General features: G+C 69.4%; 46 protein-coding genes and 2 pseudogenes (1 of these 48 running past the window's edge). 22 read left to right on the plus strand and 26 right to left on the minus strand.

What is annotated here, in order from left to right; all coding sequences use genetic code 11:
• A partial coding sequence (locus CGZ93_RS15835; protein WP_141211252.1) for an integrase core domain-containing protein occupies positions 1-110 on the plus strand: 110 nt, incomplete at its 5' end.
• Between the two features lie 45 nt (positions 111-155).
• Here the strand turns inward: CGZ93_RS15835 and sucB are convergent.
• The 13 genes from sucB to CGZ93_RS15905 form a co-directional block, all read right to left on the minus strand.
• A complete protein-coding gene (sucB, locus tag CGZ93_RS15840) occupies positions 156-1,892 on the minus strand; it encodes a 2-oxoglutarate dehydrogenase, E2 component, dihydrolipoamide succinyltransferase (protein ID WP_094365125.1) in 1,737 nt (578 codons plus the stop codon).
• A gap of 28 nt (positions 1,893-1,920) precedes the next feature.
• Positions 1,921-3,318 (minus strand): dihydrolipoyl dehydrogenase, encoded by a 1,398-nt coding sequence (gene lpdA / locus CGZ93_RS15845; RefSeq protein WP_094365126.1) that lies wholly within the window; start codon positions 3,316-3,318, stop codon positions 1,921-1,923.
• On the minus strand, positions 3,315-4,307 hold the full coding sequence (locus tag CGZ93_RS15850; protein ID WP_094365127.1) for an alpha-ketoacid dehydrogenase subunit beta: 993 nt from the start codon (positions 4,305-4,307) through the stop codon (positions 3,315-3,317). Before CGZ93_RS15850 ends, lpdA begins: the two co-directional genes overlap by 4 nt.
• Positions 4,297-5,658, minus strand: a complete 1,362-nt coding sequence (locus CGZ93_RS15855; RefSeq protein WP_229117519.1) for a thiamine pyrophosphate-dependent dehydrogenase E1 component subunit alpha — start codon at positions 5,656-5,658, stop codon at positions 4,297-4,299. Before CGZ93_RS15855 ends, CGZ93_RS15850 begins: the two co-directional genes overlap by 11 nt.
• The gene (locus CGZ93_RS15865) at positions 5,655-6,125 is read right to left on the minus strand and encodes a MaoC family dehydratase (protein WP_229117520.1); all 471 of its coding nucleotides are present in this window, start codon (positions 6,123-6,125) and stop codon (positions 5,655-5,657) included. Before CGZ93_RS15865 ends, CGZ93_RS15855 begins: the two co-directional genes overlap by 4 nt.
• 128 nt (positions 6,126-6,253) lie before the next feature.
• Positions 6,254-6,913, minus strand: coding sequence for a DUF4190 domain-containing protein (locus tag CGZ93_RS15870; RefSeq protein WP_094365128.1), 660 nt, complete (start codon positions 6,911-6,913; stop codon positions 6,254-6,256).
• A gap of 142 nt (positions 6,914-7,055) precedes the next feature.
• A complete protein-coding gene (locus CGZ93_RS15875; protein ID WP_094365129.1) occupies positions 7,056-8,045 on the minus strand; it encodes a malate dehydrogenase in 990 nt (329 codons plus the stop codon).
• A 266-nt stretch (positions 8,046-8,311) separates the two neighbouring features.
• Positions 8,312-9,928 (minus strand): solute symporter family protein, encoded by a 1,617-nt coding sequence (locus CGZ93_RS15880; protein ID WP_094365130.1) that lies wholly within the window; start codon positions 9,926-9,928, stop codon positions 8,312-8,314.
• Positions 9,925-10,326, minus strand: coding sequence for a DUF485 domain-containing protein (locus CGZ93_RS15885; protein WP_094365131.1), 402 nt, complete (start codon positions 10,324-10,326; stop codon positions 9,925-9,927). Before CGZ93_RS15885 ends, CGZ93_RS15880 begins: the two co-directional genes overlap by 4 nt.
• Before the next feature lie 127 nt (positions 10,327-10,453).
• Positions 10,454-11,305, minus strand: a complete 852-nt coding sequence (purU, locus tag CGZ93_RS15890; RefSeq protein WP_094365132.1) for a formyltetrahydrofolate deformylase — start codon at positions 11,303-11,305, stop codon at positions 10,454-10,456.
• Positions 11,306-11,328: 23 nt separating this feature from the next.
• Positions 11,329-11,925, minus strand: coding sequence for a hypothetical protein (locus CGZ93_RS15895; protein WP_094365133.1), 597 nt, complete (start codon positions 11,923-11,925; stop codon positions 11,329-11,331).
• Positions 11,926-12,002: 77 nt separating this feature from the next.
• Positions 12,003-13,169 carry a nucleotide sugar dehydrogenase gene (locus CGZ93_RS15900; protein WP_094365134.1) on the minus strand — a complete coding sequence of 389 codons (1,167 nt, stop codon included), beginning with the start codon at positions 13,167-13,169 and terminating at the stop codon, positions 12,003-12,005.
• 35 nt (positions 13,170-13,204) lie between these two features.
• Entirely contained in the window at positions 13,205-14,329 is a 1,125-nt protein-coding gene (locus CGZ93_RS15905) for a GNAT family N-acetyltransferase (protein ID WP_094365135.1), read from the minus strand.
• A gap of 115 nt (positions 14,330-14,444) precedes the next feature.
• Here CGZ93_RS15905 and CGZ93_RS15910 point away from each other — a divergent pair, with 115 nt between their 5' ends.
• From CGZ93_RS15910 to CGZ93_RS15925, 5 genes and pseudogenes are all read left to right on the plus strand, one after another.
• Positions 14,445-15,797 (plus strand): hemolysin family protein, encoded by a 1,353-nt coding sequence (locus CGZ93_RS15910; RefSeq protein WP_229117521.1) that lies wholly within the window; start codon positions 14,445-14,447, stop codon positions 15,795-15,797.
• 93 nt (positions 15,798-15,890) lie between these two features.
• Complete coding sequence (trpS, locus tag CGZ93_RS15915) at positions 15,891-16,910, plus strand: tryptophan--tRNA ligase (protein ID WP_094365136.1); 1,020 nt, start codon at positions 15,891-15,893, stop codon at positions 16,908-16,910.
• A gap of 18 nt (positions 16,911-16,928) precedes the next feature.
• Positions 16,929-18,167 carry a phosphotransferase gene (locus tag CGZ93_RS15920; RefSeq protein ID WP_094365137.1) on the plus strand — a complete coding sequence of 413 codons (1,239 nt, stop codon included), beginning with the start codon at positions 16,929-16,931 and terminating at the stop codon, positions 18,165-18,167.
• A 193-nt stretch (positions 18,168-18,360) separates the two neighbouring features.
• A pseudogene (locus CGZ93_RS19780) lies at positions 18,361-18,447 on the plus strand (hypothetical protein); the annotation flags it as partial.
• A complete protein-coding gene (locus CGZ93_RS15925; RefSeq protein ID WP_267489747.1) occupies positions 18,421-18,576 on the plus strand; it encodes an LGFP repeat-containing protein in 156 nt (51 codons plus the stop codon). The pseudogene CGZ93_RS19780 and the gene CGZ93_RS15925, both read left to right, overlap by 27 nt.
• Before the next feature lie 19 nt (positions 18,577-18,595).
• Here the strand turns inward: CGZ93_RS15925 and CGZ93_RS15930 are convergent, their stop codons facing one another.
• The 4 genes from CGZ93_RS15930 to CGZ93_RS20160 form a co-directional block, all read right to left on the minus strand.
• Complete coding sequence (locus CGZ93_RS15930; RefSeq protein WP_229117522.1) at positions 18,596-18,958, minus strand: nitrile hydratase accessory protein; 363 nt, start codon at positions 18,956-18,958, stop codon at positions 18,596-18,598.
• Positions 18,955-19,596 (minus strand): nitrile hydratase subunit beta, encoded by a 642-nt coding sequence (nthB, locus tag CGZ93_RS15935; protein WP_094365139.1) that lies wholly within the window; start codon positions 19,594-19,596, stop codon positions 18,955-18,957. The genes CGZ93_RS15930 and nthB overlap by 4 nt, the downstream gene beginning before the upstream one ends.
• Complete coding sequence (gene nthA, locus CGZ93_RS15940; protein ID WP_094365140.1) at positions 19,593-20,231, minus strand: nitrile hydratase subunit alpha; 639 nt, start codon at positions 20,229-20,231, stop codon at positions 19,593-19,595. The genes nthB and nthA overlap by 4 nt, the downstream gene beginning before the upstream one ends.
• 175 nt (positions 20,232-20,406) lie before the next feature.
• On the minus strand, positions 20,407-23,727 hold the full coding sequence (locus CGZ93_RS20160) for an ExeM/NucH family extracellular endonuclease (protein ID WP_094365141.1): 3,321 nt from the start codon (positions 23,725-23,727) through the stop codon (positions 20,407-20,409).
• A 204-nt stretch (positions 23,728-23,931) separates the two neighbouring features.
• On the opposite strand from CGZ93_RS20160, the gene CGZ93_RS15950 reads away from it, so the two are divergent.
• The 7 genes and pseudogenes from CGZ93_RS15950 to CGZ93_RS15985 all read left to right on the plus strand — a co-directional run bounded on the left by CGZ93_RS15950 (position 23,932) and on the right by CGZ93_RS15985 (position 35,461).
• On the plus strand, positions 23,932-25,512 hold the full coding sequence (locus CGZ93_RS15950) for an acyl-CoA mutase large subunit family protein (RefSeq protein ID WP_094365142.1): 1,581 nt from the start codon (positions 23,932-23,934) through the stop codon (positions 25,510-25,512).
• Positions 25,502-26,755: an amidohydrolase gene (locus CGZ93_RS15955; RefSeq protein WP_094365143.1), complete on the plus strand. Its 1,254-nt coding sequence runs from the start codon at positions 25,502-25,504 to the stop codon at positions 26,753-26,755. Before CGZ93_RS15950 ends, CGZ93_RS15955 begins: the two co-directional genes overlap by 11 nt.
• Before the next feature lie 100 nt (positions 26,756-26,855).
• On the plus strand, positions 26,856-29,066 hold the full coding sequence (locus CGZ93_RS15960; RefSeq protein WP_094365144.1) for a hypothetical protein: 2,211 nt from the start codon (positions 26,856-26,858) through the stop codon (positions 29,064-29,066).
• A gap of 143 nt (positions 29,067-29,209) precedes the next feature.
• Positions 29,210-30,805 (plus strand): hypothetical protein, encoded by a 1,596-nt coding sequence (locus CGZ93_RS15965; protein ID WP_094365145.1) that lies wholly within the window; start codon positions 29,210-29,212, stop codon positions 30,803-30,805.
• 246 nt (positions 30,806-31,051) lie between these two features.
• Positions 31,052-32,260 (plus strand): TerC family protein, encoded by a 1,209-nt coding sequence (locus CGZ93_RS15970; protein ID WP_094365146.1) that lies wholly within the window; start codon positions 31,052-31,054, stop codon positions 32,258-32,260.
• A 185-nt stretch (positions 32,261-32,445) separates the two neighbouring features.
• Positions 32,446-33,507, plus strand: a pseudogene (locus CGZ93_RS19640) (DUF2207 domain-containing protein).
• A gap of 370 nt (positions 33,508-33,877) precedes the next feature.
• Positions 33,878-35,461, plus strand: a complete 1,584-nt coding sequence (locus CGZ93_RS15985; RefSeq protein WP_094365149.1) for a TROVE domain-containing protein — start codon at positions 33,878-33,880, stop codon at positions 35,459-35,461.
• A gap of 36 nt (positions 35,462-35,497) precedes the next feature.
• Here the strand turns inward: CGZ93_RS15985 and CGZ93_RS15990 are convergent, their stop codons facing one another.
• From CGZ93_RS15990 to CGZ93_RS16005, 4 genes are all read right to left on the minus strand, one after another.
• Positions 35,498-36,988, minus strand: a complete 1,491-nt coding sequence (locus tag CGZ93_RS15990) for a CYTH and CHAD domain-containing protein (protein WP_094365150.1) — start codon at positions 36,986-36,988, stop codon at positions 35,498-35,500.
• Positions 36,989-37,000: 12 nt separating this feature from the next.
• Positions 37,001-37,885, minus strand: a complete 885-nt coding sequence (locus CGZ93_RS15995; RefSeq protein WP_094365151.1) for an alpha/beta hydrolase — start codon at positions 37,883-37,885, stop codon at positions 37,001-37,003.
• Positions 37,882-38,634, minus strand: coding sequence for a 3-hydroxybutyrate dehydrogenase (locus CGZ93_RS16000; RefSeq protein ID WP_094365152.1), 753 nt, complete (start codon positions 38,632-38,634; stop codon positions 37,882-37,884). The genes CGZ93_RS15995 and CGZ93_RS16000 overlap by 4 nt, the downstream gene beginning before the upstream one ends.
• Positions 38,635-38,726: 92 nt before the next feature.
• Positions 38,727-39,329 carry a DNA-3-methyladenine glycosylase I gene (locus tag CGZ93_RS16005; RefSeq protein WP_094365241.1) on the minus strand — a complete coding sequence of 201 codons (603 nt, stop codon included), beginning with the start codon at positions 39,327-39,329 and terminating at the stop codon, positions 38,727-38,729.
• A 51-nt stretch (positions 39,330-39,380) separates the two neighbouring features.
• Between CGZ93_RS16005 and CGZ93_RS16010 the strand changes: the two genes are divergently transcribed.
• Both CGZ93_RS16010 and CGZ93_RS16015 read left to right on the plus strand, forming a co-directional pair.
• A complete protein-coding gene (locus CGZ93_RS16010) occupies positions 39,381-40,652 on the plus strand; it encodes an APC family permease (protein WP_229117523.1) in 1,272 nt (423 codons plus the stop codon).
• A 110-nt stretch (positions 40,653-40,762) separates the two neighbouring features.
• On the plus strand, positions 40,763-41,458 hold the full coding sequence (locus CGZ93_RS16015) for a DsbA family oxidoreductase (protein WP_094365153.1): 696 nt from the start codon (positions 40,763-40,765) through the stop codon (positions 41,456-41,458).
• Positions 41,459-41,463: 5 nt separating this feature from the next.
• On the opposite strand, the gene pntB is transcribed toward CGZ93_RS16015, so the two are convergent.
• On the minus strand, positions 41,464-42,876 hold the full coding sequence (gene pntB, locus CGZ93_RS16020; RefSeq protein WP_094365154.1) for a Re/Si-specific NAD(P)(+) transhydrogenase subunit beta: 1,413 nt from the start codon (positions 42,874-42,876) through the stop codon (positions 41,464-41,466).
• Positions 42,877-42,879: 3 nt separating this feature from the next.
• On the minus strand, positions 42,880-44,433 hold the full coding sequence (locus CGZ93_RS16025; RefSeq protein ID WP_094365155.1) for a Re/Si-specific NAD(P)(+) transhydrogenase subunit alpha: 1,554 nt from the start codon (positions 44,431-44,433) through the stop codon (positions 42,880-42,882).
• Positions 44,434-44,559: 126 nt separating this feature from the next.
• Between CGZ93_RS16025 and CGZ93_RS16030 the strand changes: the two genes are divergently transcribed.
• A complete protein-coding gene (locus CGZ93_RS16030) occupies positions 44,560-45,636 on the plus strand; it encodes an FAD-dependent oxidoreductase (RefSeq protein WP_094365156.1) in 1,077 nt (358 codons plus the stop codon).
• Positions 45,637-45,642: 6 nt separating this feature from the next.
• Here CGZ93_RS16030 and CGZ93_RS16035 read toward each other — a convergent pair whose 3' ends face one another.
• The gene (locus tag CGZ93_RS16035) at positions 45,643-47,310 is read right to left on the minus strand and encodes an ABC transporter family substrate-binding protein (protein WP_094365157.1); all 1,668 of its coding nucleotides are present in this window, start codon (positions 47,308-47,310) and stop codon (positions 45,643-45,645) included.
• 92 nt (positions 47,311-47,402) lie between these two features.
• On the minus strand, positions 47,403-48,920 hold the full coding sequence (locus tag CGZ93_RS16040) for a dolichyl-phosphate-mannose--protein mannosyltransferase (RefSeq protein ID WP_094365243.1): 1,518 nt from the start codon (positions 48,918-48,920) through the stop codon (positions 47,403-47,405).
• Between the two features lie 194 nt (positions 48,921-49,114).
• Between CGZ93_RS16040 and rsmI the strand changes: the two genes are divergently transcribed.
• The 5 genes from rsmI to CGZ93_RS16065 all read left to right on the plus strand — a co-directional run bounded on the left by rsmI (position 49,115) and on the right by CGZ93_RS16065 (position 55,828).
• Entirely contained in the window at positions 49,115-49,939 is an 825-nt protein-coding gene (gene rsmI, locus CGZ93_RS16045) for a 16S rRNA (cytidine(1402)-2'-O)-methyltransferase (RefSeq protein ID WP_094365158.1), read from the plus strand.
• A gap of 76 nt (positions 49,940-50,015) precedes the next feature.
• On the plus strand, positions 50,016-51,701 hold the full coding sequence (locus CGZ93_RS16050; protein WP_094365159.1) for a sodium:solute symporter family protein: 1,686 nt from the start codon (positions 50,016-50,018) through the stop codon (positions 51,699-51,701).
• Positions 51,702-51,714: 13 nt separating this feature from the next.
• Entirely contained in the window at positions 51,715-52,038 is a 324-nt protein-coding gene (locus CGZ93_RS16055; protein ID WP_229117525.1) for a hypothetical protein, read from the plus strand.
• Positions 52,039-52,047: 9 nt separating this feature from the next.
• Positions 52,048-54,591 carry a DEAD/DEAH box helicase gene (locus CGZ93_RS16060; protein WP_094365160.1) on the plus strand — a complete coding sequence of 848 codons (2,544 nt, stop codon included), beginning with the start codon at positions 52,048-52,050 and terminating at the stop codon, positions 54,589-54,591.
• Positions 54,592-54,772: 181 nt separating this feature from the next.
• Positions 54,773-55,828 carry an epoxide hydrolase family protein gene (locus CGZ93_RS16065; protein ID WP_176451808.1) on the plus strand — a complete coding sequence of 352 codons (1,056 nt, stop codon included), beginning with the start codon at positions 54,773-54,775 and terminating at the stop codon, positions 55,826-55,828.
• A 109-nt stretch (positions 55,829-55,937) separates the two neighbouring features.
• Here CGZ93_RS16065 and CGZ93_RS16070 read toward each other — a convergent pair whose 3' ends face one another.
• Positions 55,938-57,089: a trans-sulfuration enzyme family protein gene (locus CGZ93_RS16070; RefSeq protein WP_094365162.1), complete on the minus strand. Its 1,152-nt coding sequence runs from the start codon at positions 57,087-57,089 to the stop codon at positions 55,938-55,940.
• Positions 57,090-57,197: 108 nt separating this feature from the next.
• Between CGZ93_RS16070 and CGZ93_RS16075 the strand changes: the two genes are divergently transcribed.
• Positions 57,198-57,671, plus strand: the 5' portion of a protein-coding gene (locus CGZ93_RS16075) for an Lrp/AsnC family transcriptional regulator (protein WP_094365163.1). 39 nt of this gene lie beyond the right edge of the window; 474 of the gene's 513 nt are visible here — the first part of the coding sequence; its start codon is at positions 57,198-57,200; its stop codon lies off the right edge, out of view.

Genomic DNA, 57,671 nt, shown 5'->3' on the forward strand with positions numbered 1-57,671 from the left:
GCAACACCGAACGTGCCGCCGCACTTGCCCCTTGGCTCGAGCACTACAACACTGAACGATGCCACAGCGCACTCGGAGGCAAACCACCGATCAGCCGGCTACCAACCTGATGGCCGGGTACATCTAGCGCCCCGGCCGAGCTCGCCGCAACTCCCTCAGGCCAGGTCCGCGCCCCAGTCCCGGGTCTGCAGGATGTCGCGTACCCGGAGCAGGAATTTGGACGCGGTCGCCCCGTCGAACGCCCGGTGGTCATAGACCAGACCGATGATGCCCACCGGGTGGATCGCGATCATGTCGCCCACGGCGACCGGCTTGCGGGCCACCCCGTCCAGGCACATGATCGCCACGTTGGGCTGGTTGATGATCGGCGCCGACGCATAGCTCTGATAGGGACCCACGTTGGTGATGGTGAACGTGGAACCGCGCATCTCGTCCATCCCGAGCTTCCCGGCGCGCCCCAGCTCGGCCTGCTTCTTGATCTGGCTGCCGACCCCCTTCAGGTTGAGCTGGTCGGCGTCGCGCACCACCGGCACGATCAGACCCTGCTCGTCCAGATCGACGGCGATGCCCAGGTTGACGTAGGGGTGCAGCGTCTGCTGCTTGTTCGGCACGTCGATGCTGGAGTTCACCGCCGGGAACTCCAGCAGCGCGTCGCAGGTCGCGCTGGCCACGAAGGTGAGATAGGACAGCGAAGCCCCGGTCGCCTTCTTGTACGCCTCCTTGTGCGCCCGACGGCACTTCTCCACGTTCTCGTAGTCCACCTCGATCGAGGTCCACACCTGGGGCGCGGTCTGCAGCGAGCGGACCATCCCGGCGGCGATCGCCAACCGCATCTTCGACAGCGTCACCACCTCGTCGCGGTTGTCGGGGACCCCCGGCACGGCCGGTGCCCCGGCATCCGGCCCCATCGGGGCCGCCGCTGCGGCCGCGGGCGCCTGGGTGGCGGCTGCGCTGGGTTTCGCGGGCGCGGCGGGGTTCGGCGTACGCCCGGACGACGGCTTGCCGCCGCCGGCCGAGATGGCCGCCTGGACGTCTTCGCGTCGGATCCGTCCGCCCTCACCGCTGCCGGAGATGTCGGCCAGGTCGATGCCGTGCTCGGCCGCCAGCCGGCGGACCAGGGGGGACAGGTTCTTGCCGGGGGAGGCGCCCGGACCGGCGCTCGCGCCGGCGGGGCTGGACCTGGTCGGCCCCTTCTCGCCATGCGCCGGGGCCGGAGCCACCTCCCCGGAACCGGACGGTTCGGAACCGGCCTCGCCGATGCGGGCGATCACCGTGCCCACCGGGGCGGTTTCGCCCTCGGCGACCAGGATCTCCAGCAGGACGCCGTCGTGCGGGCTGGGGATCTCGGAGTCCACCTTGTCGGTGGACACCTCATAGAGCGGGTCGTCGAACTCGACGGTGTCCCCGACCTGCTTCAGCCAGCTGCCGATGGTGCCCTCGGTGACGGTCTCGCCCAGCTTCGGCATGGTCAGGTCGTGCACGATCCCGGCGCCCTCGGCCATTCCCGCGGACTCGCCCGGCGGCGTACCCTCGTCGGCTGAGCCTGTCGAAGCCTCGTCGGTCGAGCCCCCAGAACCGTTGGCTGAGCCTGTCGAAGCCTTGTCGGTCGAGCCCCCAGAACCGCTGGCTGAGCCCGTCGAAGCCCCCTCCGGGCCGATCCGGACCAGCTCGGTGCCGACGGGTACGGTCTCGCCCTCGCCGACCAGGATCTCCAGCACCACCCCGTCGTGCGGGCTGGGGATCTCTGAGTCCACCTTGTCGGTGGACACCTCGAACAGCGGGTCGTCGAACTCGACGGTGTCCCCGACCTGCTTCAGCCAGCTGCCGATGGTGCCCTCGGTGACGGTCTCGCCCAGCTTGGGCATCGTCACGACGAAGATCTCGTCTGTCATCTGTTGTCTCCTCGCAGCTCGGGGCGGTTCAGCCGTGCAGCGATCGGCCACTGAAGGTGATCATGGTTTCGCCGATGATCTCCGACAGGCTCGGGTGGGCGTGGATCAGGTGGGCCACCTCCGACGGCGTGGCCTCCCAGTTGACCGCGTAGTAACCGCCGTTCATCAGCTCCGAGGCCCACGGCCCGCAGAGGTGGAAGCCGATGATCGGTCCGTCGTTCGGCCGGGCCAGGATCTTGATCATCCCCTCGGTCTCGCCGACGATCATGGAGCGGCCGTTGCCGGGCCAGGGGTGCTTGCGCACTTCGTAGTCGATGCCGGCCTCCTTGGCCTGCTCCTCGGTCATCCCGGACCAGGCGATCTCCGGGTGGGCGTACACGATCCACGGCACCTTGCCGTAGTCGACCGGGACCGGGTCCTCACCCAGGATGTGCCGCACCGCCACGATCGCCTCGGCGTACGCCACGTGCGCCAGCCCGGGGGTGTTCACCACGTCGCCGACGGCGTACACCTTGTCGCGGGTGGTGCGCATGGTGGCGGTGTCCACCTCGATGAATCCGCGGTCGTCGAGTTGTACGCCGGCCTCGGCGAACCCCTGGTCCTCCGACAGCGGCCGGCGACCGACCGCCACCAGCACCTGCTCCACCTCGAGGGTCTGCTCCTTGCCCTTCACCTCATAGGGCACCGTGACCGAGGAGCCGTTGTCGGTGAGCCTGCCCACCTTCGCCCCGCCGATCGCCTTCAGCCCGCGCTTCTTCAGGCTCTTGGCGACGTGGGCGGCCACCTCCTGGTCGGCGCCGATCGGCAGCACCGGGTTGGGCAGGTATTCCAGCAGCGTGGTGTCCACTCCCAGGTCGACGAAGACCGAGGCGAACTCCACCCCGATCACCCCGCCGCCGATCACCGCGATCGACTTCGGCAGCGTCTCCCAGGTGGAGTTGGTCGCCTGGTCGGAGGTGATCACGCGCGGACCGGGCTCCATCCCGGGGAACCACTTCGGCACCGAACCGGAGACGATGATGACGTGCTCGGCGTCGATCACCCGATCGTCGACGACGATCTTCCCGTCGGCGTTCATGGTGCCGAAACCGCGCACCATCTCGATCTTCCGCTTCTTGATCAGCCCCTCGAGGCCCTTGACCAGCTGGTTCACCACGCCGGACTTGCGCTTGTTCACCGCCGGCCAGTCCACGGTGGTCTCGCCCTTGGGCAGCCGGAAGCCGAAGCCGTCGGCGTGCTGCACGTTGCGATACACCTCGGCGGCCTGCAGCAGCCCCTTGGCGGGGATGCAGCCCCGGTTCAGACACGTTCCACCGAAGGTGTCCTTCTCCACGATGGCCACCTTCAGGCCCGCGGAGGCGGCGTACAGGGCCGCGGCGTAACCGCCAGGACCGCCGCCCAGCACGCAGATGTCGAACTCGCTCACGCCCGCACCACCTTGACCACGGTCTCCTCGATCATGGCCGGCTGCGGAATCACCGCATCCTCCAGCGGGGGGCTGGTCGGGGTCGGGGTGTTCAGCGCGGCCACCCGCTCCACCGGCTGGTCGAGCCACCAGAAACACTCCTTCTGAATCATCGCCGCGATCTCGGCGCCCATGCCCAGGTGCTCGGCCGCCTCGTGCAGCACCACCGCCCGGGAGGTCTTGCGCACCGACTCCACGATGGTCTCGACGTCCATCGGCACCACGGTGCGCAGGTCGATCACCTCGACGGAGATGTCCTGCTGCTCGGCCAACCGCTCGGCGATCTCCAACCCCTGGTGCACCCCGGCGGAATAGGTCACCAGGGTCACGTCGCTGCCTTCGCGGGCCACCCGCGCCTTCCCCAGCGGGATCGGCTCCAGCGACACCGGGTGCTGGGCGGTGAGCCGGCGGTACAGGTACTTGTTCTCCAGGAACAGCACCGGGTTGTTGTCGCGGATCGAGGCGATCAGCAGCCCGGCCACGTCCTCGGCCAGCCCCGGCATGACGATCTTGATCCCCGGCACGTGCGCGAAATAGGACTCCACGCTCTGGCTGTGCGTGGGCCCGGCGCGCAGCCGACCGCCGAAGGGCGCCCGCATCGTCACCGGCATCGGATCGCCGGTACGCCAGTGGTGGCGGGCCAGCACGTTGATGATCGGGTCGAAGGCGCAGGAGATGAAGTCGGCGAACTGGAACTCCACCACCGGGCGCAGCCCGACCAGCGCGGCCCCGGCGGCCAGGCCGGTCACCCCGGTCTCGGCGATCGGGGTGTCCACCACGCGGCGTTCCCCGAACTTGTCCAGGAATCCCTTGGTCACCTTGAACGCCCCGCCGAACTGGCCGACGTCCTCGCCGATCAGGAACACGTTGTCGTCGCGTTCCATCTCGGCCTCCAGGGCTGCCCCGATGGCGTCCAGATAGGTGTAGGTGGTCTTCTCCTCAGTCGGCATAGACACCGTCCTCGATGTTGCTGGGGTCGGGCATGGGGGCCGCCAGAGCGGTCTTCCTGGCCTCGATCGCCCACTTCCTGGCGTCCTCACGGATCGTTTCGGCCTCGTCCTGGCTGACGATCCCCGCGGCCACCATCCTTTCCTCGAACAGGGCGACCGGGTCCCGCTTGGCCCAGGTCTCCTTCAGTTCCGGCAGCACGTAGTCACCGGGGTCGTGCTCGGCGTGCCCGTGCATGCGCATCGTGACCGCCTCCAGGATCGACGGGCCGCCGCCGCTGCGGGCCCGTTCCACGCACTCGGTCGCCGCGTCGTGCACCGCGACCACGTCGGTCCCGTCGCACTTGATGCCCGGCATCCCGTACGCCACCGCCTTGATCGCGAAGCTGGCCGAGTGGGTCTGCAGCGGCAGCGGGGTGGAGTAGGCGTACTGGTTGTTCTGGATCACGAACACCACCGGCAGCTGCATCGCGCCGGCGATGTTGACCGCCTCGTGGAAGTCGGCCCGCGAGGTCGACCCGTCGCCGCACATCGCCACCGCGACCCGGTCCTCGCCGCGATACTTGGCGGCGAACGCCATCCCGGTGGCCACCGGGAAGTTGGCCGGGATGTGGCTGGGCGGGTTGTAGGTGTTCAGGTCCAGCCGGCCGTAGTGCAGGGTGCCGTCCCGTCCGCCGGTCGGCCCGATCGCGCGGCCCATGAACGACGCCATCACCTGCTCCGGCGGCATGCCGCGCATCAGGTGCGCGCCGACGTCGCGGTGCAACGGGCAGAAGTAGTCGTCGGCACGCATCGCCGCCATCACCCCGACCCCGATCGCCTCATGCCAGTTGCCGGAGTAGTAGGAGCCCAGCAGGTCACCGCTGCGGTACATCGCGTGCATCCGGTCCTCGAACGCCCGGGTGTGCACCAGCGCCTCGAGCAGTCTGCGCATCAGTTCGGGGTCCCGGCCGTCGACCGGTGCCGGGGGATTGGCCGAGGTGTCGGTGATGTTCAGCGCCGCCAGCACCTCGGCGGGAATCTCGTGCGGGACCGGCGGGGCCAGGGTGCCGGCCGCGGAGCCCTTGACGGACTCATAGGTGGGCACCTCGACCTCCTTGGACACGTCGAGATCCTGCTGGCCCAGCGCCACCGTCTCCGCGGCCAGGGTCCGGTTGCCCGCGGCCTTCTTGGCGGTCGCCTTCTTCGCCGGGGCTTTCTTGGCGGTCGCCTTCTTCGCCGGGGCCTTCTTGGCGGTCGCCTTCTTGGCGGGGGTCTTCTTCGCCGCAGCCTTCCTGGTCGCGGAGCGGGACTCGGTGTCGCTGTCGTTGTTCGCGGTGGCCATCAGCACCTCCTGGATCGCAGGCTTTGTCACTCGTAGTAGCGGAACACCAGATCGGCCACGCAGCAGGGCTTTTCCTCACCCTCGACCTCATAGCTCAACCGGTAGACGGCCTCGATCCCACCGGGCAGGTCCTTCACCTCGGCCAGGTTCACGTGCATCCGGAACCGGCTGCCGGTCTTCAGCGGAGCCGGGAAACGCACCTTGTTGAGGCCGTAGTTCAGGATCACCGAGAATCCTTCGACGGTGCAGATCTCCCACAGCAACCCGGTCGACATGGACAGGGTCAGGAAGCCGTGCTGGATGGTGGTGCCGTAGGGACCATCCTGGGCACGTTGCGGATCGACGTGGATCCACTGCTCGTCACCGCTCATCCGGGCAAACTCGGTGATCCGGTCCTGGGTGACCTCGATCCAGCGACTGGTGCCCAGGTCGGAGCCGGATCGTTCGTGCAGCTCGGCGCTACCGGTGATCACATCGGGGGTCTGCTGGTCGCTCAACTCGGCCTCCTTGACGTTTGTCCCGACCCTAGTGGTCGGCAACTTTGGAGGGAAGGGGCCGCTCAGGAGTTGATCACCAACCTGTACGCCGGAGGCTCCGGTGTCCTGGCGGGCGGGCGTACGCCAGGTCAGGAGGTGATGCCGCCGATGACCATCAACAGGATGATCATCGTGCCGATCGCGCTCGTCGCGATCCCGCCGATCGCCAGCCCCCGCCCGGAATAGGAGCGCGGTTCGTTCGAGATCTGACGCAGGGCGGCGATCCCGAACCCCAGCCCGATCGGCCCGGTGATCCCGCAGGTCACCGAGAGGATGCCGAGCACCAGCGACACCGTCGCGTACGGCGACTTCGGCGGTTCCGGCCGGAAGGCGTACGGGTAGGGCGAGCCGTAGGGGCGGGAATGTCCGGTCGGCACCGGCGGATAGGGCTGCAGCGCGTTCTGGGCCTGGTAGTCGCGGTAGGCGGCCTGGGCCGGATCGACGGTGCCATAGGGGTAGGTCGGGAAGCTCGGGCCCTCGGCGTACGCCGGCTGGGTCGGCTCGGGGTACGCCGGCTGCTCGGGTTCGGCGTACGGGGCCTGGGTCGGGTAGGGATCCTGGGGGGCCTGGGCCTGGGCCTGGGGGGCCTGGGGTGGCTCGGGGGAGGGCGAGGGCGCCGCTGCGGAGGTCGCTTCGAAGCCCACCGGGGTCGTGCCGTCGGCGAGGGTCTCGAACCGGTTGTTCTCGCCGAGCCCGTCACCGGGGCGGGCTCCCTCACGGCTGAAGGGGCTGGCCGATCCGTCCGTCATCGTGACCACCTGTCTGTCCTTTCACCAAGCGTACTTGTCGACGACGCCACGACAGGGGCGCTCGGTTCCCCGCGGTCGTCGCGGCGAGGAAAAAGTCAGGCCCCGTCCGCGTGGACGGGGCCTGACCGGTTGCCGGGTGGAATCAGAGCAGACCGAGCTCGCGCACGGCGTCGCGCTCCTCGGCGAGCTCTTGCACCGAGGCGTCGATCTTGCCCCGGGAGAACTCGTTCACCTCCAGGCCCTGGACAATCTCGTACGTGCCGTTGCTCACGGTGCACGGGAACGACGAGATCAGGCCCTCGGGTACGCCGTAGGAGCCGTCGGAGGGGACCGACATGGACACCCAGTCGCCCTGCGGCGTACCGGCGACCCAGTCGCGCATGTGGTCGATGGTCGCCGAGGCGGCCGAGGCGGCCGAGGAGGCACCGCGGGCCTCGATGATCGCCGCACCGCGCTTGGCCACGGTCGGGATGAACGTGTTCTCCAGCCAGTCCTGGTCGTTGACCGCCTCGGCGGCGTTCCTGCCGCCCACCTTGGCGTTGAACAGGTCCGGATACTGGGTGGCCGAGTGGTTGCCCCAGATGGTCATGTTGGTGATCTCGGTGACCGCGACGCCGAGCTTCTCGGCGAGCTGCGAGATGGCGCGGTTGTGGTCGAGCCGGGTCAGCGCGTTGAACCGCTCGTTGGGGATGTCGGGGGCGTTGTTCATCGCGATCAGCGCGTTGGTGTTGGCCGGGTTTCCGGTCACCAGGACGCGGATGTCGTCGGCCGCGTTGTCGTTCAGCGCCTTGCCCTGCGGGGCGAAGATGCCGCCGTTGTCCTTGAGCAGGTCACCGCGCTCCATGCCCTTGCCGCGCGGCTTGGCGCCGACCAGCAGGGCGATGTTCACACCGTCGAACACCTGGTTGGCGTCGTCGCCGGTGACGATGTTGTTCAGCAGCGGGAAGGCCGCGTCGTTGAGCTCCATGCAGACACCCTCAAGAGCCTTCAGCGCCGGGGTGATCTCGAGCAGGTGCAGGTCGACGGGCTGGTCCTTGCCCAGCAGGTCACCCGCCGCGATGCGGAACAGCAGGCTGTAGCAGATCTGACCGGCGGCACCGGTCACCGCTACCTTGACGGGGGTCTTGCTCACGGTTTCTCCTTCGACTCGGATGACGCTCTGACGTTATCAGGGCACCCAGGCTCGCTCACGCTTACCGCCTGACTCCCACGCGTCCCCAAGTGGGAAAGCGCGAGTGGGAACCGATGAGCGTGAGCGAGGACCCCGGTCTGGAGGCGTACCAAGGAGAAACCCGCGTCGCTCAGGTATCGAGCGACGCGGGTCTCCGCGAGTTTTCGACGGCTACGCCGAAGACCGGGGATTGGGCGCCCTGCGCGCGAAGCGCCTGATGAAACAGATCAGTGGTTGATCGCGCCGTGGGCTCCGGCACCGGTCATCGAGCGCACCTCCATCTCGGCGGAGATCGCGGTGTTGTCCTCCTTGCTGAGCACCGAGCCGAGCCAGCCGAGAAAGAAGCCGATCGGCACCGACACGATCGCCGGGTTGTCCAGCGGGAACCAGGCGAAATGCAGGTTGGGGAACATCGCGCTGGCGAGCGGCTTGGTGTCGCCGATCATCCCCGAGACCGCCGGGGAGAAGATGATCAGCACCAGCGCCGAGATCAGCCCGCCCCAGATCGACCACACCGAGCCCTGGGTCTTGAAGTTCTTCCAGTACAGCGAATAGAGGATCGACGGCAGGTTTGCACTGGCCGCGATGGCGAAGGCGAGCGAGACCAGGAAGGCGATGTTCATGCTCTTCGCCGCGATCCCGCCGAGGATCGACAGGATGCCGATCACCAACACGGTGTAGCGCGCCACCCGCACCTCCTGGGCCGGTTCGGCGTTGCCGTGCTTGATCACCGAGTTGTAGATGTCGTGTGCGAACGACGCCGAGGCGGTGATGGTCAGACCGGCCACCACGGCCAGGATCGTGGCGAAGGCGACACCGGCGATGATCGCCAGCAGCACCGTCCCGCCGAGGGCGTACGCCAACGCCGGCGCGGCCGCGTTCGCCTTGCCGGGCAGGGCGTTGATGGCGTCCTTGCCGACGAGCGCCGCCGCCCCATAACCGATCACGATCGTCATCAGATAGAACGCGCCGATCAGCCCGATCGCCCAGGTGACCGACTTGCGGGCCTCCTTGGCGGTCGGCACGGTATAGAAGCGCATCAGCACGTGCGGCAGGCCGGCCGCGCCGAGCACCAGCGCCAGCGACAGCGAGATGAACCCCAGCTTGTTGGTGCCATAGCGGCCCATCGGCTGGATCAGCGCCTCGCCGGTTCCAGCCTTGACCGCGTTGACCCGGTCGATCGCCGACTGGATCACGCTGGACAGGTTGAACCCATAGAGCGCCAACACCCAGATGGTCATCACGAGCACGCCGCCGACCAGCAGCACGGCTTTGATCATCTGCACCCAGGTGGTGCCCTTCATGCCGCCGATCAGCACGTAGGCGATCATCAGCAGCCCGACGATGGCGATCACGATGTTCTGCGCCATGTCGCCCTGTACGCCGAGCAGCAGGTTCACCAGTCCACCGGCGCCCGCCATCTGGGCCAGCAGATAGAAGAAGGAGACCAGCAACGTGGACACCGCGGCGGCCATGCGTACCGGACGCTGCTTCATCCGGAACGACAGCACGTCCGCCATCGTGTAGCGACCGGTGTTGCGCAGCGGCTCGGCGACCAGCAGCAGCGCCACCAGCCAGGCCACCAGGAAGCCGATCGAATAGAGCAGACCGTCATAGCCATAGAGCGCCACCGCGCCGGCGATGCCGAGGAAGGAGGCCGCCGACAGGTAGTCACCGGCGATCGCCAGACCGTTCTGCCGGCCGCTGAACTGGGCGCCGCCGGTGTAGAAGTCACCGGCCCGCTTGCGCCCGCCGGTGGACACCCGGATCACGATGAACAGTGTGACCACCACGAACGCGGCGAAGATCGCGATGTTGACGATCGGGTTGCCAAGGGTGTTCATGCGGCGCCTCCGCTCTCCAGTTGGTCCTTCAGTCGCGTCGCAGCCGGGTCCAGGGACTTGTTGGCGTGCCGGATGTACAGCCAGGTGATGACGAAGGTGGAGACGAACTGCAGGATGCCGAGCACCAGCCCGTAGGTGATCGCCGAGCCGCCGATCCGGTGCGACATGAACCCCTCGGCATAGCAGGACAGCAGCACGTACAGGAAGTACCAGACGATGAAGAACACCGTCATCGGGAACGCGAACCGGCGGAAACGGGAGCGGAGGTCCGCGAACTCGCTGCTGTTGGCGACCTCGACGAACGCGTCAGAGGTCGGTTGGACCCGGGATGCGCCGCCGGACGCGGCCGGTGGGACCTCGCCGGCGGGTTCGCCGCCGGTCGGTCTGCTGTCGCTCATGGAGCCTCCAGTGATCGGGCCGCTCGACCGTGAGCAGCCAATGCCCAAAACATGACACAGGTCACACCAGAATGTGAGCCGAAGCCCCGGAGGCGATCACGAATCGTTACGTGGTGGCGTACCGCGGTCAGCGGAAGATGATCGTCCGCGCTCCGTCGAGCAGGACGCGCCGTTCGGCGTACAGCTTGACCGCCTGGGTGAGGGTCCGCGATTCCTCGTCCTGGCCGATCGCGACCAGGTCGGCGGGGGAGCGGGTGTGGTCCACCCGGACCACGTTCTGCTCGATGATCGGTCCCTCGTCCAGGTCGGAGGTGACGAAGTGGGCGGTGGCGCCGATCAGCTTCACCCCACGGGCGTGCGCCTGGCGGTACGGGTTGGCGCCCTTGAACCCCGGCAGGAACGAGTGGTGGATGTTGATCGCCCGCCCGGCCAGCGCCGCGCACAGCTCCGGCGACAGGATCTGCATGTAGCGGGCCAGGACCACGAGCTCGATCTGGTGTTCCTCGACCACCTCCAGCACCCGCTGCTCGAACGCCGCCTTGGTTTCCGGCAGCACCGCGTGGTGTTCCAGGGGTACGCCGTAGAAGCCGGTCAGCTCCGCCAGATCGGGGTGGTTGGCCAGCACCAGCGGGATCTGCACCGGCAGCCAGCCCGAGCGCTGCCGAAACAGCAGGTCGTTGAGGCAGTGCGCCGCCTTGGAGGCGAGGACGAGGGTACGCAGCGGGCGCCCGACCTCGTCCAGCTGCCACTCGGCCGCCAGCTCGTCGGTCAGCGCGTCCAGCGCCCGCTCCAGCTCGGCCCGGTCGACCGCCGACTCCACCTGCAGGCGCATGAAGAATCGCCCGTCGGTGTTGGAGAACTGCTGCAGCTCGGTGATGTTGCCGTGGGCCGACACCACCGCCCCGGAGACGGCGTGCACGATCCCGGGCCGGTCGTCGCAGACGAGGGTGATCACCCACTGCTGGTTGCTGGAACTCACCGGTCCACCTTAGGGGCACATCATCAGTTGGCCGGCGCAGGCAGCGGCACCTCGCCGACCTTGTTGCCCAACTCGTCGTTGATCACGATCGTGATCGGGCCCGGCGGGGCGTCGAAGCTGACGACCCCGGCCCACCAGTCTCCGGGTTTCAGCTCCCGCGAGGAGAGCACCGGCTCGTTGCCGTCGCTGCCCATCGTCGGGGTCAGCGGTGCCTGGTTGGGGGCCACCGCCGCGAAATAGAGCGGGTTGACCAGCACCTTCCCCTCGCGGGCGGTGACCAGCACGTCCAGCACCAGATAGCGGCCAGTGGGCGGCGCCGAGTTGGGCCCGTTTCCGGTGCGCTGCCAGGAGAACGTCTTGATCTGCAGGCTGGCCGCGCCCTGTTGCAGCTTGTAGTCCACCGGTGCCGGGCCCGGCAGCAGCACGCGGTTCTCGGTCGGCGTGGCCGTGGGGGTGGGGGTACGCCGGGGAGTCGGCGTGAGCGGCGCGACCGAGGCCCGGGTGGCCGAGGCGACCGAGGTGGGCCGGCCGACGGCCGTCGCTCCACCGCCGCACCCGCAGAGCAGCAGCACGGCAGCCGAAACGGTCCCGACGATGGTTCGGGTGGCGGTGCGGTGCATCGTTCGAGTGTGCCACCGTCGGAGCATCGATGACTCGGCGACGGGCCGTGACTGGGTGATCAGTCGTGGTCGATCGGTCAGTCCTGGCCGAACAGGTCGCGCGTGTACACCTTGTCGACCACGTCGGCCAGCGCCTCGGACGGGCGGTTGGCGACGATCACGTCGGCCCGCGACTTGAAGTCGGCCAGGTCGGTGACCACCTCGGAGTTGAAGAACTCGTCGGCCTCGAGGGTCGGTTCATAGACGATCACCGGGACCCCCTTGGCCTTGATCCGCTTCATCACCCCCTGCACCGAGGAGGACCGGAAGTTGTCCGAGCCGGCCTTCATGGTGAGCCGGTAGATGCCGACCACCTCCGGCCCGCGAGCCAGGATGTCGGTGGCGATGAAGTCCTTGCGGGTGGTGTTGGAGTCGACGATCGCGCGAATCAGGTTCTGCGGCACCTCGGAATAGTTCGCCAGCAGCTGCCGGGTGTCCTTGGGCAGGCAATAGCCGCCATAACCGAACGACGGATTGTTGTAGTGGTTGCCGATCCGCGGATCGAGGCCCACGCCGTCAATGATCTGGCGGGTGTCCAGGCCATGGTTGGCGGCATAGGTGTCGAGTTCGTTGAAATAGGCGACCCGCATCGCCAGATAGGTGTTGGCGAACAGCTTGATCGCCTCGGCCTCGGTGGATCCGGTGAACAGCACCGGCACGTCGTCGTCCTCGGCCGCCTCGACCAGCAGCTCGGCGAACCGGTGCGCCGATTCGGTGTCGCTGCCGACCACGATCCGCGACGGGTGCAGGTTGTCGAACACGGCCCGCCCCTCGCGCAGGAATTCGGGTGAGAACATCAGTTCCAGACCGGGGTGTCGCTCGCGCAGTTCGCGGGTGTGGCCGACCGGCACCGTCGACTTCACCACCACCGTCGCGGCCGGGTGCTGCTCGGCCACGGCCGCGACCACCGCGTCCACGCTGGAGGTGTCGAAATAGTTGGCGTCCGGGTCATAGTTCGTCGGCGTCGCCACCACCACGATCTCCGCGTCGGCGTACGCCTCAGCGGGCTCGGCGGTCGCCCGCAGGTCCAGCCCGCCGCCGGCGAGCAGCTCGGACAGCTCGGGGTCGGCGATCGGGGAGCGGCCGCCGTTGACCGTGGCCACCCGCTCGGCGTCGATGTCCAGCGCCGTCACCCGGTGGCGCCGGGCCAGCAGTGCCGCCAGGGACATCCCGACATAGCCGAGTCCGACCACAGTGATCCGCATGGGCGCACCATATCCGGGGTGTGGTGAACGGACGGTTACGCGATCCGGGAGAACGCCAGCAGGTCGGTCCGGGACCCGTTGCGCAGCCGTTCGGCACCGGTCATCGACCCGGTCTCGGTGAACCCGGCCGCCCGCGCCACGGCGGCCGAGGCGACGTTGTCGCGGGCGCAGCGGACGGTCAGCGCCTGGTGCGGGCCGTCGACGCCGAGCGCGAAATCGGCCACCCGGCGTACCGCCGCGGAGGTGACACCCCGGCCGCGGGCGTCGGGGTGCGCCCAGTAGCCCAGCTCGCCCGTGCCGGCGTCGTCGGTCAGCCGGAACAGCGTCACCGCCCCCAGGCAGCGGTCGTCGTCGGTGGCGGTGACGCACCAGGTCCACTGGTCGTGCCGGGAGTCGCCCTCGCGGCACCAGTCCACGAACTGTCGGGCCGCGGGCAGGTCATAGGGGGCGGGCAGTTGCGGCATCCACCGCTGGGTCAGCGGATCGTCGCACCCCTCGACGATCCGCGGCAGGTCGGCCTCGGTGAACGCGCGCAGCCGCAACCCGTCGGTTTCGAGGGTGGGCATCCGGGGTACGCCACCCCGCGGGTCGTCGGTGGTCAGCGTCGCCAGCCAGCAGTCCCGCAGCTCACCGCGCTGCGGGGCGTACGCCCGCAGGGGCGCGGCGAACCGGAAGCCGAGGCTCTCGGCCAGCCAGCGCGAGGGCCAGTTGCCCGCGTACGCCAGCCAGACCAGGCTCCGCTGGCCACCGGGGCCGAACGCCCAGTCAACCACCATCCGGCAGGCAGCCGCCATGATCCCGCGGCCTCGGGCACCCGGCCATGCGGCGAGACCGAACTCGGCCCGGGCGGGGCCGGTCAGCCGCAGGTCGATCGTGCCGCAATAGCGGCGTACGCCGTCCACCTCGGCCTCGACCGCCCAGGCGATCAGTCTCCCCGCCGCCACCTCCCCGCGGAGGTGCTCATCGACGAACCAGCGGGCATCGGCCTCGGCATAGGGCACCGGGACCGTGGTCCAGCGGATCGACTCGGGGTCGCGGCACTGTTCCACCATCCCGGGCAGGTCGGCGTCGGTGTGGGCGCGCAGGGTGATCCCGCGCTCGGTGTCGAACAGGGTGGGGATGTCGTCTGGCCAGCGGGGCGTGGCGGGGTTCGCGGGCATGTCCGAGATTCAATCGCATCGCGGCAACCCGCTTTCCGTATCCTTGGCCCATGATCAGCGATCAGGAGTGCCATAGACCCGTGCCCGCCGCCCGTCCGGGTGAGGGGTTGGCCTCGTGCTGACCGACATCCTGCTGATCTTCATCTTCATCGTGATCGGCGGCATCTTCGCCGGTGCCGAGATGGCGCTGGTGTCGCTGCGCGACAGCCAGATCAAGCAGCTGGCGCACCGCGGCAAGCGCGGCGCCACGGTGGCCCGGCTGGCGGCCAACCCGAACATGTTCCTCTCCGCGGTGCAGGTCGGGGTGACCCTTTCGGGCTTCCTGTCCTCGGCCTTCGGCGGCGCCACCCTGGCGGCGGCACTGGCTCCCCAGCTGACCCGCGCCGGACTGCCACCCAACGCCGCCAACCTGGTCGCGCTGGTGCTGATCACGATCGTCATCTCCTATTTCTCGATCGTGCTGTCCGAGCTCACCGCCAAGCGGCTGGCGATGCAGCGGGCCGAGGGGTTCGCGCTCGCGCTGGCGCCGATGGTGAACGGGATCGCCACGGTGCTGAAGCCGGTGATCTGGTTCCTCGGGGTTTCCACGAACGTCGCGGTGCGGGTGCTCGGTGGCGACCCGCGGGCGTCCCGTGAGGAGGTCACCGACGAGGAGATCCGCTCGATGGTCGCCGGCTCGCAGACCCTGGGTGATGTCGAGCGGCAGATCGTGGACGACGTGTTCGACGCGGGGGAGCGGTCGCTGCGCGAGGTGATGATCCCGCGTACCGAGGTCGACTTCCTGGAAGGTGACCTGCCGGCCTACAAGGCGGTGCGGCTGATGGCCGACGCCCCGCACAGCCGCTATCCGGTGATGCGCGACGGTGCGGACGACATCGCGGGATTCGTGCACGTGCGGGATCTGTTCGATCCGGACGTGGCGACCCGCTCGACCCCGGTGATCGAGTTCGTACGCCCGGTGCTCGCCCTGCCCGAGACGGTGAAGGTGCTGCGCGCGCTGAGCGAGATGCGCCGCAACGCCGCGCACCTGGCGATCGTGCGCGACGAATACGGCGGGACCGCCGGCATCGTCACCATGGAGGACCTGGTCGAGGAACTGGTCGGCGACATCACCGACGAATACGACGTGGTCGCCGAGGAGACGATCACCACGGTGCACGAGCGCGAGCTGGACGGGCTGTTGTCGCTGGAGGACTTCGCCGACGAGACCGGGCTGAGTCTGGACGAGGGCCCCTATGACACGTTGGCCGGCTGGTTCATGGCCCGGCGCGGTCAGCTGCCGGTGGTCGGCGCCGAGCTCGAGGCCGAGCTGATCCCGGTGGAGCAGGCCGAGTCCGAGGAGCCGATCGCCGAGCGGTTCTCCTTCACCGTGACCGAGCTCGACGGCCGCCGCGCCGCCCGCATCCTGATGAAGCGCCTCGATCCCACGCTCCCTGACCCGGCCGAGGTAGACCCCAACGTTCCCTGAGCCTGTCGAAGGGAACCCGGCCAACGTTCCCTGAGCCTGTCGAAGGGCCAATCGATTGGCGACGCGTACACCCGACGCAGCAGAATGACCCCCATGCAGAACGCCAAGCCTCGAGCCCTCTCCCTCGCCCAGTCCACCGCCGATTCGATGCACCTGGGCAACTATCTGGGCGCGCTGCGGCAGTGGGTCGGGATGCAGGACGAGTTCGAGGCGTTCTTCGGCGTCGCCAACCTGCACTCGCTCAACGAAGGCCCCGACCCCGAAGTCCTGCGGGAGCGTACGCTGCGCACCGCCGCCCAGATCATCGGCGCCGGCGTCGACCCCGAGAAGTCGGTGGTGTTCGTGCAGTCGCAGGTGCCCGAGCACACCCAGCTGATGTGGGTGCTGTCCTGCCTGACCGGGTTCGGCCGGGCCGAACGGATGACCCAGTTCAAGGACAAGGCCAGCAAACGCGGCACCGAGTCCACCAACGTCGGGCTGTTCACCTATCCGATCCTGATGGCCGCCGACATCCTGATCTATCAGGCCGACAAGGTTCCGGTGGGGGAGGACCAGCGCCAGCACCTGGAGCTGACCCGCGATCTGGCCGAGCGGTTCAACACCACCTACGGCGAGACCTTCGTGGTGCCGCAGCCGCACATCCTGTCCTCGGTCGGCAAGATCCAGGACCTGCAGGATCCGACCGGCAAGATGTCCAAATCGTCCCCCTCGCCGAACGGCCGGATCGACCTGCTCGACGACCCCAAGGTCGTCACCAAGCGGTTCAAGTCCGCGGTCACCGACTCCGGCAGCGAGGTCCGCTTCGACGAGGCCGAGAAGCCGGGCGTGTCCAACCTGCTGAACATCCTGTCCGCGTTCACCGGTACGCCGATCCCGCAGCTGGAGCAGGACTTCGAGGGCAAGATGTACGGCCACCTGAAGGTCGCGGTCGCCGAAACCGTCGCCGACGCCCTCGCCCCGATCCGCACCCGCACCCTCGAGCTGCTGGACGACCGGGCCGAGCTGCAGCGGATCCTGGACGACGGCGCCGAGCGGGCCCGCGTCGTGGCTGCGGCCACGATGACCGACGTCTATGACAGGATCGGGCTGCTGGCGGGCCCGAAGGGGGCTTGAACGACCCGGAGAGAATGAATGAGTGCGACCGTGCAGGACCCGGACGGGTCCCGCCTGCTGACCACCGATCAGGTGGCTCCGCTGCTAGCCGCGGCCGTCTCCCATGCCGGCGGTCACCTGGTGTCTTGGCAGTTGGACCACGTCGACGCCAACCCCAACCAGTCGACCACCGCCACCTACACCGCCGTCGTCGACTGGCCGTTCGGCCGACGCAACGAGCTGCTCGGGGTGAGCGCACGCGCCAACGGGCGTACGCCGACCGACGAGCGCGCCGAGATCTTCGTCGACGGCGACCGTGAGGCGGTGGTCTGGCTCTATCCGCGCGACCCCGACCTGCCCGGGCTGGCGCGGGCGGCATACCCGGAGGACATGTCGCGGCTGCTGTCGGGGGTGATGGGCGTGCCGGTGCCGCCGGATCGGGTCCGCCTGGACATGATCGGTTATCGGCCGCGGCGCCGGGCCGTGCTGCGCGCCACCACTGACCTGGTCGGGCCGCAGGGGCCCTATCGGACCGTGTTCTATGTGAAGGTGCTGCGCGAGACCTTGTTCGAGGAGGTACGCCGCCGCCACGAGTTGCTGCGTGGGGCCGGCGTACCCGCCCCACGGGTCGCCGCCGCCACCCCGGACTGTCTGCTCGTGCTCGACGAGTTGCCGGGAATCCCGCTGAGCAAGGCGATTTTCGATCCCGAACCGCCCTGCACCGCCGAGCAGCTGATCTGGGTACTGGACTCGATGCCGCGCCCGGTCTCCGAGCTGCCGCGGCGGGCGCCCTGGGCCGATTCGATCCAGCACTACACCGAGATGGTGATCAAGGCGATGCCGACCCTGGAGCATCGGCTGCGGTGGCTGGCCGAGGAGATCAGCACCGGGCTGGCGCCGATCCCGCCCGGTCACGAACCGACCCACGGTGACTTCCACGAGGGTCAGATCCACGTCTCCGGCGGGCAGATCTGCGGACTGCTCGACGTCGACACGATCGGCCCTGGGCGTCGTGCCGACGACCTGGCGTGTCTGGTCGCCCACCTGTCCACCGTGCAGCGGATGAACGCCCAGCAGGCGGCCCGGGTGCGGCACCTGTTGTCGACGTGGGTGCCGGTGTTCGACGAGCGGGTCGACCCGACCGAGCTCAGGCTGCGGGCCGCCGCCGTGGTGATCTCGCTGGCCACCGGCCCCTATCGCGGCCAGGAACCCAACTGGCAGGCCGAGACGGTCGGCATCGTCGATGCCGCGGAAACCCTTGTGTCACAGGTTTTGTGAACCGTCAACAATCCGGTCGTCCAGTCCGGATGGAGGAGAATCCCCCTATTGCCCGCGACGCGGGGACCACCCTGATATCGCCATAAGCACAGGTCGTGCGGTGGAACTCGGGGGAGAACCCACATGTCCAGACGATTCCTCTCGCGCGCCGGAATGGCGCTCCTCACTCTGATCCTCGCGGTGCGCGCAGGCGTTCCACGGCGGGATGATCCACTGGTCCCCCGCCAGCGGCGCCTGGCCGACCTGGGGGGCGATTCAGCAGCACTGGGCGAAGAACGGTTGGGAGACGGGGAAGTACGGTTATCCGCTCGACACCGAGAACTGTTACCCGTTGGGTGGTGGTACGGGTTGTCAGCAGCACTTCCAAGGCGGCGTGATCACCTGGAACCAGATAGCTGGCGCCTACTGAGGGGTCGCGAGTCGGCCGATCAGCTCAGGCTGATCGGCCGGCCGTGCAGAGTCCTGGCGGCTGCCTCGTGCCAGGCCCGCTCGGTGCGGACGAGCTCGTCGGCGGTGACCAGGCCGCGGTCGGCGAGCAGTCCCAGCAGGGCGTCGGTCCAGCGGAGGTAGTAGTCCGAGCCGTCGGAATCCGTGCTCTGCTTGAGTTCCCGGCCGAGGCGATCGGCCCATTCCGGCCAGTCGAAGACGCCGCGCTCGTGCAGGGCCACGGTGATCGCGAACACCTGCGCCTGCCAGGGTTCGGCGAACACGGTCTTATCGCCGGCGGCCGGCGGCAGCGGCATCGCATCACAGCTCGCCTCGACCCGGGCCAGTTCCTCGGCGGCGCTCACGGTGACTCCGGCTCGACCGGTCGGAGGTAGGGCTCGAACGCGTCGACGCTCACCACCAGGCCGGGGCCAGCGTCGGATCCCCACAGCTCGGTGCCCGCGAACTCCACCGTGTAAAGGAATTCTGGCGTCCGATCGGGGACCTCGCCGATCGGCACCGCGTTGCGATCGGGAAACACGAACGCGCCGTGGACGGCGCTCACCGTGCCGATCTTCGCGGCGGCGTACGCCGGGAGCCGGGTGTGGACCACTTCGGGCACGGCCGTGGTGCGCACCCGCTGACCCACCCGGTACGCCGGAAGTACTGCGGTCTCCCGGTCGTAGGGCGAGCCGTTCTGCAACCCGGGCAGCATTTCCGCCCAGGTCCGGGCCCGGACTCCGCAGTCGTCCAGCAGTCCGGACCGCCGCAGCAACCCCTCGAGCGCCTCGAGCCAGATCCGGTAGTAGCTCTTGTGCAGGTAACCGGGCAACCGTTCCCGGGCCGACCGGCTCTGGTCGATGTTCCATCGCCCGAGCGCCCCGGTGGCCAGGGTCAGGGCCAGCGTCCGGCGCTCCCACTCGGCGTGGAAGGTGGGTTCATCGGGCTCGGGGTGGACCGGGCCGAGGTCGGTTCGTCCCCCAACATCCTGCTGCCGGCTCACCGTTGAGGCTCCGGCCCGGTCTGCTCCGGCAGGAGCGCGGTCCCGATCATCGAATCCCGGGAAACCAACCCGGCCAGGGATTCCTCCGTCCAGCCCTCGGTGCCGCTGGGGCGCTGCGGCAGCACCAGGTAGCGGACCTCGGCGGTCGAGTCCCAGACCCGGATGCGGGTGTGTTCGGGGAGAGTGTGACCGAAGTCGGCGAGTACGCCGCGCGGGTCCCGCACCGCCTTGGCCCGATAGACCGGTGACTTGTACCAGACCGGCGGCAGCCCCAACACCGACCACGGATAGCAGGAGCACAGCGTGCACACCACCAGGTTGTGCAGCTCGTCGGTGTTCTCGACCGCCACCAGATGTTCGCCCTGTCGGCCACGGCACCCCAGCTCGGCGACCGCCGCCGTGGCGTCGCTGAGCAGCCGGTCCCGGAAGCCCGGATCGACCCAGGCGCGGGCGACCACGGCCGCCCCGAGGTGGGGGCCGATCTCCGACTCGTAGCGCTCGACGATGCGGTCCAGGGCATCCGGGTCCACCAACCCCCGGTCGGTGAGCAGGGTTTCCAGCGCTCTGGCCCGGGCGTCGGACTCCGACAGCTCGGAAAACCCGTCATGGGTGTGCTCGTGCTGGTCCGCCGCCATGCGGTCAAGATTAGACCCCGCACAACTCCGGTCTGACGCCTGGGGCGCGACGAGCGGCCGCGGGTTCGCGGCGGGTGCCGGTCCGTGACACCGGAGATGTGCGGGGAGAGCGCCAACAGGTCGGGCCCCGGGACCGTGTGGTCCCGGGGCCCGATCGTGCCGGCTGTGCGTGTGATCAGAACGTGCCGCGCACCGCATTCCAGACGATGGTGCCGCCCTGGAAGTCCTGGCGACACTCGCGTACGCCGTTCACGGTGCCACAGGTCTCACCGAACACCGGATAGCCATAGCGGCCGGCCTCCCAGCCGTTGCGGGCCCAGTGCTGCTGAATCGCACCCCAGACCGGCCGGGCGTCGGTGCGGGGCGACCAGTAGATCGCGCCCCCTTGGAAGAACTGCCCGCAGCCGCCGTCGCGCAGCCCGCAGAACTCGGATCCGGTCGGGTAGCCGAGCTGGCTGGTCTCCCAGCCCAGGGCGGCGTACCGCTGATAGATCGCCCCCCAGATCGGGTGCGCCCCGGTCGCGGGCGACCAGGAGATCAGGCCGCCGCTGAACCGCTGGGTGCACCCGCCGTCACGCAGCCCGCACAGCTCGTCACCGGTGGGATAGCCCAGCGTGCTGGTCTCCGACTTCACCTTCCCGTACGCCTGGCCGATGGCTCCCCAGACGGGGTGGGCATCGGTGCCGGGGGACCAGTACATCGAGCCGCCCCGGAAGAACTGCACGCAGCCGCCGTCCCGCAGCCCGCAGATCTCATCCGAGGTGGGATAACCGAGCTTCCCGGTCTCCCAACCCATCCGGGCCCACTTGTCGCGAACCGCACCCTTCACCAACTGGGCGTTGGTGCTGTTCGAGGAATAGATCGAACCGCCGGTGAAGTGACGCATGCAGCCACCGTCCCGCAGCCCACAGGTCTCGGGTCCGGTCGGGACCCCGACCGGCCCATTCATCCCGCCCAGGGAGTTCCACTTCACCGTGATCGGCGAATCCGGATTCGGAGTCGGAGTCGGCGTGGGCGTGGGGGTCGGGGTCGGCGTGGTCGTCGCCGCCTTCAGCCCCACCAGTGCCGGATCATGATCGGAGGCCGCAAACGGTTCACTGGTATAGAAATCGGTCACGTTGTAGTTGCGCCGCGAATACTGCATCGCGACCGACTCGTCGGCGTTGATGTCCCACACCCCCGATCCGGTGACCAGTGCCTTCGCCGCCGCGTTGGCGAAGATGTGGTCCAGCGAACCGAGCCGACCGCTGAACTGATAGGTCGTCTCGTCGGGGTTCTCGACGTTGTGATAACCCGCCGCCTCGATGATCTGGACCGGCTCCTCCTTGCTGTAGGCGTTGAAGTCACCGACCAGCAGCACCGGCTTGCCGGCGAACTGTTGGTTCGTCCAGCTCGTCAGGGCGGTCGCCTGCGCCTTGCGTGACGGGTTCGACTTGCCCTGGCCGGTGCCGTCGTCGTCACCAGAGCCCTTCGACTTGAAGTGGTTCGCGACCGCGACGAAGCCGAGATTCGACGTGGTGGAACGGAATTCCTGGGCCAGCGGATAGCGGGCGTTGGCGAACGCGTCGTCCAGCTGGATCAGCGAACCGCCGACCGGCGCCGCCTTTGACTTGTCGTAGATGAACGCGGTGCGGATCACGTCCTCGTTGCTCGGGGTGACCGTCGGGCTGGGCACCGCGGCCCAGTTGCCACCCTTGGCGTTCAGCTCGGCGACCAGCTTGTTCAGCGTCAGATCCCGCTCGTGCGAGATCCAGGAGAGCCCGGCGGAGTTCTCCACCTCCATCAGCGCGATCACCTCGGCCCCGGATCCGTTGATGGCGTTGACGATCTTGGCCTGCTGGTCGTTGAACGCCGACTGCGTGTACGCCCCGCGCACCTCGCACATGTCGGTCGTCACCGGGTTGCCGTTGCGATCGGTGTACGCCTTGCACGGCTTGACCGCGTTCTCCTGCTCACCGAGATCGGTGAAATAGTTCAGGATGTTGAAGGTTGCCAGCTGCAGCTCCCCACCGACGGCCGGCGGGGTCGCCGGGCGGTCGTTCTCACCGGTCACCGGGATGTCGGTGTCGTCGCTGCCGACGACCTGCCCGGTGGGCTGGAAGTTCCACTGGAAGCGGTAGTCCAGGATCACCGGCTTTCCGAACGTCAGTTGGGAATTGGTCCGCATCGGCGTGGTCTGCGACAGGTAGGGCAGCGGGGATCCCTTGGCGGTCGCGTTGTTCATGTAGTCCCACGCCGACCCGTCATCCAGGGTGATGTACTTCTTCGCCTGCTCGGCCTCGTAGGCCGCTGCCTCGGTGTAGGGCACCTTGTCGGTGGCGGTGTAGAGCGGCTTGTCACCCACGGCCAGACCGAGCTGGCCGTACTGGTTCAGCTGGTAGTTGTTGGTGATCGTGTAGTTGCCCTGCGGCAGCACCGACATCCCCTCGTACGCCTCCTTCTCGGCGTCGGTGGTCGGCAGCGTGGCCAGCGGGGTCGGCGTCACCGGAGCGCAGCCGTCGACCGCGGTGAGCGTGATCCCGGTCAACTCGGTCAGCGTCTTGTAGCCGTCGGTCTGGGTGGTCGGATATTCGGTCACCTTGCCGGTCACGTCATAGCAGCGGCCCGGCTCCACCGAGGTGTTGCCGAAGGCGAACACACCATCGGACGCCTGACCGGCGGCCTTCGGCGTACCCCCGCTGCCCGGGGTCTGCAGATAGAACCCGTTGAACCCGCCGGTCGGATAGTTGGCGGTCACCACACCGCGCACGGTCACGGTCTGGTCCTTCAGCGGCGACATCGCGCCGGTGCCCTGCACCTCGGCGATCGTCCGGGTCGTCGGCGTTCCCGTGGTCGGGCTGGAGGTCGGTGTGGGCGAGGACGGGCCGCTCGGCGTCGGGGTCGGCGTCGGCGTACCACCAGCGGAGTTCTGCGGGGTCGGCGCGCCCACCGTGAAGTCGGCGGCGTTGTTGTCGGTGTCCACGCCGGCGGTGGTCCGCGCGGCCGAGGTGGTGTTGGACAGCGCCGGGGTGGCCGCCCCCTCGAACCTGGTCGCCGCGCCGTAACCGACCTTGTCCACCACGGCACCGGAGGCGTCGGTGAGCTCGACCGCGCCGTTGGTACCGCTCATCGCCACCGCGCAGGTGACCTCCGGGGTGGGCAGCGCCGGGGCGGTGCCGGTGCCGGCCGCCTGCTGGGCCAGGTAATAGCCCGACGGCTGGACCGCCCCGGTCAGCGCGCAGCTGCCGCCCGAGCCGCCGCTCGCCGAATAGTAGGTGAGCTTCCAACCCGTGAGGTCGATCGGCGACGCGGTCCGATTGTAGAGCTCGATGAAGTCGTTCTTGAGCGGGGCGCCGGAGTTTCCGCCGCCGCCGTACACCTCGTTGACGACCAGGTGGTCGGCGACGGCGCGGGGACTGGCGGGGGCGGCGTACGCCCCGGCGACCGCCATCGAGGTGGACAGCAGGCCGGCGGCGGCTGCCAGCGCGATGCTGGCTCTGGATCGGGTCCAGGACATGAGGGGGACTCCCGTGGTTGGAGGCAGGACCCGCCCGACGCTAGCGGTGCCGGACGGTGTGTGAGGCAGGAAGTTCCCTGACCCGACAAAGATTCACCCGGACGCCGACTGGCCGTTACCTACCTGGGAGCCGTCTCATCTGCCGCCGGTGCGCATCGGCCGAACACCCCACGGGCCCCGGAGGCCGGGCGGTATGGTGCAACCATGAGCGGTCAGACCGAATCGGGCACCGATTTCCAGTCCGTCTATGACGCGGACTCGCTGGCGGGATTCGACCCCGCGCAGCAGTTGGGCGCGCCCGGTGCATACCCCTACACCCGGGGTGTCTATCCCACCATGTACACCCAGCGTCCCTGGACGATGCGCCAGTATGCCGGATTCGGCACCGCCACCGAGTCGAATGCCCGCTACAAGGAGCTGATCGCCAACGGCACGATGGGGCTGTCGGTCGCGTTCGACCTGCCCACCCAGATGGGTTACGACTCCGACGCCGACGTCAGCAGCGGCGAGGTGGGCAAGGTCGGGGTGGCGATCGACTCGATCGAGGACATGCGGATCCTGTTCGGCGGGATCGACCTGGGCAAGGTGTCCACGTCGATGACGATCAACGCCCCGGCCGCGGTGCTGCTGCTGCTCTATCAGCTGGTCGCCGAGGAGCAGGGGACCCCGGCCGACAAGCTGACCGGCACCATCCAGAACGACGTGCTCAAGGAATACATCGCCCGCGGCACCTACATCTTCCCGCCGGCCCCGTCGCTGCGGCTGATCTCGGACATCTTCGGCTATTGCAAGGCCGAGATCCCGAAGTGGAACACCATCTCCATCTCCGGCTATCACATGGCCGAGGCCGGAGCCACGCCCGCCGAGGAGATCGCGTTCACCCTGGCCGACGGCATCGCCTATGTCGAGGCGGCGATCGCCGCCGGGCTCAAGGTGGACGACTTCGCCCCGCGGCTGTCGTTCTTCTTCGTCTCCCGCACCACGATCCTGGAGGAGGTGGCCAAGTTCCGCGCCGCCCGCCGGATCTGGGCGAAGATCATGAAGGAGCGCTTCGGCGCGCAGAACCCCAAGTCGATGATGCTGCGCTTCCACACCCAGACCGCCGGCGTCCAGCTGACCGCCCAGCAGCCCGAGGTGAACATGGTCCGGGTCGCGGTGCAGGCGCTGGCCGCGGCCCTGGGCGGGACCCAGTCGCTGCACACGAACTCGTTCGACGAGGCGATTGCGCTGCCGACCACCAAGTCGGCCCGGCTGGCGCTGCGCACCCAGCAGGTGATCGCGTTCGAGTCCGACGTGTGCAAGACCGTCGACCCGTTCGCTGGCTCCTTTGTCGTCGAGTCGCTGACCGATGGCGTCGAGGCCGAGGCGTGGAAGCTGATCGAGCGCGTCGACGAGCTCGGTGGTGCGGTGAAGGCGATCGAGCAGGGCTTCCAGAAGAACGAGATCGAGCAGTCGGCGTACCAGATCGCCCAGCAGATCGACTCCGCCGAACGGGTGGTGGTGGGGGTCAACCGGTTCACCCTCGAGGAGGAGGACCACTACGACCCGCTGCGGCTGGACCCGACGATCGGGGAACAGCAGTCCGCCCGGCTGGCGAAGCTGCGCGCCAACCGCGACAATGACGCCGTGCAGGCGGCGCTGGCCGAGATCAAGCGGGCGGCGCGGGGCAGCGACAACCTGCTCTATCCGATGAAGGAGGCGCTGCGGCTGTCCGCCACCGTTGGTGAGGTGTGTGACGCCCTGCGTGAGGTGTGGGGGGTCTACGAACCGAATGATGCGTTCTGAGCCGATTGGCTCGGGGGCCCGGCCCGAGTTGCTGACCCGGATCGATGACCTGGTCGAGGAGCTCCAGCCACGACTTGTCGAGTGGCGCCGAGACCTGCACGCCCACCCCGAGCCCAGCCGTGCCGAACATCGGACCACCTCCCGGATCAGGGGAGTGCTCGAGTCGCTGGGGCTGGAAGCACGTTCGCTCGAGGTGCCCACCGGGTTGTACGCCGACGTGCTGCCCGACGGCAGCCGGCGGGTCCCGCGGATCGGGCTGCGCGCCGACATCGACGCGCTCTCCCTGGTCGACCAGAAGGACGTGCCCTACCGTTCCACGCACACCGGGGTGGCCCACGCCTGCGGGCACGACGTGCACACCGCGGTGCTGCTCGGGGCTGCCGAGGTGCTGGTCCGGCTGCGGGAACAGGGACTGCTCAACCGCGGCGTACGCCTGCTCTTCCAGCCCGCGGAGGAGACCAGCCCGGGTGGGGCCCTGGACATGGTCGCCCAGGGCCTGCTCGGCGACCTGCGCGAGGTGTACGCCCTGCACTGCGACCCGCGGACCGAGGTCGGCCGGGTCGCCATCCGCACCGGCGCGATCACCTCGGCCTGCGACCGCTTCCAGGTCACCTTCAGCGGCCCCGGCGGGCACAGCTCGCGGCCGCATCTCTCGGCCGACCTGGTGATGGCGATCGGCGCGGTGATCACCGAGGTGCCGACCCTGCTGTCCCGGCGCATCGACCCGCGGGTGGGTGCCTCGATGGTGTGGGGCCAGGTCCAGGCCGGCAACGCGCCCAACGCGATCCCGGCCAGCGGGCAACTCTCGGGAACCCTGCGCTGCCTCCAGTTGGAGGGCTGGCAGCGGGCACGTGACCTGGTGCCGCAGCTGATCGAACAGGTGGCCGCCCCCTACGGGGTGAGCGTGCAGGTGGACCGGTCGACCGGGATCCCGCCGACCGTCAACCACGCGGCCGCGGCCGGCCGGCTGGCCGAGGTGTGCAGCGCCGTCCTCGGGCCCGACTCGCTGGCCGACACCGAACAGTCACTCGGCGGCGAGGACTTCTCCGAGATGGTGCTGGCGGTGCCCGGCGCGCTCGGCAGGCTCGGCGTACGCCCGGTCGGCAGCGCCGACTGGCCGGACCTGCACCGCCCCGGGTTCGACGTGGACGAGGCCTGCCTGGGCGTCGGCGTCCGCGTCCTCTCCGGCCTGGTGGCGTTGCGACCGGACCCCGGTCCGCGCCGGCGCAGCCAGGCCGCCTGAGCGGACAATCACCTCGACCCGGCCCGGATCGGTTTGAGCGGGGGGTCAGATGTCTTAGAGTTTGCGTGCTGTTGGCACTTCCCCCTGCACTGGAGGCTCGATGTCTCGCTGGATGCGCCGCGCCGCGCTGTCGCTGTCCGCGTCGGCCGCAGTCCTGATCGGCCTTGCCGGGCCGGCTGGGGCGGCGCCGCCGCAACCCGGCCCCACCGATCCAGCGACCGAAGGACTGCGCCAGGCGGTACGCCGCGACCTCGGCCTCGAGTGGCCGGAATACCTGGCCCGCGGGGCCGCCGCCGAGCGTGCCGCCGACCTGGACCGTCAGCTGCAGGGCACCCCGGACTATCGCGGGGTCGCGCTGCAGGGCGCCGAGGTGGTGGTCACCGGAGGCGGGGACAAGGTGGACCGCGAGGCCCGCAACGCCGGCGCCCGGGTCACCGCCAACGGGCGCAGGGCGGCCAGCGCCGAACCGATGCTGCAGAAATACCTGGCCGAGGTGGGCGCCGAGGGACTCGGGTCGGTGCAGGTCACCGCCGACGGTTGGCTGATCACCGTGGCCCGCCCCGACCAGCCGCGCAACACCCGCTCCGGCCGCAGCGTCAGCCCGCAACAGTTCGCGGCGCAGAACCCGGGCGTACGCCTGCAGGCCGGGGGGCCGGCCACGCAGCGCGCCGACGTGCTGGGCGGCCAGGGCTGGGAGGGTTTCTGGTCCGGGGGCGGCCTCCGTTGCTCGATCGGGTTCGCCGGGTTCGACCCGGCCGGTCGCCAGGAGATGGTGTCCGCGGGTCACTGCACCCGGGACAACCAGGTCAACCAGGCGAGGTTGGAGGCGGATCCGGGGGTCTTCCTCGGCAACCGGACGTTCGGCCAGTTCGGCGGTCCCAACAACGCCAGCAACACCCAGAGCACCGCCGGGACCGACCTCAGCATCTTCGTCGGGCCCAGCCAGGACCTGCTGCCCATGGTCGACGCCTACGGCTGGCGCTCCAAGGTGACCGGGGTGTCCAACGCCGTCGTCGGGGCGCCCGTCTGCACCGCCGGGCGTACCAGCCGGAAGTGGAGCTGCAGCACCATCGACGGGGTGGGCGCGTTCGCGGTGGGCGGTTTCCGCGGGGACGACGACGTGCGCTATGTGAACGGGTTTGGATCCCAGCTGACCACCCTGGGCGGTGATTCGGGCGGATCGATGGTGTCCGGGCTGAAGGCGATCGGCGTGCTCAGCGCGGGGGACAACTACAACGGCGTCGAGTACTCCTACGGGGCCAACCTGGACACCTTCCGGTCGATGGGCCATCAGGTCGAGCTCTGGCTGGCCAACCCGGTTGCCAACGCCGGTGCCGCCGGTGGCCGCATCACCGGCCGGGTCCCGGTCGACGGGGGAGACACCGTGGCCCCCAACACCCAGGTCCGGATCAGCGCCAACGGCACGACCAGCACGGTGCCGGTCGCCGCCGACGGCACGTTCAGCTTCACCGCTCCCGGCAACGGCAGCCAGGTCACTCTGACCACCATCAACGGATACAGCGGCTCGGGCGCGGCCACCTGGACCCCGGCCAACGGCACCCCCACCGGGGAGCGGATCTGCGGCCTGCGCGACGGCGGCTGCTTCCAGCCCTACGCCGGCGGGATCATCTACTGGTCTTCGGCCGGCAGCTACCTGGTCAAGGGCGCGATCTACAACAAGTGGTCCGCGCTCGGCTGGGAGAAGGGCCAGCTCGGCTATCCGACCTCCGGGGAGATCTGCGGGCTGCGCGACGGCGGCTGCTACCAGCGCTTCCAGGGCGGGCGGATCTATTGGTCGCCGAGCTCCGGCGCCCACCCGGTCTGGGGCCTGATCGCCGACAAGTGGGACAGCACCAACTATGAGTGGGGCACCCTCGGCTATCCGACCGGCGACGAGAACTGCGGGCTGCGCGACGGCGGCTGCTTCCAGACCTTCCAGAACGGGATGCTGTACTGGAGCCCGCGCTCGGGCGCCCACTGGATCCGCGGCGCCATCCAGGACCGGTGGGCCCAGCTGGGTTGGGAACGCTCCAGGTTTGGCTATCCGCTCTCCGACGAGAACTGCGGACTGCGCGACGGCGGCTGCTATCAGGTGTTCTCCGCCGGTGCCATCTACTGGTCCCCGCGCACGGGCGCCCAGCCCGTCGAGGGCGCGATCTGGGACTACTGGGGCCGCAACGGTTGGGAGGGCGGTCGCTTCGGCTACCCCGTCGCGGGGGAGAGCTGCAGCGGTACGCCGACCATGCGCTGCACCCAGCCCTATCAGGGCGGGACCATCACCTGGACCGCCAGCGGGGGCGCCGCCGGCTGAGCTGGCCTGCCGGGTGGTCAGTCTGTACGCCCGCTGGAGGGTTTGATCACGGTTCGGTCGCGTGGGCCAGGCGCCGCCCTGACTGGCGGTAGATATGGGGCCATCCGCGCCAGCCCCTTGGCGCCACCCCTGAGGAGTTCCTGATGAAGTCCCGCCTGTCCTTCGTGGCGCTGGTGGTCACCCTGCTCTCGCTGGCCTCACCGGCGTACGCCGCCCCCACCGGTGCCCCGGCCGCCAGCACCCCGACCGCCAGCACCCCGACCCCGTCGGTCAGCCGCACCGCCACGCGGACCCCCTCTCGCGCCTCGACCGCCCCGACCCGGTCGGCCACCCCCGCCACCGTGCGGGAGACCCCGGCCGCGACCGCTGAGCCGAGCGCAACCCCGACCCCCACGCCCAGCCCGGTCCCGGCCCACCCGATCGACGCCCGGTACGCCGAGTTGGGCGGACCGACCGGTTTCCTCGGCCAGCCGGTCAGCGAACTGAGCTGCGGTTTGCCGGGCTCCGGCTGCATGCGCCACTACGCCGGCGGTTCGATCTACTGGACCCAGGCCACCGGCGCCCAGTTCATCCGCGGCGCCATCTTCCAGCGCTGGGGCGGCAAGGGCTGGGAGACCGGCTTCCTCGGTTACCCGACCTCGAGCGAGGCCTGTGGGCTGATCGAGGGCGGCTGCTACCAGTTCTTCCAGGGCGGGGCGATCTACTGGTCCCCCACCACCGGGGCCACCATCGTCCGTGGCGCGATCTTCCAGCGGTGGGCCCAGCACGGCCTGGAGCGGAGCTTCCTCGGCTATCCCACCGGTGAGGAAGTGTGCGGACTGCGCGATGGCGGCTGCTTCCAGGCCTTCCAGCGTGGGTCGATCTACTGGTCCCCGCCCAGCGGCGCGCAGGCGGTGGCCGGTGAGATCATGAACCACTGGGGTCGCAACGGCTGGGAGGGCGGCTTCCTGGGCTACCCGACCACCGCCGAGGTGTGCGGGCTGCGTGATCGCGGCTGCTACCAGGGCTTCCAGGGCGGCTCGATGTACTGGACGCCGAACTTCGTCGCCCACGCCGTGCGCGGGATGATTCTGGACAGCTGGCACCGGATGGGCCGGGAGAACAGCTCGTTGGGCTATCCGAGTGGTGACGAGCGCTGCGGGCTGGTCGGCGGTGGCTGCTTCCAGGCGTTCCAGGGCGGCTCGATCTACTGGTCCCCGGCCACCGGGTCCCAGCCGGTCAAGGGCGAGATCATGAACCACTGGGGCCGCAACGGCTGGGAGGGCGGCCACCTCGGCTACCCGACCACCGGCGAGTTCTGCGGACTCCGCGGCGGTGGCTGCGGACAGCACTTCCAGAACGGCTCCATCTACTGGCAGGCCCGCTTCGGCGCCCACTTCGTCAAGGGTGCCATCCGCGATGAGTGGTCGCGCCAGGGGTGGGAGCAGGCTTTTGGCTATCCGCTGACCGACGAAATCTGCGGTCTGGTGCGGGGAGGATGTCGTCAGATGTTTGAGGGCGACGACGCCATCTACTGGGCGCCTGCTGTCGGCGCGAACGCGGTCCCGCGGGAAATGATGGCCGCATGGGGTCGATACGGCTGGGAGACCGGCCGCCTCGGCTACCCAACCTCTCGGGCGTGGGTCCAAGATGCCCCCAACGGGGCGAACCGCGCTTGGCAGGACTTCCAGGGGGGAACGATCTCCTTCGTCTTCCACGACTGGAACAACATGGGAGAGCCGAGTTTTACCTGGCGCTGAGCAGCGCACAGCCGTGCTGACGCGTTATAGCTGAACAAGAACCGGCCGTCGGGAATCCCCGGCGGCCGGTTCGCGTCACCTGGGGTGCGTGAATGGTCAACTTGCTCACCAACTGGATCGCCCCGGTAGAGTTGACCCGTTCCACCTCCGCTGCAGCTTCACCCTGAAGGCAGCGGCCCCCATCTCGGACGGCCGTCACACACGAGCAAGCCGGTCAGGCGTACCCCTGTCGGCGAAGGGAGAGCTGTGGTTCACACCTGGGTCTGGATCGCCACCGTGGCGGGCATCGTCGCGCTGCTGTTGTTCGACTACTTCTTCCACGTCCGCAAGGCGCACACGCCGACGCTCAAGGAGTCGGCCACCTGGTCGGCGCTCTACGTCGGGATCGCGCTGGCATTCGGTGTGGGCGTGTGGATCTTCGGCGGCATGGACATGGGCCAGGAATACTTCGCCGGCTATGTCACCGAGAAGGCGCTCTCGGTGGACAACCTGTTCGTGTTCCTGATCATCATGGCCAGCTTCAAGGTGCCGCGGGCCGATCAGCAGAAGGTGCTGCTCTTCGGCATCGTGTTCTCCCTCTTCGCCCGGACCGGGTTCATCTTCATCGGTGCCGCGCTGATCAACACCTTCGCCTGGGTGTTCTACATCTTCGGACTGATCCTGATCCTGACCGCGGGAAACCTGCTGAAGAAGGAACACGACGACGAGGACGACGAGGCGGACAACTTCATCATCCGGGTCGCCCGCAAGCTGGTCCGCACCTCCGACAAGTATGACGGCGACAAGCTGTTCACCGAGGTCGACGGCAAGCGGGTGCTGACCCCGATGCTGCTGGTGATGATCGCCATCGGTGGTACCGACATCCTGTTCGCTCTGGACTCGATCCCGGCCATCTTCGGGCTGACCCAGAACATCTTCATCGTGTTCACCGCGACCGCGTTCTCGCTGCTCGGCCTGCGCCAGCTGTTCTTCCTGATCGACGGATTGCTCGACCGACTGATCTACCTCTCCTACGGACTGGCCGCGATCCTCGGCTTCATCGGCGTGAAGCTGATCCTGCACGCCCTGCACGAGAACAACGTGCCGTTCATCAACGACGGTGAGCACGTCACGGTGGTCGAGGTGTCCACCCAGGTGTCGCTGGCGGTCATCATCGGCGTGCTGGTGATCACCGTTGTCGCGTCCCTGCTCAGCCCCAAGGGGCGCGCGCTCAGCCTGGCCAACAACGCCCGACGGCACGCGCGCGAATACCTCGACACCGACTACGAGACCGACCCGGAGCTGCGCGAGGAGAACTACCAGAAGCTGCTGCGCGAGGAGGAGCAGATCCGCGCCCTGTCGGACAAGCAGCGGCACTGGGTGCGCCAGGAGGCCGAGATCATGGAGGAGATCCGCAGGGCGCACACCGAACATGACGGCCACGCGGACTCGGTGCCCCCCACAATCGAGAAGTGAACCTCGTACCCCTTGTCGGCGGGGGCCTGGCCGGGTTGATCTGCCTGGTCGTCGCCTGGGTCGCCTGGCGGCGCAGCGCCGATCAGATCTTCGCCGGGGTCACCCCCGGTCTGTTCCCGCTGCCCGGGCAGCCGCAACGGGTGGAGCGGGTGCGCGGTGGCCGGGAGTACGCCGGTCCGGTCGCCGTGCAGTTCCAACCCCCGCGGGACCTGGCGCCCGGTCTGGTCGGCACCGTTGTCGACGGGCACGCGGAGCTGCGTGACGTCACCGCCACCATCATCGACCTTGCGGTACGCGGATTCCTGCGGATCGAGGCGGTACGCCCGGAAGGCGCGCAAGGTGCACAGGGCAACCAGGCCAAGCAGGGAAAGCAGGACTGGGTGCTGACGGCGCTGCCCAACCCGCCGGCGGACGCCCGCCCGTTCGAGCACGACCTGCTGCGAGCGCTCTTCCGCACCGGCCCGCGGGTGCGCATGTCCGACCTCCAGGCGAGTGCCGGCAAGGCGATGCGGGACGCCCAGGTCGAGCTGTACCGCCAGGTGGTGGCCAACGGCTGGTATCCGCGACACCCCGCCGCAGCCGGTGGGCGACTGCGGATCTGGGGCGTGGTGCTGATGGTGCTCGGGCTGATCGCCACCATCGCGGTCGCCGCGTTCGCGGTCATCGGTCGGCTGGACTGGTGGGCCATCGCCGGGCCGGCGCTCACCCTGCTCGGCGGGCTGGTGCTGCTGCTGGTCGGCCGCCGGGTGCGGGTCGGGCGTACCGCAGCAGGAACCGCGATCACCGTGCAGGCATGAGGATTCAAGCAATACCTGGCCACGGCCGAGGCGGACCAGATCCGCTTCGAGGAGGCCTCGGAGGTGTTCAGCCGCTATCTGCCCTATGCGATCGTGTTCGGCGTCGCCGAGCACTGGGCGAAGGTGTTCGGCGAGGTGGCCAAGCGCTACCAGGAGTCGCTCGGGGGCGACTGGAGCGCCGGCGACGTGCTGTTCGACCTGATGTGGTTCGACCTGGTCTCCGGGTTCGACCTGTTCGGCGTGGGGATCCCCGACGCGGAGCTGTTCAACCTGCCTGAGGTGTTCGGCGGGATGGACGCCGCCGGCGCCGGGGTTCTCGGTGACGCGGGTGACGTGATCAGCGGATTCACCGATGGGGTTGGAGATTTCGTCGACTCCGCCAGCGGGTTCGACCTGCCCGACCTGGGCGGTTGCGACCTCGATCTCGGCGGCTGCGACGGCTGCGGCTGAAAAACCCTTTGCGGACAGGAAGTCCCGGCTCCCATACTTGAACCCGTCGCGATACGCCGGGCCGAAGGCACTCGGTTATCCCACTTCAGATGGACAGGTTCCAGGTTCGAATCCTGGCCACCCCTCGGGGTGTGTAGCTCAACTGGCAGAGCGGTTTGCCGGGCCACCGGCTCTCCGGGCGCCACCCCATGTCCGACGTTCGCGACACCCCAAACCGTGGGGTGCGGGCCGATTGCGGTCGGTTATCTGGCGATTGAGGTTCGATTCCTGATCCGCTGCCCAGGCAGCGGAAGGTCCGGTCGCACCAACCTGCCCGCACCCCTTCATCCTGCCCAACCACCCTGCCCAGACCGTCGTGAGGAGGACGATCATGGTCGACATCCTGAAGCTGATCAACCTGCGGCGTACGCCCCAGTCGCTGCGCGCCGACGCCCGACAGCAGCCCAACGCTGCCGGCGGGTTCACGTTCGTCCTCGACGACGTGGCACGGCTGCGTCGGTTCCTGATCCTGGGCACCGAGGGTGGCACCTACTACACCTCGGCCCCCGAGCTCACCTTGGACAACGCCGAGGTCGTGCTGCGGCTCTGCGCCGAGGATCCGGATTCGTTGCTGGCAACGATTCGCGAGGTCTCGGTGGGCGGTCTGGCGCCGCGTCAGCAGCCGACCCTGTTCGCGCTGGCCGCGGCCACCGCGCGCTGCGACGAGCCGTATCGTCGTCGGGCGTTGGCGATGCTGCCCGAGATCGCCCGGACCGGAACCCAGCTGTTCCTGTTCGCCGGCTATGTCGAGCAGTTCCGCGGCTGGGGTCGTGGGCTGCGTCGCGCGGTCGCGGCCTGGTACGCCGACCAGCCGCTGCAGAAGGTGGCCTACCAGGCGGTGAAGTATCGCTCTCGTGAGGGCTGGACCCACCGCGACCTGCTCCGGCTGTCGCACCCGCGCACCACCGACCCGGCCCGCCGGGCGCTGTTCGAGTGGGTGGTGCGCGGTGGTGAGCCGACCGAGGTGGCCGACGCGCTGCCGCAGGTCACCGGCTTCGTCGCCGCCCAGCGCGCCGACACCGACGAGCTGGTACGCCTGATCGACCGCCACGCGCTGACCTGGGAGATGCTCCCGGATCACGCGCTGACCCAGCCGCAGGTGTGGGATTCCCTTGTCCGCAAGGGGATGCCGATGACCGCGCTGCTGCGTCAGCTCGGCCGGTTGACCGCTCTCGGGGTGCTCGCCCCCGGGGCGGAGGTGACCGAGCTGGTGGTGGCGCAGCTGGTGGACACCGAGCGGATCCGCTCCGCCCGGGTGCACCCGCTGCAGGTGCTGATCGCCCAGCGCACCTACGCCACCGGACACGGTCTGCGCGGGTCGCTGACCTGGCGGCCGGTACCGCAGGTGATCGACGCGCTCGAGCAGATGTTCGAGCGGGCGTTCACCACGATCCGGCCGACCGGCAAGCGGTTGCTGCTGGCCATCGACGTGTCGGCGTCGATGGACTGTGGGCACCTCGCCGGATCCGCCATCACCCCGCGGGAGGCGGCCGCGGCGATGGCGATGGTCACCGCGCGGACCGAGTCGGCGTACCAGATGGTGGGGTTCTCGCACCGCCTGGTGCCGCTGCCGATCTCCCCACGGCAGCGGATGGACCACGTCGTCACGGCGATGCGGTCGGTGCGGATGGGCGCGACCGACTGCGCGTTGCCGATGCAGTTCGCGCTGCGTCGCAAGCTCGCGGTCGACGCGTTCGTGGTCTTCACCGACAACGAGACCTGGTTCGGGGACGAGCACCCGCACCAGGCGCTCCAGCGCTACCGCACCGCGACGGGCATCCCGGCGCGGCTGGTGGTGGTCGGCATGACCGGAACCCTTTCCACGATTGCCGATCCCGACGACGCGGGAATGCTGGACGTGGTCGGTTTCGACGCCTCGGCGCCGTCGGTGATGGCCGACTTCATCCGCGGTTGAGGCCGGGTCGAAACGAGCCGGGGGTGGCCCGGAAGTTCACGCGTTGCTGAGCTTCCGGGCCGCCTTCAGCGCCGCGACGGCAGGGCCGCGGGCGGACTCCTCGCGTTCCACCAGTCGCTGGTGCAGCACGCCATAGGTGAACGAGGACTCGCCCGCGGCCGTGGCCGCCTCGGCGAGTTCGCGCAGCCGTTCGCGGATCACCACACAGTCCTGCACCACGCCGAGGGTCTCGGTGACCTGTTCCCAGGCGCCGGCCATCGCGGCCGCCTCGTCACCGCACACGTCGATCGACGCCTCCCACGCATACCGCGCGGCCTTGGCGCGTTTGCGGGTGAGGTGCCACGCCTCCTCGGCCTCGGCCCCCTCGAGCCCGCGGGCCCGCCGCCACGCCTTGGCCACCCGCCGATCGACCCGCCCGAGCAGCTCGGGCAGCACCCCCTTGGCCCGCGCGCCGGCATAGTCGGTGAACGGCGGATCGGTGACCAGATCGAGCAGACTCGTTGCCAGCCTGGAAAACCGGGCCGAGTCGAGCGCCTTGACCAACTCACGGTGCGCCCGCCGGTGCTGCTCGTCGAGGGTGTTCTCGATCCGCTCGGCGACCGGGCTGATCACGCTGTCTGCGGGCAACGCGTTCAGCTCACCGCGGAGCTGATCGCGCAGCACCTCGGCATCCCGCGGGGCGCCGAGCATCCCCGCCAGCCACTTCAGTTCGGCCCGGAGCTGGTCGGTGACCTCGCGGTCCATCAGCGCACGGAAGGTGCGCAGGGCGCTGCGCAGCCGCCGGGTGGCGACCCGCATCTTGTGCACCGAGTCGGGAACGTCGGCGCGCACGTCGGCCTCACGGTTCTGGATCACCCCGACCTGGTCGGCCAGGTGGGCGCCGATCACCTGGGCCGCGGTCGCCTTGCGCGGGCGTGCCGGACGGTCGGCCTCCGCCAACTGCTCACCCAACGCCTGGACCAGCTTCGACACCGACTCCGAGACGGGTACGCCGGCCTCCGCGAACCGGGCGGTGATCCGGTCCAGCAGCTCCACTCTGCCGCGGGTCAGCTCCACCTCCAGCTCGCGCCAGCTGCATTCCTCGCCCCGGCGTACCGCGGTCACCTTGTCGTCGCAGAGCATCGCCAGCGACCCGCCGCGCGGGCCGGTCAGCTGGGTCTCGGTGCGGTTGGTGCGCAGTTCCAGCACCGGCACCAGGGGAGCGGCGCCGATGATGTCGGTGACCTGCTCGCGCAGCGCCGTGGGCACCAGCCGTGCCGCCGAACCGGTGGTCAGCGGGAGTCCGACCTCGGTGCGGCTGTCGCCGTCACCGGGCAGCTTGAGGTGCCAGCCGGCGTCGTTTCCTCCGGTACGCCGCCGCAGCGTCCGCCGGTTGCGGGCCAGCAGCAGGTCGGGGGTGTCGTAGTAGACGGCCTGCAACCGGTGCCGCTCGGTCTCGCCGAGGCGTACCAACTCGGAGAGGTCGGGTACCTGCTGCCCGTCCTCGATCCGGAACTTCCGCTCGGTCTCGGTGGCCCTGGTGGCCATTGAACGCTCCCTTCAGCTGGTCCGGGCCGCGGACGCGACGGCGTCCAGCCCGGGCTCGGCCATGATGATCGTGTAGTGGTTGCTGCCCGGCACCTCCCGCACCTCGAACCGGGGCAGGTCCGCGGCCCGCTCGGCGACCGCCGCGGCCGGATAGAGCCCTTCCGGCTGGTCCAGCAGGCCCCGCTCGGCGCGCAGGAAGACGGTCGGATGCTGCAGCGCAGCCAACGCCGCGGCCACCGAGGCGCCGCCCTGCACCTCTCGGGAATCGGCCACCATCGCCTCGACCGCCGTGGCCGGCCGCAGGTGTGGCGCCTGCCCGACCAGGTCATAGCTCAGATAGCGCTCCAGCGCCGCGTCCCAGTGGTCGGCGAACGCCGGGTGGGCGCGCCAGAAGTCCAGGTAGGCGCGCTCGCTCGGGAACTCCCGGCTGAGCCGCTCGGCCGCGGGACCGAGCACCGCCTGGATCGCCTGCTCCGGGTCCATCCCCGGTGGCAGCGGCAGCGGCAGACCGCCGTCGACGAGCACCAACCGGGACACCAGCTCGGGGTGTCGATGCGCGAGCACCACCGCGACGAACGCGCCCATGGAGTGACCGACGACAACCACCGGCTCCTCGACCCCGACCGTCGCGAGCAGGGCGGCCAGGTCGTCGGCGTGACTGACCATGCCCCAGGGCCCGGGCAGGGTGTTGCTGCGACCCCGGCCGCGCAGGTCGGGGGCGATCACCCGATGCCCGGGCAGCGCGTCGGCCAGTTGCTGCCAGGCCAGGTGGGAGGCGGTGATGCCGTGGATCGCCAGCACCGTTGGCGCCTGTGCGGCGTCCTGCTCCGGAGTCCAGATGCCGGCCCGCAGCGTCCCGCCCCGCACCGGCGCGTCGACGGTGCGGTGGTCGCTCATTTGGCGGTCCAGCCGCCGTCGGCGACGAAGTTGCTGCCGGTGATCATCCCCCCGTGCGGGCCGGCGAGAAAGGCGATCATCGCGCCGAGGTCCTCTGGGGCGACGAACTTTTTGATCGCGTGCGGGGCGAGCATCACCTTCTCGGCGACCTCGTCCTCACTCATGTTGTGCGCCCGGGCCTGGTCGGGGACCTGCTTGGCGACCAGCTCGGTCCAGGCGTACCCGGGGTTGACGCAGACGCTGGTGACGCCGTGCTCGGCGCCCTCGAGGGCGGTCACCTTGGAGAGTCCCTCCAGCCCGTGCTTCGCGGAGACGTACGCCGACTTGTAGGCGGAGGCGACCAGGCCGTGCACCGAGGACACGTTGATGATCCGGCCGAACGAGTTGGCGTACATGTGCGGCAGGCTGGCGCGGATCAGCAGGAAGGGCGCCTCCAGCATGACCCGGTGCAGCAGTCGCCAGCGCTCGGGGTCGAACTCCTGGATCGGGGAGACCTGCTGCATGCCGGCGTTGTTGACCAGGATGTCGGCGTCCAGCCGAAGGTCCTCCAGGGCGCGGGTGTCACCCAGATCGCACACCCACGCCTCACCGCCCACCTCGTCGGCGACCTGCTGGGCGGCCTCGGCGTTCAGATCAGCCACCACGACGTGGGCCCCCTCGGCCGCCAGGGCCCGGGAAGCGGCGGCGCCGATGCCGGCACCGCCACCGGTGACGATCGCCTTGCGGCCCTCAAGTGTCTGCTCGCTCATGCTGCTCCTCCCTGTCGGCCCGTCGGCCCGTCGCCCCGTCGCACTGTCGTCCTGTCGTGCGGAGGGCGGGCCGCTCCGCGGCATCCTTCAGGCTACCGTCTGGGCCACACGCCCGAGCTGCCCCTGCGGTGCGAGTCGACCAGATGGGTGTCAACGATCCCGACGGCCTCCATCAGCGCGAACATGGTGGTCGGACCGACGAACCGGAAGCCGCGCCGCTTCAACGCCCTGGACAGCGCCACCGACTCGGGGGAGGTGGTCGGGATCTCCGCCAGCGTCCGCGGGGCCGGGGTCTCGGCCGGTTGGTGCGACCAGATCAGCTCGACCAGCCCCTCCTGCTCACGCAGCGCCACCGTCGCCGCGGCGTTGCCGATCGTGGCCAGGATCTTGGCGCGGTTGCGGACGATCCCGGCGTCGGCGAGCAGCCGTTCGACGTCGCGGTCACCGAACGCGGCGACCGCGTCCGGGTCGAAGTGGGCGAACGCGGCGCGGAAGTTGTCCCGCTTGCGCAGGATCGTCGCCCAACTCAACCCCGCCTGGAATCCCTCGAGGCTGAGCCGCTCGAACAGGCCCTGCTCATCGCGGATCGGCATGCCCCACTCGGTGTCGTAGTAGGCGCGCAGCAGCGGATCGCTGGCCGCCCACACCGGACGCGCCAACCCGTCGTCGCCGATCACCACAGCCGGCTCGCTCACCTCATCCACCTCGTCGCTCGTCGTTCACCTGCGCTGCCTAGTCTGACGGCCGTGACCGACAACGGGCAGCCCGGGCTGAAACGGCAACTGCGGCTGGGCGACGCCGTGTTCATCGGACTGGGTTCGATGATCGGGGCCGGGGTGTTCGCGGTGTGGGTGCCCGCGGCCCAGGTGGCCGGGGTGTGGCTGCTGCTCGGGCTGGCGATCGCGCTGATGGTGGCCTACTGCAACGCGACGTCCTCGGCCCAGCTCGCCGCGCAGTATCCGACCTCGGGCGGCACCTACGTCTATGGCCAGGAGCGGCTGGGGGAATGGCCGGGATTCCTTGCCGGGTGGGGATTCGTGGTCGGCAAGACCGCCTCGGTGGCGGCAATGGCGCTCACCTTCGGGCAATATCTGGCGACCGCATTGGGGGTGCCCGACATCGCGACGATCGGCCGCTCGCTGGCGATGGCGGCGGTGCTGGTGCTGGCCGCGGTGAACTGTTTGGGGGTGACCCGCACCGCCCGGCTGACTCGGATCATCGTGGTGATCGTGCTGGCGGTGCTGGTGGTCGCCATGGTCAACAACGTGGCCTGGCCGATGTGGGGGTGGGTGCGCCTCGCCGAGCCCGGCCCGATCGGCCCCTATCAGGTGCTGCAGTCGGCCGGGCTGTTGTTCTTCGCGTTCGCCGGTTATGCCCGGATCGCCACCATGGGCGAGGAGGTGGTCGAGCCCCGGCGGACGATCCCGCGGGCGATCCTGATCGCGCTGTCGCTGACCGCGGTCGTCCATTTCGTCGTGGGTGCGGTGCTGCTTCGCGGCGGCGCCCAGTGGATCGCTTCTGCCCAGGCTCCGCTGGCACTCTCGCGCTGGCACTCGGTGACCCTGGTGGTCACCGTCGGCGCGGCGCTGGCCACGGCCGGCGCGATGTTGAACCTGATGACCGGGATCGGCCGGACCACCCTGGCGATGGCCCGCAACCGTGATCTGCCCGGGTGGTTGGCCGTCATCGAGCCGCGTCATCAGGTGCCGCGGCGGGCGGAGGTGGTGCTGGCGGTGGTGGTGTGCGCGCTGCTGCTGATCGGTGACCTGCGCACGGTGATCGGCTTCTCCAGCTTCGGCGTACTGATCTACTACTGCATCGCCAACCTGGCCGCGCTGACCCAGGGCCCGGCCGACCGTCGCTTCGGCAAACCGCTGCAGGTGCTGGGTGCGGTGCTGTGCCTGGTGCTCGTGGCCACCCTGCCCTGGCAGTCGGTGGTCGGCGGTCTGATCATGTACGCCGTCGGCGCGGCGTACCGGCTGCTCACCCGCGCCCACCGGAAGCACCTCGCCCCCTGACCCGTGCCTCGCCCCCGATAGACCGGGGGCGTCGCACCACTTGGGGAGCGTCGCGACAGGGCCCTTGATCTGCCCGGGAAGAAAACCTCCGGGCCCGGGGTTGCACGGGCATGAAGATCGACATCTGGTCCGACATCGTGTGCCCGTTCTGCTATCTCGGCAAGCGGGAGCTGGAGCTGGCGCTGGCCGACTTCGAGCACCGCGACCAGGTGCAGATCAGCTGGCGCAGCTTCGAGCTCGACCCGACGATCGAGCCGGTCTCGGACAACACACTCGTGCAGAAGATCGCCAGCAAATACGGCATCAGCGAGGCCGAGTCGGAGCAGTCCCAACGGCAGATCGCCGAGCGGGCGGCCAGCCTGGGGCTGACCTTCAACTGGCAGCAGGCCCGGTTCGGGAATACCTTCGACGCGCACCGGCTGGTGCACCTGGCAAGGGAGCTCGGGCTGGAGCAGCAGGCGTACGAGCTCCTGTTGCGCGCCTATTTCACCGACGGCGTGGCGGTCGGCGATCCGGCGGAGTTGCAGCGGCTGGGTGAGGAGATCGGGCTTCCCGAACAGCGGGTACGCCGGTTGCTCAGCTCCGACGAGTTCGCCGCAGCGGTGCGCGCGGACGAACAAGAAGCCCGTTCCCTGGGCATCTCCGGGGTGCCGTTCTTCGTCTTCGCCGACCGGTACGCCGTGTCCGGCGCCCAGCCGCAAGAGGTGTTCGCCAACGCGCTCGCCAAAGCATGGCAGGACACCCACCCGGCCGGACTGATCGACGTCGGGCCCTCCGGCGAAGCGTGCGGCCCCGACGGCTGCTGAGCCGATCACAGGGCGGCGAGGATGTCCTCCACGCGCTGCTTGGCGTCACCGAACAGCATCTGCGTGTTCTCCCGGAAGAACAGCGGATTCTGCACCCCGGCGTACCCGGTCGCCATCGACCGCTTGAACACGATCACCTCCCGAGCCCGCCACACCTCCAGCACCGGCATGCCGGCGATCGGGGAGTTCGGCTCCTCCAGGGCTGCCGGGTTGACCGTGTCGTTGGCGCCGATCACCAGCACCGCATCGGTTTCGGGGAAGTCGTCGTTGATCTCGTCCATCTCCAGCACGATGTCGTAGGGCACCTTCGCCTCGGCCAGCAGCACGTTCATGTGTCCCGGCAACCGACCCGCCACCGGGTGGATCGCGAATCGCACCTCGACCCCGCTCTCGCGCAGTCGACGGGTCAGCTCGGCCACCGGATATTGCGCCTGGGCCACCGCCATCCCATAACCGGGCGCGATCACCACCGACCGCGACCTCTTGAGCAGCGCCGCCACGTCGGCTGCGCTGGTCTCCCGGTGCTCCCCATAGTCGCGGTCGGCATCAGCGGTCACCGCGCCGTCGGAGCCGAAGCCACCGGCGATCACCGAGACGAACGACCGGTTCATCGCCCGGCACATCAGATAGGACAGGATCGCACCCGACGACCCGACCAGGGCGCCGGTGACGATCAGCAGGTCGTTCTCCAGCATGAATCCCGCCGCCGCGGCCGCCCAACCGGAATAGGAGTTCAGCATCGACACCACCACCGGCATGTCCCCGCCGCCGATGCTCGCCACCAGGTGGAAACCGATCGCGAGCGCGATCAACGTCATCAGCAGCAGCGGGATCAACGACGGCGCCGCCAGGAACCACACCAGCAATCCCGCGCAGGCGATCAGCCCGAGCAGGTTCAGCAGGTGCCGGACCGGCAGCACCAGCGGGGACGACTTCATCCGGCCGCTCAGCTTGGCCCAGGCGACCAGCGATCCGGTCAACGTGATCGCACCGATGAACACCCCGAGGAACACCTCGACCAGGTGCACCGGATCGCGGCCTTCCTCGGCCAGGAAGGAGTTCACGCCGACCAGCACCGCCGCCAGACCGACGAACGAGTGCAGCAGCGCGACCAGTTCCGGCATCCCGGTCATCGCGACCGTGCGGGCCCGCCAGCCGCCGATCACCGCGCCGATCGACATCGCCAGCGCGATCAGGATCGCGGTCACCACCAGGTTGGAGCTGCCACCGATCTCGTGCGCGTGCTGCAGCCCGAGCACGATGGTCGCGCCGACCGCCAGCACCATTCCGATCACCCCGGCCAGGTTGCCGCGGCGGGCCGTCTCGTGCCGGGACAGCCCGGCCAGCGAGGCGATGAACAGCAGCGCGGCCAAGATGTAGACGACCCGCACCGCACCGGCGACCAGCTCAGTCGGCATCGCTCAGTCCTTTCGGAACATCGTCAGCATGCGGTTCGCCACCAGGAATCCGCCGAAGATGTTGATGCTCGCCACCACCACCGCGATGAACGACAGGATCCGCACCGCGAGGTTGTCCGAGCCGATCTGCAGCAGCGCACCGACCAGGATGATCCCCGAGATCGCGTTCGTCTCGGTCATCAGCGGGGTGTGCAGGGCGTGGGTGACGTTCGAGATCACGTAGTACCCAACCACCACAGCAAGTGCGAAGACCGTGAAGTGCAGCAGGAACACCTGCGGGGTGAATGCCAACCCGACCGCCAGCGCCGCCGCGGCCACTCCCAGCGAGACCGTGCGCGCGGCCCGTCCGCGCACCGCCACCTCGGCGGTCTGGGTGGTCGCCGCCTCGGAGCGGGTGGCCGAGGCCGCCGCCGGCACCGGCGCCGCCGACACCTGCACCGGTGGAGGCGGCCAGGTCACCGCACCGGCGTCGGTGACCAGCATCGAGCGCTGCACCACGTCGTCGGTGTCCAGCACCAGTTGCCCGTCCTTGCCGGGGGCGAGCAGCTTGACCAGGTTGACCAGGTTGGTGCCGAACAGCTGCGACGCCTGGGTGGGCAGCCGCCCGGCCAGGTCGGTGTGACCGAGGATGATCACCCCGTTGTCGCTCATCACCACCTGATCGGCGCGGGTCAGCTCGCAGTTGCCGCCGTTGGCCGCGGCCATGTCCACGATCACGCTGCCGGGACGCATCGAGCGCACCATCTCGGCGGTGATCAACCGCGGCGCCGGTCGGCCCGGGATCAGCGCGGTGGTGATCACGATGTCCGCGCCGGCCGACTGCTCGGCGTACAACCGCATCACCAGGCGTTCCTGGTCGTCGCTCATCTCGCGCGCATAGCCGTCGCTGGACGCCTCCGCGTCCTGCGCGTCGGGCAGGTGCACGAACTCCGCCCCCATCGACTCGACCTGCTCGGCGACCTCGGGGCGTACGTCGAACGCCCGGACCACCGCCCCCATCGAGTTGGCCGTGCCGATCGCGGCCAACCCGGCCACCCCGGCGCCGACGACGAACACGTTCGCCGGTGGCACCTTGCCGGCGGCGGTCACCTGCCCGTTCAGCAGCGAGCCGAAGTTGTACGCCGCCTCCACCACCGCGCGATAGCCGGCGATGTTCGCCATCGACGACAGCACGTCCAGCGACTGGGCGCGCGAGATCCGGGGGACCGCGTCGAGCGCGAGCGCGGTCACCCCGCGCACCGCCAGCGCGTCGAGCAGCTCGGGGGAGCGGGCGGGGGCGAGCATGCACGCCAGCACCAGCCCCGGGCGCATCCGGTCCAGCTCCTCGGGCAGCGGGGCATAGCACTTCAGCACCAGGTCGCTGGCCCACACCTCGGCCGCGTCCCCGACGAAGGCGCCGGCTGCGGCGTACGCCGGATCGGGCAGGTGGGCCAGCGCTCCGGCACCGGACTCGACCACAACCTCGAAACCCAGACCGACCAGCTGCGTCACGGTCTTCGGGGTGGCCGCGACCATCGTTTCGCCGGGTCGCAGCTCCTTCGGTACGCCGATCCGCATGTTCCTCCCGCCGGTCCGGGCGCACCGTCGCGCCCTGTTCAGCACCCTAGCCCCGCCGACACGATGGCGCTGAGCGGGACTCGCCGACGCCCAATAGGCTGGGGACCACGCGAGTCTGGAGGTGCCGTGGCGCAGCAGGTGACCATCATCGGAGCCGGGATCACCGGCCTCACCCTCGGTCTGTTGGCGACCCGGGCGGGTTTGCCGGTGACGCTGGTAGACCCCGGCCTGCGGCTCGGGGAGCGCGACGGGCTGATGGGCGCCCCGGCCGGTCTGCAGCAGGAGTTGCAGTATCACCACGTCGAGCGCTGGTGGGGAGACGCCGGGCTGCAGGCCTACGCCGAGCAGGTCCGGCGCGGCCAACAGCTCGTCCTGGCCTGCGCCGCCGACTGCGGCGTACCGGTGACCCGGGCCGAGCAGGCCACGCTGACCGCAGACGGCCGGGAGGCGTTCTGGCTGCGGCACGAGGTGGTCGCGATGCGGCAGGCCGGGCTGCAGCCGGTGTTCACCGACGAGACCGGGTTGCCGTTCAGCACCCGCCCGCAGCTGGTGCTGCCCGATCAGCCGGTGCTGGACCTGATCGCCTATCGCGACGCGCTGGCCGCGGCGCTCACCGAGGCGGGTGGCGTGATCACCACCACCGGGGCGAGCCCCGATGGGTGGACCGTGTCGACGACCCCGGAACCGGTGTTCGACCGGGCGCTGATCCGGCCGCGGCTGCGGAGGGCGGACTGGTCGTGGGTGGAGCTGGCCAGTGCCGACCCGGCGGCCTTCCCGCTGCGCAGCGGTACCGACCTCGACGACGGTGGCCGGATCTGGGCGCGGCGCGGGGATCGGCTCTGGCTGGGCAGTCGGCGGCAGGACAGCCGGGCCCAGGCCGCCCGCTGGTTCCCCGAGGCAGAGGTGATCGCCAGCTGGTCCGCGCCCGCCGCGGCCAGCCTGGATTCGCTGCCGCTGGTGGGGTACGCCGGTTCACCGGCGGACAAGCGGCTGGTGGCCACCGGGTTCGACGCCTGGGAGCTCACCCTGGGCAGTGCCGCGGCCCTGCAATTGGTCGACGTGCTGACCGGGAAGGGGCGCGTGGACCTGCCCTGGTCCCCGGTACGCCTGGCCCGTCCGCTGAGCGTGCTCCGCGCCGGCTGGAGCACCGCCCGGCACGCGCTGCGGGTCAGCCCCGTGTCGCCGTTCCCGCGGCGCGGCTGAGTCCGGCTACTTGAGGTAGCCCACCTTCTCCCAGGAGATGCTGGCCAGCCCCTGGGCGCCCAGGTTGGCCAGCCGCAGCGAGGCACCGACCGACCGCGGTTGTTGGTACAGCGGAATGGTCGGCAGGGTCTCCCACAGCTTGCCGTCGAGCTGGTTGGCCAGCTCGACCCGGCGGGGCAGTGCCGGCTCGGCGGCGATCTGCTCGAGCAGCTGGTCGATCTCCGGGTTCTCCAGCCGCGAATAGTTCTGGTCGGTGCCCGACCCGAACCGGTCGGACAGTTCACCGAACGGGTGCCGGCTGCCCTGGCCGCCCATCGTGATCAGGTCGAAGCGGCCACCGGACAGCACCGACCCGTTGTCGAAATCGGCCAGCGAGGCGTCGCTCAGCTGCACCTGGAAGCCGACCGCCTTGAGCTGCTCGGCGATCGCGGCGGCCTCCGCCTCGGCGGCGGCGACCCCGCGGACCTGCACCAGGTTGACCTGGAGCGCCCGGCCGTCCTTGCTGCGGGTGCCGTCCTTCTCCTTCCACCCGGCCTTGTCCAGCACCGAGCGGGCGGCGTCGAGGTCGCGGGTCAGTTCGAGCCGGGCGGCGTTGTCGACGTAGCCGTCCTGGCCGGTGAGGAACACCCGGTTCCCCAGCGGGGCGGCGTTGAACTCGATCCCGGGAAGGGCCTGGCTGCCGATCCTCGACCGGTTCAGGGTGAGCGCGACGGCCTTGCGTACCGCCGGTTCGCTGACCGGGCCGGTGGAGGCGGTGTTCAGCACCAGCTGCCGCCAGGTGGTGGCCGCGGCGCGGCGTACCTGATGATCCGGCACGGTCTTCGCGGCCTTGTAGAGCTCGGGGGAGGTGGACAGGTCGAGCAGGTCGATCTCCTGGTTGGCGTACGCCCTGCCCTGGTTCTCCCGGGGGATCTCGCGGATCGTGAGCCGGTCCAGCAGCGGCTTCTCGCCCCACCAGGTGGAGTTCGGGGTGGCCACGAGCACCTTCTGCGCCTGGTCATACTGGTCGACCGCGAACGGGCCCGACATCCACTCCTTGCGCCAGGTGGTCCAGCCGGCGTTGAACGTGTTCGCGTCGCGGACCGACTCGGCGCGCAGCATGCTGACCCGCTCGAACACGCCGCGCCAGTCGGGGTAGGCCTTGTTGAAGGTGACCTGCGCCTCCTGCTGGCTGGCGCCGGCCGTCACCTCTCGGATCTGGTTGAAGCGCAGACCGGAGTTGCAGCGGAACCCGGCGGAGCGGCCGTTGCACGCCTGCCAGGTGGCGATCAGGTCGTTGGCCGACAGCGGCTGCCCGTCTCCCCAGGTGGCGCGCTGGTTGAACTTCAGCGTCACCACGGTCGGGTTGCTGGAGGTCTCGGTCGCCGACTCGAGGAAGGCGGTGTTGGGGGTGGCCACCCCGTGCTCGTCATAGCTGAAGAACTGCGGCAGCACGGCCCGGCGGAAGCTGTCCAGACCCGGCGCGGCGTCGGCCGACATCGGGTTCAGGTTGCCGATCGACTCCGACGCCAGCCTTACCTCGCCACCGGGTTGCAGGGCTGCCCGATCCTGCGGGTTGACGTCGCTGGCGGGCAGGGGGGTGGTGTTGCTCTCGCCCTTGTCCTCGGGCTTGCTGCAACCGGTGACCAGCAGGCCGACCACAACCGGGACGGCCAGGATCCGCCGGAACTTCACATGTCCTCCATCGAATTCGGGCGCGGGGGCGGGCGTGCAAACCAACCTAGGGTACGCCGAACCTGCGTCGCGGTGGAAACTCGGCGCCGCCCTCAGATCCAGGACTGGAACCACATCCGCCACTGCCAGTGTGACATCGGCAGCACGGCGTCGGTCAGGATCGGGTGGATGAACGCGAAGTTGAGCGCCACCAGCGCCACGAACGCCCCCGCGATGATCCCCCCGAACCGGCGTCGCTCACCGCCGTCGGCGGGGCCGATGATGCGCCCGAGCACCAGCGCGACGGCGATACAGGTGAACGGGATGATCACGATCGCATAGAAGAAGAACAGCGGCCGGTCGGAGTTCGGGAACCAGGTCAACCAGGTCGAGGCCACTCCGAGCACGGGTACGCCGAAGCGCCAGTCGCGGGCGAACAGCCACAGCACCAGGCTGGCCAGCAGCGCGAACACGCCCGCCCACCACAGGATCGGCGTACCCATCCCGCTGATCACCCGCAGGCAGGTCTCGGGCCCGGGGCAGCCCTGGGTGCCGGGTTGGATGTCGTTGACCGCGTCGATCCCGATCGGTCGGGCGACGAACAGCCAACCGGCCGGGGACGCCGAATAGGGGTGGGTGGCGTCCTTGATCCCCTGGCCGGTGTGGAAGTCGAGGATGTCGCGGTGATACTGCAGCAGGGAGCCGAGGCCCTGACCGAGGATGCGCACCACCGGGTCGTCGGGGTGTTCGGCCCCCCAGTTGCGGTCATAGCCGCCGGAGGTGCTCAGCCAGCCCGCCCAGGTGCTCAGATAGACGAACCCGGCCAGCACCACCTGATAGACGAACGCGATCGGCCCGTCGACGACCAGTCCGCGCAGCGAGCCCACCCCGGCCCCGGCCAGGCGACGGGCGCCGACGTCCCAGATCACCGACAGCAGCGAGAACGCCGCCAGCACATAGATCGAGTTCCATTTCGTGGCGCAGGCCGCGCCGAACACGATCCCGGCGACCAGCCGCCACGGGCGCCACCAGAAGATCGGCCCGAACCTGCCGCCCAGGTCCGGGAGCTGTTTCGCCGCCAGGTGGTCGGCAAGTTTCTCGCGGAACCAGTCCCGGTCGCGGACCAGCACCGCCACCCCGAGCACGCAGAAGAACGCCTGGAAGATGTCGAGCAGGGCGATCCGCGACATCACGAAGTGCAGCCCGTCCAGGCTGAGCAGCAGGGCCGCGATCCCGCCGATCAGGGTGGAGCGGGCGAGCCGGCGGGTGAGGAAGAACACGACGGTGAGCAGCGCGCAACCGAAGAACACCGCGGCGATCCGGAACCCGAACGCGTTGAACCCGAACGCCTTGATCCCCAGGGCGATCAGATACTTGCCCAGCGGCGGGTGCACGATGAACGAGCCGGACTCCTTCATCCCCGAGAAGTCGCCGCGCAGCACCTGCTGATCGGCGCCCTCGGCCCAGTCGTGCTCGAAGCCGGTGGTGATCAGCGCATAGCCGTCCTTGGCGTAGTAGATCTCGTCGAACACCATCCCGGCCGGACGGCCCAGATCCACCATCCGCAGCACGAACGCGATCAGCGTGATCGACATGCCGACCACCCACGCCAGCGCCAGGTCGTTCGGCATCGCGTTGCGCAACCGGTCGATGGTCGGGACCGGGGGGCGGATCTGTGGGCCGCCGGTCACCGGGTGCGGCGAGTCGTACCATCGCTGGTCGCCGCGGGCGCCGTCGCGGGTCTGGGAGGCCTGGGTCACGCGCGCCATCCTAGACTGGACCGGTTCTTCGGGACGGGTAGCGAAATGGGTCAGGAGGTGCTCGGGTGCTGGTGCTCGCGGGTACGCCCATCGGCAGCGCCGAGGACGCCTCGCCGCGGCTGCTGCGCACCCTGGCCACCGCCGAGGTGATCGCGGCCGAGGACACCCGACGGCTGCACGGGTTGCTGCAGCGGCTCGGGGTGCAGACCTCGGCCAGGGTGGTGTCCTATTTCGAGGGCAACGAGGCCGTGCGTACACCGGAGCTGGTCGCCGAGCTGAGGGAGGGACGTACCGTCGTGCTGGTCACCGACGCCGGCATGCCGTCGGTCTCCGATCCCGGCTATCGCCTGGTCGCCGCAGCGGTCGCCGAGGGGGTCGCGGTGACCGCGGTGCCCGGGCCGTCGGCGGTGCTCACCGCGCTGGCCGTCTCGGGGCTGCCGGTGGACCGGTTCACCTTCGAGGGGTTCCTGCCCCGTAGGGCGGGGGAGCGGTCCCGCAGATTGGCTCGCCTGGCCACCGAGGAACGCACCATGGTGTTCTTCGAGGCTCCGCACCGGTTGGCCGACTTCCTCGACGACGCGGCCACCGCGCTGGGCGGCGACCGGTCGGCGGCCGTCTGCCGGGAGCTGACCAAGACCTACGAGGAGGTACGCCGCGGGGGTCTCGCCGAGTTGGCCGGATGGGCCCGCGAGCACGCCCGCGGTGAGATCACCGTCGTCATCTCCGGTGCCCCGCTCGCCGACGCCGACCCGGTCGACGCGGTCGCCGAGGTGCAGCAGCTGATGGCCGAGGGTGCCCGGCTGAAACCCGCCGTGGCCGAGGTGGCCGAGCGCAGCGGCGTACCGCGGAACGCGCTCTATCAAGCGGTGCTGGACGCCCGGAAGGGCTGATCCGCAGGGGGTGGGTGTAGCGTGCTGCCACCCCCCTGCAAAGGGTTTCTGTTCATTGGAGAGCGGAGGCTGACTGATGGAGACCGTGCGATTGAACGCACACTGGATCGACTACGCGTTGATCGCGCTGTATTTCGTGTTCGTGCTCGGCGTCGGCTGGTTCGCCCGCCGAGGCGTGTCCAACTCGATCGAGTTCTTCCTCTCGGGTCGTTCCCTGCCCGCCTGGGTCACCGGGCTGGCGTTCATCTCCGCCAACCTCGGTGCGGTGGAGATCATGGGCATGTCGGCGACCGGCGCCCAGTACGGCTATCCGACGATGCACTACTTCTGGGTCGGCGCCATCCCGGCGATGCTGTTCCTCGGCGTGGTGATGATGCCGTTCTACTACGGCTCCAAGGTGCGGTCGGTGCCGGAGTTCATGCGGCGTCGTTTCGGTCCCGGTGCACACCTGGTGAACGCGATCTCCTTTGCCCTGGCACAGATCCTGATCGCCGGCGTCAACCTCTATCTGCTCGGCTCGATCGTCAACAAGCTGCTCGGCTGGCCGCTGTGGGTGGCGCTGATCGTCGCCGCGGCGATCGTGCTGTCCTACATCACCCTGGGCGGGCTGTCGGCGGCGATCTACAACGAGGTGCTGCAGTTCTTCGTGATCATCGCCGCGCTGCTTCCCCTGACCCTGCTGGGGTTGAACCGGGTGGGTGGTTGGAAGGGGTTCACCGAGCGCGTGGCCAACGACGGGGTGCTCGGCAGCGAGCAGTTGCACACCTGGCCGGGTTCCCAGCTGTCCGGTTTCGACAACCCGGTCCTGTCGGTGATCGGCATCGTGTTCGGCCTTGGTTTCGTGCTCTCGTTCGGTTATTGGACCACCAACTTCGTCGAGGTCCAGCGGGCGATGGCGTCCAAGGACATCACCGCGGCGCGGATGACCCCGATCATCGGCGCCTTCCCGAAGATGTTCGTCCCGTTCATCGTGATCATCCCCGGCATGATCGCCGCACTGCTGGTGCCGGAGCTGGCGGCGATGAAGCGGGCCGCCGGGGCCAACGAGGACGCCACCGGCGCGGGTGGGGTGACCTACAACGACGCGCTGCTGCTGCTGATGCGCGACACCCTGCCCAACGGTCTGCTCGGGATCGCGATCGCCGGCCTGCTGGCGGCGTTCATGGCCGGTATGGCGGCCAACGTGTCGGCGTTCAACACCGTCTTCTCCTATGACCTGTGGCAGCAATACGTGGTGAAGGATAAGGACGACACCTATTACCTGAAGGTCGGGCGGATCGCCACGATCGCGGCCTGCCTCATCGCCATCTTCACCGCGCTGATCGCGGCCAACTTCTCCAACCTGATGGACTATCTGCAGACCCTGTTCGGGTTCTTCAACGCGCCGCTGTTCGCCACGTTCCTCCTCGGCATGTTCTGGAAACGGGCGACCCCGACGGCCGGCTGGATCGGCCTGCTGGCCGGCACCGGGTCGGCGATCGCGGTCTATGTGATGAGCCAGACCGGGGTGTTCTCGCTGCCCGGGCAGGGGGCCGCCTTCCTGGCCGCCGGCGTCGCGTTCGTGGTGGACATCGTGGTGATGGTGCTGGTGTCGCTGGCGACCCGACCCAAGCCGGCTGGCGAGCTGCGCGGGCTGGTCTATTCGGAGACCCCGAAGGCCGACTTCCACGACGAGCAGCGCCACCCGTGGTATCGCAAGCCCACCGTGATGGCCGGGATCGCGCTGGTCCTGGTGATCGCCCTCAACGTGATGTTCGCCTGAGCGGAGGAACCTGATGTCACACGAACACAGCACCCACGACAACGGCACCCACCGCGACGGATCTCACGGTGACGAGCACACCCACGTGGAGCGCGCCGGCGCGTTCGACGTGCGCAACTTCATCGCCGCGCTGATCGGGCTCTATGGGCTGATCCTGCTCATCTTCGGACTGGTCGCCTTCACCGGTGAGGATTCCGCCAAGACCGGCGGGGTGAACGCCAACCTGTGGGCCGGGGTGGCGATGCTCGTCTTCGCCGCCCTGTTCGCGGTGTGGGCGCGGGTGAACCCGATCCGGATCGAGGTCAGCGAGGACGACGAGGCGCCGCGGGCGCACTAGGATCGCCGGGTGAAGCTGACCGACGAGGTACCCGGGGACCCCGACACCCTGTACGAACACTTCACCGAGTGGACCCTGGAGCGCGGGCTGGAACTCTATCCCCACCAGGACGAGGCCGCCATCGAGCTGTTCAGCGGCAACAACCTGATCCTCGCCACGCCCACCGGGTCGGGAAAGTCGCTGGTCGCGGTGGCGGCACACTTCGCAGCGCTGGCCACCGACCGGGTCAGCTTCTATACCGCACCGATCAAGGCGCTGGTCAGCGAGAAATTCTTCAGCCTGTGTGAAATCTTCGGTGCCGACAACGTCGGCATGGTCACCGGGGACGCCTCGGTGAACGCCGACGCGCCGATCATCTGCTGCACCGCCGAGATCCTCGCCAACCTGTCGCTGCGGGAGGGGCGCGACGCCGACGTCGGGTTGGTGGTGATGGACGAGTTCCACTTCTATTCCGAACCCGACCGCGGGTGGGCGTGGCAGGTGCCGCTGCTGGAGCTGCCGCAGGCGCAGTTCCTGCTGATGTCGGCCACCCTCGGCGAGGTGGACCGGTTCGTCACCGACCTCGACCGGCGGACCGGGCGTACCACCGCGGTGATCGCCGGGGCCGAGCGACCGGTGCCGTTGGAGTTCGAGTGGTCAATGACGCCGCTGCAGGACAAGGTGGTCGAGCTGGTCCGCGACGACCGGGCGCCGGTCTATCTGGTGCACTTCACCCAGGCCGAGGCGCTGGAGCGGGCGCAATCGCTGCTGTCGTTGCCGTTGCTGCCCACCGGCGCCGCCGAGCGGATCGCCGCCGAGCTCGGCGCGTTCCAGTTCGGCCCCGGCTTCGGCAAGATCCTCTCCAAACTGGTACGCCGCGGCATCGGCGTGCACCACGCCGGAATGCTGCCGAAATATCGGCGGCTGGTCGAGCAGCTCGCCCAGACCGGGCTGCTCAAGGTGATCTGCGGCACCGACACTCTGGGAGTGGGGGTCAACGTGCCGATCCGCACGGTGCTGCTGACCGGGCTGGCGAAATACGACGGACGCAAGGTGCGCCGACTCAAGTCCCGCGAGTTCCATCAGATCGCCGGTCGCGCCGGCCGGGCCGGTTTCGACACCGTCGGATATGTGGTGGTGCAGGCGCCCGAGCACGTGATCGAGAACGAACGGGCGCTGGCCCGGATCGGCGACGACCCCAAGAAGCGCAAGAAGTTCCAGCGGAAGAAGCCGCCGGAGGGGTTCGTCGGCTGGAACGAGGAGACGTTCGCCAAACTGATCGAGGCAGAGCCCGAAGAGCTGGTCAGCCGGATGCGGGTCACCCACTCGATGATCCTCAACCTGGTGCAGCGGCCCGGGGATCCCTGGCAGGCAATGAAATCCCTGCTGCAGGACAACCACGAACCGTGGCGGCGTACCCGTCAGCTGTCCCGCCGCGCGATCGCGCTGACCCGCGGACTGCTCGCCTCCGGCGTACTCGAGAAACTCGACCCGCCGTCGCCCGATGGACGCACCTGCCGGCTCGCCGAGTCGGTGGGGGAGGACTTCGCGCTGAACCAGCCGCTCGCCCCGTTCGCGGTGGCGGCGATGGACCTGCTGGATCCCGACGCGGACAGCTATCCGCTGGATGTGGTGTCGGTGATCGAGGCCGTGCTGGAGGATCCGTTCGTGGTGCTGCTGGCCCAGCAGCGGCGGGCGCGCGGGACGGCGATCGCCGAGATGAAGGCCGACGGCATCGAATACGACGAGCGGATGCAGCTGCTGGAGGAGGTGACCTGGCCCAAACCGTTGGCTGAGCTGCTGGAACACGCGCTGACGGCGTACGCCCAGACCCATCCGTGGGTGGACCCGAGCGCGCTGTCGCCGAAGTCGATCGTCCGCGACCTGTGGGAGCAGGCGATGGACTTCACCCAGTTCATCTCGGTTTATCAGCTGCAGCGCTCCGAGGGGTTGGTGCTGCGCTACCTCACCGACTGCTATCGGGCGCTGCGCCAGACCGTCCCGGAATCCTTCCGCAGCGAGGAATTCGACACCCTGGTGGAGTGGCTGGGGGAGCTGGTGCGGCAGACCGACTCGTCGCTGCTGGACGAGTGGGAGGCGCTCACCGACCCCGACCAGGTGGCCGCCACCGCTGCCGCCCGCGCCGCCGGTACGCCGCCGCCCCCGCCGCGCCCGGTCACCGGCAACGAACGCGTGTTCACCACGATGGTGCGCAACGCGATGTTCCGCCGGGTCGAGCTCGCCGCCCGGGACAAGTGGGCCGAGCTGGCCGCGCTCGACGAGGCGGCGGCCCACCTGCCCGAGCCGCCGCTGCCGGTGCTGATGACCGCCGACGCGTGGGATGAGGCGCTGGCCGGCTATTGGGAGGAGCACCAGGAGCTGCTCACCGGCGCCAACGCCCGCGGACCCGCGTTGCTGCGGATCGAGAAGCATCGCACCCGTTGGGAGGTCACCCAGGTGATCGACGACCCGGACGGCAACCACGACTGGCGCATCCTCGCCGAGGTCGACCTGCCCGCCAGCGACCAGGCCGGCACCGCGGTGGTGCGCACCCTCGCCTTCGAGCGCCTCTGAGGCGGGGCCGCCGAGGCGCGGTCGGTGAGGCAGGGTCGCTCAGGCAGGGTCGCTCAGGCAGGGTCGCTCAGGCAGGGTCGCTCAGGCAGGGTCGCTCAGGCAGGGTCGCTCAGGCAGGGGACCGAGACTGTCCTGTTGCGCTGTTGTGATGGTGTCACCACCGAAACGACAGGAGCAACCAATGGACATCACCCCCTTCACCGTCGACGTTTCCGGCGAGGAACTCGCCGAACTGCACCGACGCCTGGACGCCGCCCGGCTGCCCGACGGCCGCGAATCTCTGGCGGAGCTGCTGGGCCACTGGCGACGGCTCGACTGGCCGGCGCAGCAGGAGCGGATCAACCACACCCCGCAGTTCCTGGCCGAGGCTGGCGAGCGCACCGTGCACTTCGCCCGGATCCGTCCGGAACGGGTCACCCGCGGGGCCGTCCTGCTGTTGCACGGCTGGCCGGATTCCCTTCTGCGGTTCGAGAAGGTGTGGGACCGGTTGGCCGGGGCCGGCTTCGACGTCGTGGTCCCCTCGCTGCCCGGATTTGGGTTCTCCTCCGGTGGCGCGGCCTCCAGTCGGGACACGGCCGAGCTGTTTGCCGGGCTGATGAGCGAGCTCGGCCATGAGCGGTTCCTGGTCGCCGCAGGCGACCTCGGCACCGGGGCCGTCCTCGCGTTGGGTCGCCAGCACCGGCAGCGGTTGGTGGGGGCACACCTGTTGGACATCGGCTATCCGAGCATCCCCGAGCAGGATCTCACCAGCGTCGAACGGGAGTGGGCCGACTTCATCGCGCAGTGGTTCGCCACCGAGGGCGGGTACGCCCACGTGCAGAGCACCAAACCGCAGATCATCGGACCGGCGCTCACCGACAGTCCCGCTGGCCTGGCCGCGTGGATGTTCGGGTTCATCGAGGCGGGAGCGGTGGACGGCGACGTGGCCGCGGCCTTCGGCGGGCTGGATGAGCTGCTGGTCAACCTCAGCCTCTACTGGTTCACCCGGACCGGCGGGTCGGCCGCCGATGCATACGCCGCCGACGGCTGGGGCGGGGACACCTCCCGGGTCGAGGTGCCGACGGCGGTCCTGGTCGCCCCGCGGGATTCCCGTCCGCCGCGTGAATGGTGCGAGCGGCAGGCCACCGTGGTGCGCTACACCACCCTGGCCGAGGGCGGTCATTTCCTGCCGCTGGAGTGCCCGCAGGCGTACACCGACGACCTGCTCGCCTTCGCCGACCAGCTGGCCGGGCGCTAGCCCAGTGGCCAACCGCACAACTCCGGTGTCTTCGTGGCACCTCGACGAGCGGACGCGGGTCTGCGCGCCGTGCGGTCAAATGATCATGGAGTTGTGCGGTTGGGCGGCGTCAGAGTGCCTGGGCCAGGTCGGTGATCAGATCCTCCGGGTCCTCCAGGCCGACCGACATCCGCACCAGATCGGCGTCGGGGCGGGCGTCGGCGGCGACCGGGCGGTGGGTCAGGCTGGCCGGGTGCTGGATCAGCGAGTCCACCCCGCCCAGCGACACCGCATGGGTGATCAGCCGGGTGCGGCTGACCAGCCGGGCCGCGGCGTCGAATCCGCCGGCCAACCGGAACGACACCATCGCCCCCGGACCGCAGAGTTGCCGCCCCAGCAGGGATTGCGGGTCCTGTCCCGGCAGGCCGGGGTAATGCACCCGGGCCATCTCGGGGCGTCGCGACAGCCAGTCCGCGACGGTCGCGGCGTGCTGTTGCTGGGCGCGCACCCGCACCGGCAGGGTCTGCAGCCCGCGGTGCAGCTGGTAGGCGGCCAGCGGGTGCAACAGGGCCCCGGTCAGTGCCCGGATGTGGCGGAGCCGGGTCGCCCACTCGGCGTCGGTGGCGACGATCCCGCCCATCAGGTCACCGTGCCCGCCGAGATACTTGGTGGCCGAGTGCAGCACCAGGCGTACGCCGTGCCGGCCCGGCTGCTGCAGCACCGGGGTGGCGAACGTGTTGTCGATCAGCACCGGGACCCGGCCCGCCGCGGCCACCAGCGCGCTCAGGTCGAGCAGCTCCAGCGACGGGTTCGCCGGGGTCTCGGCGACCACCAGCCCGGTCTCGGCGGTCAGCGCGTCGGCGACCTGATCGGGCTCGGCCCAGGTGACCCTGGTGCCGAGCAGTCCGCTGGCGAGCACGTGGTCGGTGCCGCCATAGAGCGGGCGCACCGCGACCACGTGCGGGGTGCCCGCCTGCACCAGCGAAAGCAGCACCGCCGACAGCGCGGCCATGCCCGAGGCGTACGCCACGGCCTGTTCGCACCCCTCCAGCCTGGCCAACGCCCGCTCGAACCGGTCCACGTTGGGGTTCCAGAGGCGCTGATAGACCAAGCTCATCCCGGCCTCGGGCCGCCCACCCCCCGCCATCGTGTCGTAGGCGTCGCCGCCGCTGGCCAGGTCGGTCACCGGATAGGTGGTGGACAGGTCGATCGAGGGGACGTGGGCGCCGAGTGCGGTCAGGTCCTCCCGACCGGCGTGCACGGCTGCGGTATCACCTTTCATGACTCAATCATGCGGATTCACCTGGCTGGGCGCGACAGATCAGTGGATTCTGCGCTTCTGAGGTTCTTCAACGCTGATTTTGCGATCAAGGTCGCCTAGGCTGACTCCATGCCGAAGAAGCCGCGCCGTCCTCTCGAGCCCGGTCCGCCGCCGCGTCAGCGACCACTGCTGGACGAGGTGGACGCGGTGCTGGTGCGCGAGCTCACCGTCGACGCCCGCCTGTCCAACGCGGCCCTCGCCCAGCGGGCCGGGATCGCCGAGTCGACCTGCTCGGCCCGGGTGCGCAGCCTGGTCCGGCGCGGGGTGATCCGCGGATTCACCACCGTGCTCGACCCGGCTGGCCTGGGGGCGCCGGTGCGGGCGATGGTCGCGGTACGCCTGTCCGGGCACGACATGGCCCAGGTGGACGCGTTCGGTGAGCAGGTGTCTCAGCTGCCCGGGGTGCTGGAGGTGTGGAACGTCTCCGGCGCCGACGACTTCGTGGTGCAGATCGCCTGCGGCTCACCCGATGAGCTGCGCGACTTCGTGCTGACACACCTGAGTTCGCGGTCCGGCGTGGTGCACGTGCAGACCTCGCTGATC

It is taken from the genome of Enemella dayhoffiae (genome assembly GCF_002250625.1).
GTDB lineage: Bacteria > Actinomycetota > Actinomycetes > Propionibacteriales > Propionibacteriaceae > Enemella > Enemella dayhoffiae.

What these genes read in the sequence shown, in the direction of transcription:
- CGZ93_RS15880 (WP_094365130.1), bottom strand. Translation starts at nt 9,928, where the DNA reads ATGAACACCCTTGGCAACCCGATCGTCAACATCGCGATCTTCGCCGCG.
- CGZ93_RS16050 (WP_094365159.1), top strand. Translation starts at nt 50,016, where the DNA reads ATGGAGACCGTGCGATTGAACGCACACTGGATCGACTACGCGTTGATC.
- sucB (WP_094365125.1), bottom strand. Translation starts at nt 1,892, where the DNA reads ATGACAGACGAGATCTTCGTCGTGACGATGCCCAAGCTGGGCGAGACC.
- CGZ93_RS16070 (WP_094365162.1), bottom strand. Translation starts at nt 57,089, where the DNA reads ATGAAAGGTGATACCGCAGCCGTGCACGCCGGTCGGGAGGACCTGACC.
- CGZ93_RS16025 (WP_094365155.1), bottom strand. Translation starts at nt 44,433, where the DNA reads ATGCGGATCGGCGTACCGAAGGAGCTGCGACCCGGCGAAACGATGGTC.
- CGZ93_RS16040 (WP_094365243.1), bottom strand. Translation starts at nt 48,920, where the DNA reads ATGCCGAACGACCTGGCGCTGGCGTGGGTGGTCGGCATGTCGATCACG.
- CGZ93_RS15885 (WP_094365131.1), bottom strand. Translation starts at nt 10,326, where the DNA reads ATGAGCGACAGCAGACCGACCGGCGGCGAACCCGCCGGCGAGGTCCCA.
- CGZ93_RS16000 (WP_094365152.1), bottom strand. Translation starts at nt 38,634, where the DNA reads ATGAGCGAGCAGACACTTGAGGGCCGCAAGGCGATCGTCACCGGTGGC.
- CGZ93_RS16055 (WP_229117525.1), top strand. Translation starts at nt 51,715, where the DNA reads ATGTCACACGAACACAGCACCCACGACAACGGCACCCACCGCGACGGA.
- CGZ93_RS16015 (WP_094365153.1), top strand. Translation starts at nt 40,763, where the DNA reads ATGAAGATCGACATCTGGTCCGACATCGTGTGCCCGTTCTGCTATCTC.
- CGZ93_RS15905 (WP_094365135.1), bottom strand. Translation starts at nt 14,329, where the DNA reads ATGCCCGCGAACCCCGCCACGCCCCGCTGGCCAGACGACATCCCCACC.
- CGZ93_RS15985 (WP_094365149.1), top strand. Translation starts at nt 33,878, where the DNA reads ATGGTCGACATCCTGAAGCTGATCAACCTGCGGCGTACGCCCCAGTCG.
- CGZ93_RS15960 (WP_094365144.1), top strand. Translation starts at nt 26,856, where the DNA reads ATGTCTCGCTGGATGCGCCGCGCCGCGCTGTCGCTGTCCGCGTCGGCC.
- CGZ93_RS15955 (WP_094365143.1), top strand. Translation starts at nt 25,502, where the DNA reads ATGCGTTCTGAGCCGATTGGCTCGGGGGCCCGGCCCGAGTTGCTGACC.
- CGZ93_RS15920 (WP_094365137.1), top strand. Translation starts at nt 16,929, where the DNA reads ATGAGTGCGACCGTGCAGGACCCGGACGGGTCCCGCCTGCTGACCACC.
- CGZ93_RS15995 (WP_094365151.1), bottom strand. Translation starts at nt 37,885, where the DNA reads ATGAGCGACCACCGCACCGTCGACGCGCCGGTGCGGGGCGGGACGCTG.
- CGZ93_RS15850 (WP_094365127.1), bottom strand. Translation starts at nt 4,307, where the DNA reads ATGCCGACTGAGGAGAAGACCACCTACACCTATCTGGACGCCATCGGG.
- CGZ93_RS15965 (WP_094365145.1), top strand. Translation starts at nt 29,210, where the DNA reads ATGAAGTCCCGCCTGTCCTTCGTGGCGCTGGTGGTCACCCTGCTCTCG.
- CGZ93_RS16065 (WP_176451808.1), top strand. Translation starts at nt 54,773, where the DNA reads ATGGACATCACCCCCTTCACCGTCGACGTTTCCGGCGAGGAACTCGCC.
- CGZ93_RS20160 (WP_094365141.1), bottom strand. Translation starts at nt 23,727, where the DNA reads ATGTCCTGGACCCGATCCAGAGCCAGCATCGCGCTGGCAGCCGCCGCC.
- CGZ93_RS15895 (WP_094365133.1), bottom strand. Translation starts at nt 11,925, where the DNA reads ATGCACCGCACCGCCACCCGAACCATCGTCGGGACCGTTTCGGCTGCC.
- CGZ93_RS15870 (WP_094365128.1), bottom strand. Translation starts at nt 6,913, where the DNA reads ATGACGGACGGATCGGCCAGCCCCTTCAGCCGTGAGGGAGCCCGCCCC.
- CGZ93_RS15900 (WP_094365134.1), bottom strand. Translation starts at nt 13,169, where the DNA reads ATGCGGATCACTGTGGTCGGACTCGGCTATGTCGGGATGTCCCTGGCG.
- trpS (WP_094365136.1), top strand. Translation starts at nt 15,891, where the DNA reads ATGCAGAACGCCAAGCCTCGAGCCCTCTCCCTCGCCCAGTCCACCGCC.
- CGZ93_RS15950 (WP_094365142.1), top strand. Translation starts at nt 23,932, where the DNA reads ATGAGCGGTCAGACCGAATCGGGCACCGATTTCCAGTCCGTCTATGAC.
- pntB (WP_094365154.1), bottom strand. Translation starts at nt 42,876, where the DNA reads ATGCCGACTGAGCTGGTCGCCGGTGCGGTGCGGGTCGTCTACATCTTG.
- CGZ93_RS15990 (WP_094365150.1), bottom strand. Translation starts at nt 36,988, where the DNA reads ATGGCCACCAGGGCCACCGAGACCGAGCGGAAGTTCCGGATCGAGGAC.
- nthA (WP_094365140.1), bottom strand. Translation starts at nt 20,231, where the DNA reads ATGGCGGCGGACCAGCACGAGCACACCCATGACGGGTTTTCCGAGCTG.